The organism is Pseudomonas sp. CHM02 (genome assembly GCF_000612585.1).
Taxonomy (GTDB): domain Bacteria; phylum Pseudomonadota; class Gammaproteobacteria; order Pseudomonadales; family Pseudomonadaceae; genus Aquipseudomonas.
The window spans coordinates 57,672-113,736 of sequence record NZ_JFCA01000017.1 but is presented as its reverse complement, the minus strand read 5'-3'; the positions used below and the strand labels follow the sequence as shown (position 1 = coordinate 113,736).

The 56,065-nt window shown below is 62.1% G+C and carries 53 protein-coding genes (1 of these 53 running past the window's edge); 32 read left to right on the top strand and 21 right to left on the bottom strand.

What is annotated here, in order from left to right; genetic code table 11:
- The first annotated feature begins 135 nt into the window (after nucleotides 1-135).
- From BM70_RS0111910 to BM70_RS0111900, 3 genes are read left to right on the top strand one after another with little or no spacing between them, the layout of a single operon-like run.
- Nucleotides 136-1,194: an ABC transporter substrate-binding protein gene (locus BM70_RS0111910; protein ID WP_025856237.1), complete on the top strand. Its 1,059-nt coding sequence runs from the start codon at nucleotides 136-138 to the stop codon at nucleotides 1,192-1,194.
- Complete coding sequence (locus BM70_RS0111905) at nucleotides 1,181-2,170, top strand: ABC transporter permease (RefSeq protein WP_025856236.1); 990 nt, start codon at nucleotides 1,181-1,183, stop codon at nucleotides 2,168-2,170. Before BM70_RS0111910 ends, BM70_RS0111905 begins: the two co-directional genes overlap by 14 nt.
- On the top strand, nucleotides 2,164-2,952 hold the full coding sequence (locus tag BM70_RS0111900; protein ID WP_025856235.1) for an ABC transporter ATP-binding protein: 789 nt from the start codon (nucleotides 2,164-2,166) through the stop codon (nucleotides 2,950-2,952). Before BM70_RS0111905 ends, BM70_RS0111900 begins: the two co-directional genes overlap by 7 nt.
- A gap of 40 nt (nucleotides 2,953-2,992) precedes the next feature.
- Here the strand turns inward: BM70_RS0111900 and BM70_RS0111895 are convergent, their stop codons facing one another.
- Entirely contained in the window at nucleotides 2,993-3,535 is a 543-nt protein-coding gene (locus tag BM70_RS0111895; RefSeq protein ID WP_025856234.1) for an acyl-CoA thioesterase, read from the bottom strand.
- Between the two features lie 108 nt (nucleotides 3,536-3,643).
- Between BM70_RS0111895 and BM70_RS0111890 the strand changes: the two genes are divergently transcribed.
- Complete coding sequence (locus BM70_RS0111890; protein WP_025856233.1) at nucleotides 3,644-4,603, top strand: GlxA family transcriptional regulator; 960 nt, start codon at nucleotides 3,644-3,646, stop codon at nucleotides 4,601-4,603.
- Nucleotides 4,604-4,771: 168 nt separating this feature from the next.
- Here the strand turns inward: BM70_RS0111890 and BM70_RS0111885 are convergent, their stop codons facing one another.
- The 3 genes from BM70_RS0111885 to BM70_RS0111875 all read right to left on the bottom strand — a co-directional run bounded on the left by BM70_RS0111885 (nucleotide 4,772) and on the right by BM70_RS0111875 (nucleotide 7,378).
- Complete coding sequence (locus BM70_RS0111885; protein ID WP_025856232.1) at nucleotides 4,772-5,158, bottom strand: hypothetical protein; 387 nt, start codon at nucleotides 5,156-5,158, stop codon at nucleotides 4,772-4,774.
- A gap of 266 nt (nucleotides 5,159-5,424) precedes the next feature.
- Nucleotides 5,425-6,462, bottom strand: a complete 1,038-nt coding sequence (locus tag BM70_RS0111880; RefSeq protein ID WP_025856231.1) for an AraC family transcriptional regulator — start codon at nucleotides 6,460-6,462, stop codon at nucleotides 5,425-5,427.
- A 1-nt stretch (nucleotide 6,463) separates the two neighbouring features.
- Nucleotides 6,464-7,378 carry a GGDEF domain-containing protein gene (locus tag BM70_RS0111875; RefSeq protein WP_025856230.1) on the bottom strand — a complete coding sequence of 305 codons (915 nt, stop codon included), beginning with the start codon at nucleotides 7,376-7,378 and terminating at the stop codon, nucleotides 6,464-6,466.
- Between the two features lie 390 nt (nucleotides 7,379-7,768).
- Between BM70_RS0111875 and BM70_RS0111870 the strand changes: the two genes are divergently transcribed.
- The 5 genes from BM70_RS0111870 (at nucleotide 7,769) to BM70_RS0111850 (ending at nucleotide 14,256) form a co-directional block, all read left to right on the top strand.
- Complete coding sequence (locus tag BM70_RS0111870; RefSeq protein ID WP_025856229.1) at nucleotides 7,769-10,282, top strand: TonB-dependent receptor; 2,514 nt, start codon at nucleotides 7,769-7,771, stop codon at nucleotides 10,280-10,282.
- A gap of 142 nt (nucleotides 10,283-10,424) precedes the next feature.
- Nucleotides 10,425-12,290, top strand: a complete 1,866-nt coding sequence (locus tag BM70_RS0111865) for a phytase (RefSeq protein ID WP_025856228.1) — start codon at nucleotides 10,425-10,427, stop codon at nucleotides 12,288-12,290.
- 47 nt (nucleotides 12,291-12,337) lie between these two features.
- Nucleotides 12,338-13,030 carry a protein TolQ gene (gene tolQ / locus BM70_RS0111860; RefSeq protein WP_025856227.1) on the top strand — a complete coding sequence of 231 codons (693 nt, stop codon included), beginning with the start codon at nucleotides 12,338-12,340 and terminating at the stop codon, nucleotides 13,028-13,030.
- A 15-nt stretch (nucleotides 13,031-13,045) separates the two neighbouring features.
- The gene (gene tolR / locus BM70_RS0111855) at nucleotides 13,046-13,492 is read left to right on the top strand and encodes a protein TolR (protein WP_025856226.1); all 447 of its coding nucleotides are present in this window, start codon (nucleotides 13,046-13,048) and stop codon (nucleotides 13,490-13,492) included.
- Nucleotides 13,489-14,256, top strand: coding sequence for a TonB family protein (locus tag BM70_RS0111850; protein ID WP_025856225.1), 768 nt, complete (start codon nucleotides 13,489-13,491; stop codon nucleotides 14,254-14,256). The genes tolR and BM70_RS0111850 overlap by 4 nt, the downstream gene beginning before the upstream one ends.
- Before the next feature lie 82 nt (nucleotides 14,257-14,338).
- Here BM70_RS0111850 and BM70_RS0111845 read toward each other — a convergent pair whose 3' ends face one another.
- The 11 genes from BM70_RS0111845 to BM70_RS0111795 all read right to left on the bottom strand — a co-directional run bounded on the left by BM70_RS0111845 (nucleotide 14,339) and on the right by BM70_RS0111795 (nucleotide 27,386).
- The gene (locus BM70_RS0111845) at nucleotides 14,339-15,289 is read right to left on the bottom strand and encodes a D-isomer specific 2-hydroxyacid dehydrogenase family protein (protein WP_025856224.1); all 951 of its coding nucleotides are present in this window, start codon (nucleotides 15,287-15,289) and stop codon (nucleotides 14,339-14,341) included.
- The gene (locus BM70_RS0111840; protein ID WP_025856223.1) at nucleotides 15,286-16,464 is read right to left on the bottom strand and encodes an acyl-CoA dehydrogenase family protein; all 1,179 of its coding nucleotides are present in this window, start codon (nucleotides 16,462-16,464) and stop codon (nucleotides 15,286-15,288) included. The genes BM70_RS0111845 and BM70_RS0111840 overlap by 4 nt, the downstream gene beginning before the upstream one ends.
- 116 nt (nucleotides 16,465-16,580) lie before the next feature.
- On the bottom strand, nucleotides 16,581-17,264 hold the full coding sequence (locus BM70_RS0111835; protein ID WP_025856222.1) for a peroxiredoxin-like family protein: 684 nt from the start codon (nucleotides 17,262-17,264) through the stop codon (nucleotides 16,581-16,583).
- Nucleotides 17,261-18,625, bottom strand: coding sequence for an LLM class flavin-dependent oxidoreductase (locus BM70_RS0111830; protein ID WP_025856221.1), 1,365 nt, complete (start codon nucleotides 18,623-18,625; stop codon nucleotides 17,261-17,263). The genes BM70_RS0111835 and BM70_RS0111830 overlap by 4 nt, the downstream gene beginning before the upstream one ends.
- Before the next feature lie 12 nt (nucleotides 18,626-18,637).
- Nucleotides 18,638-19,615 carry an ABC transporter substrate-binding protein gene (locus tag BM70_RS0111825; protein ID WP_025856220.1) on the bottom strand — a complete coding sequence of 326 codons (978 nt, stop codon included), beginning with the start codon at nucleotides 19,613-19,615 and terminating at the stop codon, nucleotides 18,638-18,640.
- Between the two features lie 155 nt (nucleotides 19,616-19,770).
- Entirely contained in the window at nucleotides 19,771-20,136 is a 366-nt protein-coding gene (locus BM70_RS0111820) for a ferredoxin family protein (protein WP_025856219.1), read from the bottom strand.
- A gap of 65 nt (nucleotides 20,137-20,201) precedes the next feature.
- Nucleotides 20,202-21,725, bottom strand: a complete 1,524-nt coding sequence (locus tag BM70_RS0111815) for an FAD-dependent oxidoreductase (protein ID WP_025856218.1) — start codon at nucleotides 21,723-21,725, stop codon at nucleotides 20,202-20,204.
- Nucleotides 21,726-21,734: 9 nt separating this feature from the next.
- A complete protein-coding gene (locus BM70_RS0111810; protein WP_025856217.1) occupies nucleotides 21,735-24,188 on the bottom strand; it encodes a TonB-dependent siderophore receptor in 2,454 nt (817 codons plus the stop codon).
- An 80-nt stretch (nucleotides 24,189-24,268) separates the two neighbouring features.
- Nucleotides 24,269-25,099, bottom strand: coding sequence for a TauD/TfdA family dioxygenase (locus BM70_RS0111805; protein WP_025856216.1), 831 nt, complete (start codon nucleotides 25,097-25,099; stop codon nucleotides 24,269-24,271).
- Between the two features lie 95 nt (nucleotides 25,100-25,194).
- Entirely contained in the window at nucleotides 25,195-26,778 is a 1,584-nt protein-coding gene (locus BM70_RS0111800; RefSeq protein WP_025856215.1) for a rhodanese-related sulfurtransferase, read from the bottom strand.
- A complete protein-coding gene (locus BM70_RS0111795) occupies nucleotides 26,775-27,386 on the bottom strand; it encodes a cysteine dioxygenase (RefSeq protein ID WP_025856214.1) in 612 nt (203 codons plus the stop codon). Before BM70_RS0111795 ends, BM70_RS0111800 begins: the two co-directional genes overlap by 4 nt.
- Nucleotides 27,387-27,603: 217 nt before the next feature.
- Between BM70_RS0111795 and BM70_RS0111790 the strand changes: the two genes are divergently transcribed.
- Both BM70_RS0111790 and BM70_RS0111785 read left to right on the top strand, forming a co-directional pair.
- Entirely contained in the window at nucleotides 27,604-28,509 is a 906-nt protein-coding gene (locus tag BM70_RS0111790; RefSeq protein ID WP_025856213.1) for a LysR family transcriptional regulator, read from the top strand.
- 234 nt (nucleotides 28,510-28,743) lie between these two features.
- On the top strand, nucleotides 28,744-29,538 hold the full coding sequence (locus BM70_RS0111785; RefSeq protein ID WP_025856212.1) for a class II aldolase/adducin family protein: 795 nt from the start codon (nucleotides 28,744-28,746) through the stop codon (nucleotides 29,536-29,538).
- 114 nt (nucleotides 29,539-29,652) lie between these two features.
- Here BM70_RS0111785 and BM70_RS0111780 read toward each other — a convergent pair whose 3' ends face one another.
- Nucleotides 29,653-30,735, bottom strand: coding sequence for an LLM class flavin-dependent oxidoreductase (locus BM70_RS0111780; protein ID WP_025856211.1), 1,083 nt, complete (start codon nucleotides 30,733-30,735; stop codon nucleotides 29,653-29,655).
- A gap of 286 nt (nucleotides 30,736-31,021) precedes the next feature.
- Between BM70_RS0111780 and BM70_RS0111775 the strand changes: the two genes are divergently transcribed.
- The 3 genes from BM70_RS0111775 (at nucleotide 31,022) to BM70_RS0111765 (ending at nucleotide 33,299) form a co-directional block, all read left to right on the top strand.
- Complete coding sequence (locus tag BM70_RS0111775) at nucleotides 31,022-31,843, top strand: ABC transporter permease subunit (RefSeq protein WP_025856210.1); 822 nt, start codon at nucleotides 31,022-31,024, stop codon at nucleotides 31,841-31,843.
- A 1-nt stretch (nucleotide 31,844) separates the two neighbouring features.
- A complete protein-coding gene (locus BM70_RS0111770; protein WP_025856209.1) occupies nucleotides 31,845-32,603 on the top strand; it encodes an ABC transporter ATP-binding protein in 759 nt (252 codons plus the stop codon).
- 75 nt (nucleotides 32,604-32,678) lie between these two features.
- Complete coding sequence (locus tag BM70_RS0111765; protein WP_025856208.1) at nucleotides 32,679-33,299, top strand: hypothetical protein; 621 nt, start codon at nucleotides 32,679-32,681, stop codon at nucleotides 33,297-33,299.
- Here the strand turns inward: BM70_RS0111765 and BM70_RS0111760 are convergent.
- Nucleotides 33,251-33,583, bottom strand: a complete 333-nt coding sequence (locus tag BM70_RS0111760; protein WP_025856207.1) for a hypothetical protein — start codon at nucleotides 33,581-33,583, stop codon at nucleotides 33,251-33,253. The two genes, BM70_RS0111765 and BM70_RS0111760, sit on opposite strands and share 49 nt — an antisense overlap.
- Nucleotides 33,580-33,888: a phosphomannomutase gene (locus BM70_RS0111755; protein ID WP_256220892.1), complete on the bottom strand. Its 309-nt coding sequence runs from the start codon at nucleotides 33,886-33,888 to the stop codon at nucleotides 33,580-33,582. Before BM70_RS0111755 ends, BM70_RS0111760 begins: the two co-directional genes overlap by 4 nt.
- A 230-nt stretch (nucleotides 33,889-34,118) precedes the next feature.
- On the opposite strand from BM70_RS0111755, the gene BM70_RS0111750 reads away from it, so the two are divergent.
- From BM70_RS0111750 to BM70_RS0111665, 18 genes are all read left to right on the top strand, one after another.
- Nucleotides 34,119-34,559: a low molecular weight protein-tyrosine-phosphatase gene (locus BM70_RS0111750; protein ID WP_025856205.1), complete on the top strand. Its 441-nt coding sequence runs from the start codon at nucleotides 34,119-34,121 to the stop codon at nucleotides 34,557-34,559.
- Between the two features lie 40 nt (nucleotides 34,560-34,599).
- Entirely contained in the window at nucleotides 34,600-36,819 is a 2,220-nt protein-coding gene (locus BM70_RS0111745) for a polysaccharide biosynthesis tyrosine autokinase (protein WP_025856204.1), read from the top strand.
- Between the two features lie 24 nt (nucleotides 36,820-36,843).
- On the top strand, nucleotides 36,844-38,139 hold the full coding sequence (locus BM70_RS0111740) for a lipopolysaccharide biosynthesis protein (RefSeq protein WP_155952152.1): 1,296 nt from the start codon (nucleotides 36,844-36,846) through the stop codon (nucleotides 38,137-38,139).
- Nucleotides 38,136-39,311, top strand: a complete 1,176-nt coding sequence (locus BM70_RS0111735; protein ID WP_025856202.1) for an O-antigen ligase family protein — start codon at nucleotides 38,136-38,138, stop codon at nucleotides 39,309-39,311. The genes BM70_RS0111740 and BM70_RS0111735 overlap by 4 nt, the downstream gene beginning before the upstream one ends.
- Nucleotides 39,308-40,471: a polysaccharide pyruvyl transferase family protein gene (locus BM70_RS0111730; RefSeq protein ID WP_025856201.1), complete on the top strand. Its 1,164-nt coding sequence runs from the start codon at nucleotides 39,308-39,310 to the stop codon at nucleotides 40,469-40,471. The genes BM70_RS0111735 and BM70_RS0111730 overlap by 4 nt, the downstream gene beginning before the upstream one ends.
- On the top strand, nucleotides 40,468-41,019 hold the full coding sequence (locus BM70_RS0111725; protein ID WP_025856200.1) for an acetyltransferase: 552 nt from the start codon (nucleotides 40,468-40,470) through the stop codon (nucleotides 41,017-41,019). The genes BM70_RS0111730 and BM70_RS0111725 overlap by 4 nt, the downstream gene beginning before the upstream one ends.
- 14 nt (nucleotides 41,020-41,033) lie before the next feature.
- On the top strand, nucleotides 41,034-41,993 hold the full coding sequence (locus BM70_RS31860) for a nitroreductase family protein (RefSeq protein ID WP_177326551.1): 960 nt from the start codon (nucleotides 41,034-41,036) through the stop codon (nucleotides 41,991-41,993).
- Between the two features lies 1 nt (nucleotide 41,994).
- A complete protein-coding gene (locus tag BM70_RS0111715; RefSeq protein WP_025856198.1) occupies nucleotides 41,995-42,930 on the top strand; it encodes a glycosyltransferase family 2 protein in 936 nt (311 codons plus the stop codon).
- 69 nt (nucleotides 42,931-42,999) lie between these two features.
- Entirely contained in the window at nucleotides 43,000-44,121 is a 1,122-nt protein-coding gene (gene gmd / locus BM70_RS0111710) for a GDP-mannose 4,6-dehydratase (protein ID WP_025856197.1), read from the top strand.
- A gap of 2 nt (nucleotides 44,122-44,123) precedes the next feature.
- Entirely contained in the window at nucleotides 44,124-45,101 is a 978-nt protein-coding gene (locus BM70_RS0111705; protein ID WP_025856196.1) for a GDP-L-fucose synthase, read from the top strand.
- Nucleotides 45,101-46,309 carry a glycosyltransferase WbuB gene (locus BM70_RS0111700; protein ID WP_025856195.1) on the top strand — a complete coding sequence of 403 codons (1,209 nt, stop codon included), beginning with the start codon at nucleotides 45,101-45,103 and terminating at the stop codon, nucleotides 46,307-46,309. Before BM70_RS0111705 ends, BM70_RS0111700 begins: the two co-directional genes overlap by 1 nt.
- A gap of 5 nt (nucleotides 46,310-46,314) precedes the next feature.
- Nucleotides 46,315-46,773, top strand: a complete 459-nt coding sequence (locus tag BM70_RS0111695) for a GDP-mannose mannosyl hydrolase (RefSeq protein ID WP_025856194.1) — start codon at nucleotides 46,315-46,317, stop codon at nucleotides 46,771-46,773.
- A 21-nt stretch (nucleotides 46,774-46,794) separates the two neighbouring features.
- The gene (locus BM70_RS0111690) at nucleotides 46,795-48,204 is read left to right on the top strand and encodes a mannose-1-phosphate guanylyltransferase/mannose-6-phosphate isomerase (RefSeq protein WP_025856193.1); all 1,410 of its coding nucleotides are present in this window, start codon (nucleotides 46,795-46,797) and stop codon (nucleotides 48,202-48,204) included.
- A gap of 180 nt (nucleotides 48,205-48,384) precedes the next feature.
- Nucleotides 48,385-48,624, top strand: coding sequence for a hypothetical protein (locus BM70_RS0111685; protein ID WP_025856192.1), 240 nt, complete (start codon nucleotides 48,385-48,387; stop codon nucleotides 48,622-48,624).
- 88 nt (nucleotides 48,625-48,712) lie between these two features.
- A complete protein-coding gene (locus BM70_RS0111680) occupies nucleotides 48,713-49,825 on the top strand; it encodes a polysaccharide biosynthesis/export family protein (protein WP_081782057.1) in 1,113 nt (370 codons plus the stop codon).
- 12 nt (nucleotides 49,826-49,837) lie between these two features.
- On the top strand, nucleotides 49,838-50,491 hold the full coding sequence (locus tag BM70_RS0111675) for a YjbF family lipoprotein (RefSeq protein WP_025856190.1): 654 nt from the start codon (nucleotides 49,838-49,840) through the stop codon (nucleotides 50,489-50,491).
- The gene (locus tag BM70_RS0111670) at nucleotides 50,488-51,258 is read left to right on the top strand and encodes a capsule biosynthesis GfcC family protein (protein WP_025856189.1); all 771 of its coding nucleotides are present in this window, start codon (nucleotides 50,488-50,490) and stop codon (nucleotides 51,256-51,258) included. The genes BM70_RS0111675 and BM70_RS0111670 overlap by 4 nt, the downstream gene beginning before the upstream one ends.
- Nucleotides 51,255-53,330, top strand: a complete 2,076-nt coding sequence (locus tag BM70_RS0111665; RefSeq protein ID WP_025856188.1) for a YjbH domain-containing protein — start codon at nucleotides 51,255-51,257, stop codon at nucleotides 53,328-53,330. The genes BM70_RS0111670 and BM70_RS0111665 overlap by 4 nt, the downstream gene beginning before the upstream one ends.
- 95 nt (nucleotides 53,331-53,425) lie before the next feature.
- On the opposite strand, the gene BM70_RS0111660 is transcribed toward BM70_RS0111665, so the two are convergent.
- The 3 genes from BM70_RS0111660 to BM70_RS0111650 form a co-directional block, all read right to left on the bottom strand.
- Entirely contained in the window at nucleotides 53,426-54,817 is a 1,392-nt protein-coding gene (locus BM70_RS0111660) for an undecaprenyl-phosphate glucose phosphotransferase (protein WP_025856187.1), read from the bottom strand.
- A 244-nt stretch (nucleotides 54,818-55,061) separates the two neighbouring features.
- Nucleotides 55,062-55,721 (bottom strand): helix-turn-helix domain-containing protein, encoded by a 660-nt coding sequence (locus tag BM70_RS0111655; protein ID WP_025856186.1) that lies wholly within the window; start codon nucleotides 55,719-55,721, stop codon nucleotides 55,062-55,064.
- A 31-nt stretch (nucleotides 55,722-55,752) separates the two neighbouring features.
- A protein-coding gene (locus BM70_RS0111650) for a hypothetical protein (RefSeq protein WP_025856185.1) crosses the window boundary here: on the bottom strand, nucleotides 55,753-56,065 show its end. 383 nt of this gene lie beyond the right edge of the window; the window shows 313 of its 696 coding nt (coding positions 384-696); its start codon lies beyond the right edge, outside the window — the gene reads right to left on this strand; it ends in the stop codon at nucleotides 55,753-55,755.

The following is a 56,065-nucleotide window of genomic DNA, read 5'->3' as shown; positions in this document are numbered from 1 at the left end:
GGCCGCTGTGTTCTCGCAGGTAAAACGAGGTGGCCGGATTAGGGCTGCTTCGCAGCCCAGCGCGGGGCAAGCCCGCTCACCACAGAAGGGCTGCTCACCGGCTTTATTACTGAGTTGATAAAAGGGATATTTTGCATGGCTGACTTCGATCATTTGACCCGCCGCCGCCTGCTCGGCCTGGCCGGCATCACCCTGGCGAGCCTGTCGCTGCCACGCCTGGGCTTCGCCGCCGACGAACACGCCGGCCACAACACCTCACAGGAACCCGCCGGCACCGGTGAGTTCATCCGCCTCGACGCGCCACGCAAGCTGAAACTGGCGGTCAACCTCAACGCGGTGTGCCTGGCTCCGGTGGTGATCGCCCATGGCCAAGGCTTCTTCACCAGGCACAACCTGGACGTGGAACTGGTCAACTTCGGCAACTCCACCGAAGTGCTGCTCGAAGCCATTGCCACCGGCAAGGCCGATGCGGGCGTGGGCATGGCGCTGCGTTGGCTCAAGGCCCTGGAACAGGGCTTTGATGTGAAGCTCACCGCCGGCACCCACGGCGGCTGCCTGCGCTTGCTCAGTGCCGCGAACGGCGGCGTGACCAGGCTCGAAGACCTCAAGGGCAAGGCCGTCGGCGTAACCGACATGGCCAGCCCGGACCGCAATTTCTTCTCGATCCTGCTGAAAAAACACGGTGTGGACCCCGTGCGCGATGTGGAGTGGCGCCTGTATCCCGCCGACTTGCTGGGCACTGCGCTGGAGCGCGGCGAAGTGCAGGCAGTGAGCGGCAGTGACCCGTTCATGTACCGCCTGATCAAGTCCGGAGTGGCGCGTGAGCTGTCCACCAACCTGGTGGAGGAATACGCCAACCTCAGTTGCTGCGTGGTGGGGGTCACCGGCAAATTGGTGCGCGAAGACAAACGCGTGGTCGCGGCACTGACCCAGGCGATCCTGGAAGCCCACGATTATTCCGTGCAGCACCCGGAGGAAGTCGCCAAGGGCTTCCAGGCCCATGCGCTGAACACGTCGGTGGAAGAAGTGCAGGCCATCCTCCACGATCACACCCACGGGCATCACGCAGTAGGCGCGGCGTTGACCCAGGAAATCCTCACCTACGTGACCGACTTGAAAACCGTCGAAGTGATCAGCAAGAGCACCGATCCGCTGGAGTTTGCCAAGGAGATCACCGCCGATGTCTTCAGTTGACGCAACCACCCTCAACCCGCCGCTGACCTTGAGGGTCGGTTGGCAGGGCGCAGCCGTGGTGGCAGCCTGGCTGGCTGTCGCGCTGTTGATCAGCTACTGGCCCAACGCAACGCGCAACTGGCCCATGACCCAAGGCCTGGCCAATCTGTGCGTGGGTGTCGCAGCGCTGTTCATCGTGCTGAGCCTGCTGGGGCGCAAGGTGCCGAAGCTGGGCCAGCGCCTGCGCAATGCCGGTCCCTGGCTGATCGCCTTGCCGCTGCTGCTGGGCCTCTGGGAATTGCTCACCGCCAAGCTGGCGCTGTTGCCGGTGCCGTTTTTCGCGCCGCCCCAGGCGTTGCTGGCGGTGTACATCGAAGACTACTCTCGGCTGGCCGACAGCCTGCTGCATTCGGCATTGCTGCTGGGCTCGGGCGTGGCCCTGGGTGCGATTACCGGGTTTATTGCCGGTGTGGCTATCGGATGGTCCACGCGCATCGGCTATTGGCTGCACCCGGTGCTGCGCATCCTCGGTCCGGTGCCATCGACGGCATTGTTGCCGCTGTGCTTTTTCCTGTTTCCCAGCAGTTGGAGCGCCAGCGTCTTTCTGATTGCCCTGGCCACCTGGTTCCCGGTCACGGTGCTGACCTGGTCGGGCGTGGCCAGCGTCGACAAAGCCTATTACGACGTGGCCCGTACCCTCGGCGCCAAGCAATGCTTCCTGATTTTCAAGGTGGCGATTCCAGCTGCATTGCCCCACGTGTTCGTCGGTCTGTTCATGGGCCTGGGCGCATCGTTTTCGACCCTGGTGGTAGCGGAAATGATGGGAGTCAAATCCGGCATCGGCTGGTACCTGCAATGGGCCCAGGGTTGGGCCGCCTACGCCAATATGTACGCCGCCTTGCTGATCATGGCACTCGCCTGTTCGGGGTTGATCACCGGGTTGTTCCTGGTGCGTGACCGCCTGCTGGCCTGGCAGAAAGGAACGATGAAATGGTAGCCCTGGCACACGCGGTATCGGCGCCCGAAGGTTTGGCGCTGCGCATCGAACACCTCAGCCATGGCTTTGCCCTGGACGGCCAGCATCTGCCGGTGCTGGAGCGGGTGTCCCTGGACGTGGCGCCGGGCGAGTTTGTGGCCTTGCTCGGGCCGTCGGGCTGCGGCAAGTCCACTTTGCTGCGCCTGGTGGCCGGCCTGGAACCTGCGGATTCCGGCCGAGTGCTGGCCGACGGTGAAGCCATCACCGGCCCGGACCCGAGCCGCGTGGTGGTGTTCCAGGACCCGACCCTGTACCCGTGGCGACGTGTCTGGGACAACGTCGCCGTCGGCCTGGAAGCTCAGGGCTTGCTCAAGACCCATTCGGCCAAGGTCGACGAAGCCCTGGAAAAAGTCGGCCTCAGCCAGTTCGCGCGTGCGTATCCCCGGCAGTTGTCCGGCGGCATGGCCCAACGGGTGGCACTGGCGCGCGCGCTGGTCAACCAACCGCGCCTGCTGATCCTCGACGAACCTCTGGGCAAGCTCGACTCCCTGACCCGCATCACCATGCAAAAAGAGTTGATCGACTTGTGGCAACGCCAGGGCTATACGGCCCTGCTGGTCACCCACGATGTGGAAGAAGCCTTGCTGTTGGCCAACCGCGTGATTGTATTCAGCGACCGGCCAGCCAGGATCCAGGCACAACTGAAGATCGACCGGCCGTACCCCCGGCATCGCGACGATCCTTATCTGGTGGACCTGCGGCGGCAGATACTGGGTCTGCTGGGGTTGGGGGAGAGTTGGTGAAAGGGGCCAAGGCTTGACACGCTGAGCGAGCGGGCTGCATTCAAGCCTGCTCCTCCCCGCGCAACTGCACACTCATATCATCACAGCTACGCGCCCAGTCGCTGAGCCATTGCGGCATCGGCGGCGAGGTTTCATCCAGGCCCAGCTCGCGCACAAAGTCACTCGGGGGCAGGGTGCCTTTGGCCGAGCGGAACAGCCCGCGCATCACCACCACGCCGACCACTCGGCCGCTGCTGACAAAGCGGTGCTCCATCAGGCTCCACTTGTGGTCCCAGCCGAGCATGCGGGTGTGCACTTCGAACACTTCAAACAGCTTCAGCTCCCGGCGGAACTTGCCCCAGGTGTCACCCACGATCGGCAGCGCCTTGTTGCGCAGCGCCACGCGAAAGGCGCCGGTGCGCAACACGAAATCCATGCGTGCAACGTCCGCCAGGGAAAAGTAGCGGCCATTGGTGACATGCCGGTTGATATCCAGGTCCAGCGGCCAGACACGCATGCGCACCACGGTGGTGGCGAGGCCGTGGACGGGTTTGCGCCAGGGGCGCCGGGACAACATGAAGAGCAAGCGAAACCACAGGTTCATAAGGACGCCACACAGTTGATCGATAGCGACACTGTAAAGGCGCCGAATCGGCTAAGGTAGGTGCACAAATGACTTATTGCATGCGAAAAGCGCAAATGGATACCTTTCATGCACATCACCTTGCTCTTGGCTGATCGTTGCTCGGCTGCCAGTGCCACCACGGCCCTGGAGATGCTCAGTGCCGCCAACCTGTTTGCCGACAGCCCGCCCTTCGACGTGATGGTCGCCTCCCTGGACGGCCAGGCCGTGAATGCCTGGGGCGGCCAGCGTCTGCAGGTGGACGGCTCGGTGGCGCAGATCGCACAGACCGACCTGGTGCTGATCCCGGGGTTTCTGTTCACCTTGAAGGAGGCGCTGCCGACGTTTCCGGCCTACGCCCCCTGGTTGCGCGAACAGCATGCCCGCGGCGCGGTATTGGCGTCGATGTGCACTGCGGCCTTCATGTTGGCTGAATCCGGTGTGCTGCAGGGCCTGCGCGCCACGACCCACTGGGCGTTGGCCGAGCTGTTTCGCCGCCGCTATGCGGACGTAAGCCTGGACGATGCGCAAATCCTCTGCGAAGAAAACCGGGTGATCACCAGTGGCGGTGCAAGTGCGGCGATGGACTTGATGCTGCACCTGATCCGCCGTTTCGGTTCGCCGGAACTGGCCCATACCTGTGGCAAATACCTGCTGATCGACAATGTGCGCAGCGAGCAATCGGTGTATGCCATGTGGTCGCTGCCCAAAAGCCATGGCGACAGCGAGATCCTGCGCGTGCAGCACTGGCTGGAGCAGCACTTTGCCGAGCCGTTGGTCATCGACGACGTGGCCCGACGCTTCGGGTTCGGCGTGCGCAATTTCAAGCGGCGCTTCAAGGAAGCCACCGCTTACACGCCCATTGCCTACCTGCAGACCCTGCGCCTGGAGCGGGCCAAGCAAATGCTCGAGTCGACCCGCATGACCCTGGAAAGCATCACCTACGCTGTGGGCTACGAAGACAGCAACTCGTTCCGCCGACTGTTCCAGCAACGGGTGGGCCTGTTGCCAGCGGCGTACCGCAAGAAATTCCTCGTGCACCCGGCGTGATTCAGCGACGTAAGCGGGTGTCGCCCTCGAGGCATGCCACCAGAAACGCCATCACTCCTTTCACCAGCGTGATCGTGACTGGCCAACCATATGGCGGATGGCGCCAATCACAGGCGAAAAAAAACCGGCTGATCAGGCCGGTTTGGGGTTCCCGCCAGCAGCGCGGGGTTATGCGTTGTTGCCTTGCAGGCGATCGGCGCCACCTTCGGCGAGGCCACGTTCTTGCAGGCGATCAGCACCACCTTCGGCGAGGCCACGTTCTTGCAGGCGATCAGCACCGCCTTCGGCGAGGCCACGTTCTTGCAGACGATCAGCACCGCCTTCAGCCAGGCCGCGTTCCTGCAGACGATCAGCGCCACCTTCGGCGACACGACGTTCCAGCAGGCGGTCCGAGCCATTTTCGGCAACACGGTTACCTTGCAGGCGGTCGGAACCACCCTCGGCAACACGGCTTTCGATCAGGCGATCCGAGCCGCCTTCAGCGACCACAGGATGAGCAAATGCGTTTGCAGCGAGTACCGAGAAAGCAAGGCTAAGGAAGATTTGGCGTTTCATGAGAGTGTGCTCCGAATGTCTGGTTTGGGTTTGGATCTGGGTGCTGCCTGGTATGGGTCTAATGTTACGCGTTGCATTTTTTAAGAGAACTTCATTGGGCTGATGGTGACTATCGACGCCAACGATGGCTCGCACCGGCGAGCCATTGCGGGGCCGGTCATGGCATCTGCGGCAGTTCCTGCGGGCGCAGGTCAGCCACGCCACGGGTCTGGCTATGGTTGAACTCGCTGTGGGCCACGCCGCTGCCGCCGAACAGTTGGGCCTGGCTAGCGGCTGTTGAAGAGCTGGCGGATCAGGTTCGGCGTGCTGCCGGTCCAGCGCTTGAACGAGCGCCGGAAGTTTGCCGCATCGTTGAAGTTCAGGTATGCCGCCACTTCATCATTGCTGTAGCCCTTGACCTGATACAGGTGCAATGCCACTTGCTTGCGCACACGGTCGACCTGCTGCTGAAAGCCGGTGTCGTGCTTGTGCAGCTTGCGCTTGAGGGTGGCCGGGCTCATGACGAAGGCGTGCGCGGCCTGTTCCAGGCTCGGCGGTTGGCGTACCTGCTCGTGCAGGTAGTCGTAGAGGCAGTCGAGAAAGCTGCCGGCGAAGCCCAGCTGTTCGATCTGCTCGCGGGCCTGTTGGCGCGCCACCTGGCCGGCGGTGGCCGAGGCGCCCGGCCAGGTGCGTATCAGGTATTCACGCGGGAGGCTCATCATGTCCAGCGGCCGCTCGAAACGTGTGCCTTCGCCCAGGTGCACCCAGTACTGCTCGACATAACGCGGTTCGGCATGACTGAAACTGCACACCCACGGCAAGCGTTCGCCGCCGAGCCATTGGCTCATGGCGACCAGTGAGGTCATGCTGGCTTCGAGCAAAAAGCGCCAGTGTTCGCCTGCACCGCAACTGTCCAGCCAGTACAGGTAGGCGTGGTGCTCATCCAGCTCCAGTTGCAGCGTAACCAACGGGCTGAGCAGCACCTGTTGCTGGATCAGGATCTCCAGGGCCTGGTGCAGGTTCTGCGCATGGCCCAGGGCGTGGCTGGCCGCGCCGTAATAGCCCGGCAACAGTCGCTGGCCAAACAGGAAGCTGCTGTCATCGGCGTCGAGCAATTTGCGGCTGTTGCCGATCAACCCGAGAAATTGCTGCGGGCTCAGTCGCGCAGTGCCGGCGAGGATATCCTCGTGGAACAGCCCGGTGCCGCGCAGCAGGCGATGACTGTCGATGTCCCGGGACAAGGCCAGGTCGATCAGCGTGGCCGGTTGGTAGTGCCCGGGGATGAAGCGGCTGTCGGCTTCATACCAGTTGGTCTTGACGGCCATCTCAGGCACTTTTCGCCAGGGGTTGCTTGGCCCTGGCCAGGGCCAGGTTGAGGCGCTTGAGCAAGTCGTGGGGCGGCTCGTCCAGGGCCATGACCACGGCGGTGGTCGCTGCCAGTTGCAGGCGTTCGCCGTGCAGCCGGGTCTTGTGCGCGAGGCCGCGTACCGCTTGTTGCAGCTCCAGGGCGAGCTCCTTGGCCTGGCGCTCGCCGGTGTTGGGCAACAGCACCACAAAGCGATCACCGGCCAGGCGGCACAGCAGGTCCTGGCGGCGCAGGTTGAGCAGCAACAAATGGCTGAGGGCCTGCAGTACCGCATCGCCCTCGGCATGCCCGTAGGCCTGGTTGATGGCCGCGAAGTTATCCAGGTCCAGCGCCAGCAGCGACAGCGGTTGCTGCTGGTCGTGGCTGTCTTGCAGGCTGGCGGCCAACTGGCGCTTGAGGTAGTCGGCACCGGCCAGGGGCGTGAGTTTGTCGAACAGCCGATGTTCGCGGAACAACCGCTCGCGTTTTTCCATCTGTGCGCTGATCGCCAATTGTTCGCGGTGCCAGTGGTAGATGCCGATGGTCAGCAGGATCATGCCTACCGGCATCGGCCCTGACTCCAGCCAGTGGTCCCAGGTGATGCTGTCGGGCAGGCGGATGAACTCGTCGAGGCTGTCGATCCACCAGGAAAAGAAAATGCACGACAGGCCCAGCGCCAGGTAGTTGGTGACGCGCCCGGCCGGGCGGCTTTTCAGCACCAGGCCCAGCCAGACCAGGGCGAGCAGGGCGGAACCGCCTTCGCCGAAGATATCCAGCCACACCCATTCGCTGACGCTTTTCAAGTCGCCGCAGGCCAGGTGCAGGATCAGCCCGAGGTTGGCGGCGATCAGCAACAGGGAGAGTTTCCAGCGGTGAGGCTTGAGCACGGAAAACATGGCCGCGAGTCCTTGGGCAAATAAGCGATGGGCGCCAGCACAGCAGATGGATGTGACGGTTGCGTGACGATGGAGGAGGGTCGAATCAGCTCATGCCATACACCCGATCCCCGGCCAAACACAGAACAAATGTGGGAGCTGGCTTGCCTGCGATAGCGGTGGGTCAGGCAATCGAGCTTTAACAGACAGACCGCTATCGCAGGCAAGCCAGCTCCCACACTTTAAGCCGAGGTCAATTCAGCTCATTTGTTCGCTTAAAACCGCTCTGAACCCCGGTTTACGGGCCTTTGCGCCGATTCCTGTCACAGAACCGTCATCCCTCACCCCTAGCGTGCCCTTCCAGTTGCCGGGCCTCTTGCCTGGCGCCAACGGATTCTTGGGGAGGATTGCATGTACAAGCGCACCGGGCTCGTCAGCTTCACGCTTACTGCCTTGGCCCTGGCGATTGCCAGCGAGCGGCTCAATGCGGCCGAAGTGGCCAACACCGAGCACGTCGAAGTGGTCGGCCAGGCCGCCGCCATTGACCAGGCGCTCAAGGAGCAGCGCAGCTCTGACACCATCAAAAGTGTGGTGCATGCCGACGGCGTGGCCCAGTTGCCGGATGAAAACGTCGCCGAAGCAGCGCAGCGCCTGCCGGGCATCAGTGTGGAGCGTGACCAGGGCGAAGGGCGTTTCGTCAGCGTGCGTGGCCTGGGCCCGGACCTCAACAGCGTGACCATCAACGGCACCCTGGTGCCGGCCCCGGAGAGTGCGCGACGTGCCGTGGCCCTGGATGTGCTGCCGTCGGAGCTGGTGCAGTCGCTGTCGGTGATCAAGACCCTCACCCCGGACATGGACGCCAACTCCCTGGGCGGTACGGTCGATGTGCAAAGCCTCTCGGCCTTCGACCACAAGGGCCTGTTCTACACCGGCAGCACCGAAGCCAGCTACGACAAGAACTCCAGCCAGACCAGCCCGAAATTCTCCGGCGCGGCCAGTAACCGTTTCAGCCTCGGCGATGGCATCGACAACTTCGGCGTGGCCGCGGCGCTGAGCTGGCAGAAGCGTGACTTCGGCTCGGACAACGTCGAGACCGGTGGCGCCTGGGACTTCACCGACGGCGCCAAGCTCAACGAATTCGAACAGCGCGACTACGACATCAGCCGCGAACGTGCCGGGGGCGGCCTGAACTTCGACTACAAGCCGGATGACCTCGGCAGCTACTACCTGCGCACCCTGTACAGCCGCTACAAAGACACCGAAACTCGCAACGCCGCCAGCATCGAATTTGCCGACCCACAGGCCGCCGGCGAGCTGGGCGATGCCGAAGCCAAGCGCAAGCTGAAAAACCGCGAAGAAACCCAGGAGATCCAATCCTACGTGTTCGGCGGTGAACGCATGTTCGGGCTGTGGACCTTGAGCGGCCAGGCCGGCTACAGCCAATCCAGCGAAGACAGCCCGGCGCACATCGCCGGCGCCACCTTCGATGGCGGCGACTTTGCCAACAGCGGCTTCTATGACAAGGACAAGCCACGCCCGATCATCGGCAGTGGCTTATACGACGCGCGCAATTTCACCCTCGACAAAGTCGATTGGGAAAAACAGAACACCAAGGACACCGAGAAAAACCTGCGCCTGGACCTGGCCCGCGACTACGACCTGAGCGGCTATGCCTCCCAAGTGAAGTTCGGCGGCAAGGTCAGCCGCCGCAACAAGGACAACGACCTGGAAGCCTGGGTCTACGAAGACTTCGACACCCTTGGCTTTACCGACGAACAGCTCAACCTCACGCAATTCCAGAAGGGCAGCGTCGACTATCGCCTCGGCCACTACGGCCCGGGCATCAGCCCCAGTGCGATCAAGCAGCTGATCGGCAGCCTCAACCCGGCAGACTTCTATGACGAGACCGAATCCCGGGTCAACGATTTCACCATTCGTGAAGACATCAACGCCGGCTACCTGATGAACACCGTCGATATCGACGACTGGCGCTTCATCGCCGGCCTGCGTTACGAAGGCACCGAGTTCGAAGCCAAGGGCACCGGTGCCACCGATGGCGTGTTCACGCCCACCGAGACCAAGCGCCGCTATCACCACTGGCTGCCGGGCCTGCATGCGCGCTATCAGATCGACAAGAACACCCAGGTGCGTGCGGCGTGGACCAAATCCGTGGTGCGCCCGACCTTCGGTCAATTGGCGCCGGGTTTTGTCATCGACGATGACGAGGCCACCTTCGGCAATCCGGACCTCAAGCCGCTGGAATCGAGCAACCTCGACCTCGGCATCGAACACTTCATGGGCCGCGCCGGCACCGTCTCGGCGTTCGTGTTCTACAAGGACATCAAGAACTTCGTCTACAACACCGACCTGGCCGGCACCGGCGCCTGGACCAACTTCGCCGAGGCGCATACCTATGCGAATGGCGACAGCGCCAAGCTCTATGGCCTGGAACTGGCCTACTCACAGAAGTTCGACTGGCTGCCCGCGCCGTGGAACGGCCTGCTGATCGGTGCCAACACCACGTTCAGCCGTTCCAGCGCCGACATCGAAGGCTTCGACAGCGCCAGCGGGACGAACCGCAAACGCAATATCAGCCTGCCCAACCAGTCCGACACCGTCGGCAACCTGATGCTCGGTTGGGAAGATGACACGCTCAGCCTGCGCTTGTCGGCCAACTACAAATCGGCCTACCTCTACGAACTGGCCTCGATCAACGACAAGGCCCATGACCTGCACGTCGACGCGCAGACCTTCGTCGACTTCAGCGCGCGTTACTCGCTGACCAAGAACCTGCAAGTCAGCTTCGAGGCCCAGAACCTCACCGATGAGTCGTACTTCGTCTACACCGGCCACCGCAGCTACAACGGCCAGTACGAAGAGTACGGCCCCACCTACAAGCTGGGCCTGACCTTCACTCATTTCTAAGCACCAACCCCGATTTGAATGTGGGAGCTGGTTTGCCTGCGATGCAGACACCTCGCTGTTTCAGGCAGACCCCGTCGATGCCGTCGCAGGCAAGCCAGCTCCCACAGTAGATCTCCAGTGTTTTCAAAGGATTTGCTTGTTCATGAGAATTTCCAAGTTGTATTTGCTGATTGCTTTAGCTACCTGTGGTCAAGCCATGGCCGCCGACCTGGCGCTGGTCCCTTGGGCGCCAAACCTGAATGCCGAAGCGGTGGCCTTCCTACCTGGCGGCACCCAACGCCTGGTCGCCAGCACCCGCGACGGCCTGCAATTGCTCGACAGCAAAGGCGCGGAACTGGCCCGCTTCAAAGGCAGCTTCAGCAGCCTCGACACCCGTACTGCAGGCGCCAAGATGCTCGTTGCCAGCCTCGATAACGACCGCCAGCAAGCCTTGCTGATCAGCCTGGATGCGTCCACCAAGACCTTTGGCCAGCCGCTGTACCTGCCCACCCGCGACTACCCGGTGAACGGCCTGTGCCTGTACCGCGACGGGACGGCCAATCTGTTTGTGTTCCTGGTGGGTGAAGAGGGCAAGGGCGAGCAGTGGCTGGTGGGTAACGGCTCGACCTTGCTCCGCGAACCGCAGCGCGTACGCGGCCTGCCGTTGCCGCCGTCGGCGCAGTTCTGCCAGGTGGACGACGCCACCCAACAGTTGGTGGTGAATGAAGAAAACGTCGGCTGGTGGGCCTACCCGGCGCACCCGGAGGCTGAGGTAAAACGCACGCCCGTGGCGCTGTTTGACAATCCCAAGCGTGAAGCCGGGGCCATGGCACTGGTGCCGGGCGGCATGGTGGCGCTCGATCCCAAGACCGCCCAGTTGCACCTGTTCCAGCACACCGGCAAGCGTTGGGCAGAACAACCGAGCCTGACGCTGCCAGGTCTCAAGGAGCCGGAACAACTCTCGGTCAATGGCCAGCAACTGCTGGTGCGTGACGACGACAGCGGCAAGCTCTATCAAGGCACATTCGAGTGGAAGGCCAAGCCTGTGCCGGTCGAGCCCGTGCTGGCTGAAGTCGCTGCGCTGCGCCAGACCGACCCGGTCGGCCGCCAGGGCGATGCGGCGGATGACCCGGCGATCTGGATTCATCCCGCGCAGCCGGAAAAAAGCCGCGTGCTCGGCACCAACAAGAAACAAGGCCTGCTGGCCTACGACCTCGACGGCAAGCTGCTGCAGGAACTGGCGGTCGGCCGCCTCAACAACGTTGACGTACGCCCCAACTTCAAGCTCGGCGCAACCACCGTCGACCTGGCCGTGGCGAGCAACCGCGATCACAACAGCCTGAGCCTGTTCAGCATCGACCGCCAGAGCGGCGAACTGCGTGAAGCCGGTGAAGTGCCCACGCCGCTCAAGGACATCTATGGTATCTGCCTGTTCCAACCCGCCAGCGGCGAGATCTACGCGATTGCCAATGGCAAGGACGGCACCTTCCTGCAATACCGCCTGAGCGCACCGGACGGCCGTGTGCAGGGCGAGTTGGTGCGCCGGTTCAACGTCGACAGTCAACCCGAAGGCTGCGTGGCCGACGACCAGCGCCAGCGCCTGTTCATTGGCGAGGAAGACGTCGGCGTCTGGGCAGTGGATGCACGTGCCGACCAACCGGCCACGCTCACCAGCGTGATCAAGGTCGGCCCGCAACTGCATGCGGATGTCGAGGGCCTGGCGTTGTATCAGAGCGAAAACCGCGACTACCTGGTGATCTCCAGCCAGGGCAACGACAGCTACCTGGTAGTGGATGCCGAACCGCCGTTTGCCACCCACGGTGCCTTCCGCGTCGGCCTGAATGCCGCTGCCGGTATCGACGGCGCTTCGGAAACCGATGGCCTGGAAGTCACCGCCATCAACCTCGGCGGCCCGTGGAGCCAAGGCATGCTGGTGGTGCAGGACGGGCGCAAGCGCATGCCCGAGCAGACCCAGAACTTCAAGTTCGTGCCGTGGGCGGATGTCACCCGCGCGCTGAAGTTGCCGTGAACCGTCATCACCCGGTCATCACTTTTTAATCGAATAGGAGATCAATCATGCACGCGACGATGGAACATATGACGATCTGGGGACTGATCAGCGATGCCAGCTTGTTGGTCAAGGCCGTGATGGTCACTTTGCTGCTGGCGTCCTTGCTCAGCTGGTACCTGATCATCCAGCGCGGCAGTGTGCTGCGGCGTCTGGAACGCCAATTGAACGGCTTTGTGCAGCGCTTTCGTGCCGCTGCCGACTTGCAGCCGCTGTACCGCGACACCGTGCAGGCAGGCGAGGGCGGCATTGCGCCGATCTTTATCGCCGGCGTGCAGGAATACCAGCACCTGCACAGCCATGATCCGGCCGTGCTGGAAGGTGTCGAGCGTGCCTTGCAGGTGGCGATCACCGAACAGGAAATCGAGCTGGAAAAGGGCCTGCAGTTCCTCGCGACCGTAGGGTCGGTGAGCCCTTACATCGGCCTGTTCGGCACCGTGTGGGGGATCATGAACTCCTTTATCGGCTTGTCCCAGGTACAGCAGGCCACGCTGTCCACCGTGGCGCCGGGCATCGCCGAAGCATTGATCGCCACGGCCATCGGCCTGTTTGCCGCCATCCCGGCAGTGATCGCCTACAACCGCTTCGCGGCACGCGGCCAGACCTTGCTCATCCGCTACTACGCCTTTGGCAATGAATTGCAAGTGCGCCTGCACCGCACCTTGCGCGGCACACCGCTCAACCTGGCCGTGGCCGCCTGAACAAGGAGCAGACCGATGTTGACCAGGCCGCAACGCAAGCACGGGCCCAAGGCCGAGATGAACGTGGTGCCCTACATCGACGTGATGCTGGTGCTGCTGGTGATCTTCATGGTCACCGCGCCGATGCTGACCCAGGGCGTGAAGATCGAACTGCCCAAGGTCGCCGCCGAGGCGCTGACCACCGACACCCGCCAGCAGATCCTCACGCTGTCGGTGAAGGCCGACGGTGGTTACTACTGGAACCTGGGCGGCGAACTCGACACCCGGCACCAGACCGACAGCGCCGTGAGCCTGGATGAAATGGGTGCCAAGGTCATGCAAGTGGTGGCGGCGCACAGTGATACCCAGGTGTACATCCGCGCCGACGACAACGCCGGATACGGCAAGGTGGTAGCGGCCATGGCGGTGTTGCAGAAGGGTGGTGTGAGCAACCTGGGGCTGGTGACCGAGGCCCCGCAATGACGGCGATGATCATGCACAGTCCAACGTTGACGATGACGCCACGGGGGCCGTCCGGGTTCTGGAGAAACAGCTTTGCGGCGAGCCTGGCGGTGGCACTGCACGTCGGTGTGCTGGCAGCGTTGATGCTGGGGTGGTCGACGGCACAAACGCCGGTGGAAGCGCCCAGGGTGATGCACACCCAGTTGGTGATGATGCCGGCTGCGCCAGCTCCCGCACCCGCACCTGAGCCGGTGGCTGTCACACCCCCGGAGCCCGTCGTGGTTCCTGCACAGGTACCGGTGAAGCCCACTGTTGATCCACAGATCCAGGCGCAGAAGCTCGAGAAGGCCGCCTTGGCACGCAAGCGCGTCGAGGAAAAGAAGCTCGAGCAGCAACAGGAACGACTGGCCACTGAACAGCGCAACCGTGAGCTGGAACAACAGCGTGTTGAGCAGCAGCGCTTGGCCGCTGAAAAAGCGCGAGCCGCGACATCCGCTCCGGTACCGGCGTTTGACAGCCGCCAATACCAGCCCTTGAGCAAGGAAGCGCCCGACTACCCCGAGCGCGCCCTGGACAAGAACATCGAAGGCGATTGTTCGGTGGAGTACACCGTGAACATCCAGGGGCGCGTGGAAAACCCCCGGGTGCTGGAGGGCTGTCACCCGTTGTTCATGCGGCCTTCACTGGCGGCGGCGAACACCTTTCGCTACCAGCCGAGGGTGGTGGATGGCAAGGCTGTCCCCGTACCGGCGGTGCGCAACACCTTCCACTACCGCATCAAATAACCCCCGTAGGAGCCGGCTTGCCGGCGATTGGCCTTTGAGCCTGGTGGTGATCATGAGGACGCCATCGCCGGCAAGCCCGCTCCTACACGGGGGTACTCGCCAGGTTATGGAGTTCAAGTCCGGCCACATACCGCTCCAGATTCGCCAGAAACGTATCGGCAATCTCATTGCGGCTATTGGTGGAAATCGCTGACGTATGCGGCGACAACCTCACCCTCGGGTGGGTATACAACGGATGCCCATCCGGCAACGGCTCCGGCTCGGTCACGTCCAGCGATGCCAGCCCGATCTGCCCGTTATCCAGCGCTTCCAACAGCGCCTCCTGATCCAGCAACCCGCCCCGCGCGATGTTGATCAGGTGCAGCCCAGGCTTGGCGCTGCCCAGCACATCGCGGTTGATGATGTGCCGCGTGGACGCGGTCAGCGGTGCGGCCACCACCAGGTGGTCGGCGCGGGCGAACAGGTCGTGGATGTCCTTGGCGGCTTCCACCCCCGTGCTGAACGGCGCCGGGCTTTGGCGCAGCGCCACCACGTTGATCCCCAGGGCCAGGGCCTTTTGCGCCAGGCTTTCGCCAATCGCACCAAACCCGAGGATGCCCAGCGTGGTGCCCTTGAGCGGGCGCAACGGGGTGAAATGCCATTGGGCGTCCTTCACCCAGATATCCGGCAAATGTTTGGAGGCGGCAAAGATCGCCGCCAAGGCAAACTCGGCGAGGTTGTCGGCCGCGCTGCCGCGTGAGGTGGTCACCGGTGGGCCGTTGAACAGCCACTGCGGGTAAAAGTCGATGCCCGACGACACCAGGTGCACCCACTGCGCGCCGTAAGGCCAGCCCGGTGGCGGCGTGTCCGGGGCGGTGTAGCCACGTACGTTGATCGGGCGCAGCAACAGGATATTCGCCTGGGGCGGCAGGTCGCTGGGCACGCCTGCGGGTACGCCGATCACTTGGGCGGCGGGGTGGATCGAGGCGAGGCGCTGGCGGATCACGTCGTTGTAATCTTCGTCCAGCTGGCTGGCAATAATCACCTGACTCATGTGCGTTCCTTCTGGCGTTGGGCGAAGACCGTCTTGCCGACGCCTTGCAGCACCGCATCGTTCTGTGGGGTATGCACGCGACTGCACAGCACGTCGCGGTAATGCCGTTGCAATGGGTTGTGGCGTGACAGGCCAGGGTTACCCGAGGCCTCGATGGCCAGCTCCACGGCACGGATGGCGTTGTTGGTCACCAGGTACTTGAGTTGCGCGGCATTGGCCGCCGGGGTGTGGCCTTCGGCGGCGGCGTCGAGCAGGCTGCGGTTGGCAAACAGCAGGGTGTCGATATGGCCGACGGTTTCCTGGAAGCGCGGCAGCGTCGACAGCGCTGCGCCGAGGTTGGACGGTTTGCGCTCTTCCAGCCAGTTCACCAGCCAGTCCCGCGCAGCCTGGGCCACGGCGTCATACACCGAGGACAGCAACACCGACATCCACAGGAAACCCTCGCCATCCAGCTCCGGCGACGGCGCGCTCCACGGGCTGACGCTGACGGCGTGGTCGAGCGGCACGAGCACGTTGTCGAGCACCACTTCGTGGCTGCAGGTGGCGCGCATGCCCAGGTGGTCCCAGGTGTCGATGATGGTCACGCCGGGGCTGTCTTTCGGCACCAGCCAGGCACCCACCAGCGGGTCGGTGTCATCACTGCGGCCCCACACACTGAACCAGCTCAGGCCGTGGCTGCCGGTGGAGTAGATCTTGCGCCCGCTGATGCGCCAGCCTTCGGCGGTGCGCACGGCAATGGTCGCCGGCAGCCCGCCACGGGCCGGTGTGCCGAGGTCGGGCTCGACGCGCAGGGCGTTGATCAACGCGCCGTTGCGCACCGCGTCTTCGGCCACTTGCGTGCGCAGGTGCGCCGGCCAGGTCTTGCTGTCTTGCAGGCGCGTGTGTTGCAAGTACTGCATCACCAGGATCAGCGCGGTGGAAGGCTCGCCCTTGGCTATCGCGCTGATCGCCTTGCGCGCCTGGGGCAGGCTGGCACCGCCGCCGCCCAGGGCCTTGGGCACGGTGAGGGCGACCAGGCCGTGTTCGTGCAGCCGTTTGAAGTTGGCATGGGGAAAGGCGCCGCTCTCGTCATAGACGTGCGCGGTGCTGGCCAGCTCCGCGCTGAGGCGTTCGAGCAGGGCTTCGAAGTTGGCGACTTCCACGGAGCGCAAGGAAGGTTGCGAGGATTGGCTCATGGTTGTTTCACTCGGTCGATAGGTAGACACCCGCCCCCTGTAGGAGCCGGCTTGCCGGCGATAGCGATCTTGAAGACGCCATCGCCGGCAAGCCGGCTCCTACAGGGGATCGGGGCTTAGATGGCCAGTCTTACGGGCTGTTGGCCCAGCAGTTGCTCCACTCTTTGCAACACCGGCTCAGCTTCGGTGCGCACCAACCAATCCGGGCTGACGTCCACGAACGCCACCGTGCCGTCCCTGGCAATCACCACCACTGTCGGTTGCGGCAGTTCCCAGGTACCGGTGCCGGTGGTTTCACCGATAGGGTTGCCCTTGGCCAACGCGGCATTGCGTGACGCCTCGTCGAAACTGTAGAGAATGCCCAGGCGGCGTCCGAGGTTGTTGTCGGGGTCACTGGCCACCAGCAGTTGCAGGTTGTGGCGGGTCTTGATCTCCACCAGGCGCTCGGGCACTTGCGGGCTCACCGCCACCAGCGGCACCCCCAGTTCGCGCAGGCGTGGGTAGAGTCGGCGCTCGTAATAGGGCAGGGCGATGTTGCACGCCGGGCAGCCGGCAAAGCGGAAGAACACCAGCACCGCCGGGCCGTCGGCCAGCAGCAGCTCGCGGTTCAGTTCGCGGCCTTCCACCGTGAGCAGGGTGAACGGGTCGAGTTCGTCGCCGACCTGTACGTAGTCGTCGGGCCGTGCTTCAGCCACCAGGCGCTGGCGCTGGTCGATATTGACCTGCAACGCCGCAGGCGCCCAGGTGGCCACACGCTCGGCGTGCAGATCGGCCAACTGCCGGTTGAGGGATTCACTCATGCCAGTGCCTCCTGTTTTTCTTCAACCTCGGCGTCGACGCTGTAGCGGTTCGCAGGTACGTCCAGGCTCAGGTTGTCGCGCAGGGTATGGCCGCTGTATTCAGTGCGGAACAGGCCACGCTGTTGCAGCACCGGTACGACCAGTTCGGTGAAGTACTGCAGGCCATCCGGCAGTACCGAGTTGATGATGAAACCGTCGCTGGCACCGGTCTCGAACCAGGTCTGGATCGCGTCCGCGACTTGCTCCGGGGTGCCGACGAAATCACGTTTTGGCCGGGAGAAACGCAGGGCCACTTCACGCAGTGTCAGGCCTTCGTCCCTGGCCAGTTGCTTGATGCGGTCGGAGCCGCCTTTCTGACTGTTGGAGCCTAGGTCGCCGAGTTCCGGGAAGGGCGCGTCCAACGGGTATTTGCTGAAGTCGTGATCGTTGAACGGGCGGCCAAGGGCGACGATGGCATCTTCCACGGTGACCAGCTCCACGGCCTGCTGATAGCGGCTTTCCACTTCGGCCTGGTCGCGGCCGACGATCGGGCGAATGCCCGGCAGGATCGACAGGCTGTCCGCGTCGCGACCAAAGCCTTTGGCGCGGCGTTTCAGGTCCTGGGAATACGCCAGGCCTTCCTCGATGCTGTCCACATGCACAAAGATCGCATCGGCGTTTTCCGCTGCAAAGTTGCGGCCGTCTTCCGATGTGCCGGCCTGGAAAATCACCGGTTGGCCCTGACGCGATCGCGCGATGTTCAGCGGGCCCTTCACGGAGAAGAACTCGCCCTTGTGGTTCAGCGCATGCAGTTTGCTCGGGGTGAAGAACTCGCCGGTTTGCTTGTTGTAGGCAAAGGCGTCGTCTTCCCAGGAATCCCACAGGCCCTTGACTGCGTTCACGTGTTCCTTGGCGATGCGGTAACGCACGGCATGCGGTGGGTGTTCGGCCTTGCCAAAGTTGTCGGCGGTGCCGCTCAGCCACGAAGTGACCACGTTCCAACCGGCGCGGCCGCCGCTGATATGGTCCAGGGACGAGAACTGGCGCGCCACCTGGTAGGGCTCGGTGTAGCTGACAGTTACGGTCGCCACCAGGCCGATGTGGGAGGTGACCGCAGCGAGCGCCGAGAGGATAGTCAGCGGCTCGAAACGGTTGAGGTAATGCGGGCTGGATTTGGCGTGGATATGCAGGCTGTCGGCGATGAACACGAAGTCGAACTTGGCGGCTTCGGCCAGTTCAGTCTGTTGCTTGTAGAAACCGAAACTGGTGCTGGCATTCGGTTGGGCATTCGGGTGGCGCCATTCGCCCCAACCGTGGCCGACGCCGTGAACCATGGCGCCCAATTTCAAGTGGCGTGGCTTGGATTGTTGTGACTTGCTCATGTTCTGCTCCTGTTAGCGCGAGGCTTGCTGGGAAAGTTGGACACGCTTGGCGTTGAAGCTCTTGTCGAAGCCCTGTGACACGTCGATGTGCTTGGTCAGCAGGCCTTCTTTTTGATAGGTGTCGGCGGTCGCTTGCAGGCCGCTGATCACCGAGTCGTCGATGGCGACCGGAGTCAGGTGGGTGTCCTTGGCCACTTCCACGTGCACTTCCAGTGGCAGGCCGGTGATCCTGGCCTGGGCGGCGGCGTATTCATTGGGGTGGGTGTTGGCCCACGCATAAGCGCGGTCGAGGCGGGCGACAAAGTCGTCCAGTTGCGGACGCTTGTCGGCGATGGCCTGGCTGGTGGCCGCGAGGTACAGGTGGTTACTCAGCAGCTTGTTGCCGCTGATCAGCACGCGGGCCTGGCTTTGCGAGGTGACCACGGTGGTGTACGGGTCCCAGGTGGCCCAGGCGTCGGCGGTGCCGTTATCCAGCACCAGGCGCGACTCGCTCGGCAGCAGGAAAATGAACTGCACATCCTGGGTGGTCAGGCCGGCAGTGGCCAGGGCCTTGATTGCCAGGTAATGACCGATGGAGCCGCGCCCGGTGACGATCTTCTTGCCCTTGAGGTCGGCGACGGTCTTGATCGGCGAATCCTTGGGCACCAGCAGTGCGGTGGTGTTGCGCCCTTCGGCGTGGATGATGCTGACCACCTTGAGCGCCGCACCGGCACCGAGGGCGAACACGTACGGCGCATCCCCGAGGGCACCGATGTCCACGGCGCCGGCATTCAGTGCTTCACCCAGGGGCGAGGCGGAGGGGAACTCCGACCACTGGATGTCGTAAGGCACGTTTTTGGTTTCGCCGGAGACTTCCAGCAGCGCCTTGATCGTGGATTTCTGGTTGGCCACTCGCAGCGGTTGCAGGTCGGCGGCGTGGGCACCACCGGTCAGGCCGAGTGCGAGGGCGGTGCCCAGGAGCAGGCGTTTGAAAGGGGTGGTAAAGACCATGGGATGCAGGCTCCAGGCAGATCGAAAGAAAGTTCGGCTACCTCCGCCTGGAGAAGGGGTCGGTGAGGGGTTAACGTTATGCCCATAAAAACTCGCTGTGAAGTTCTTTTTGGTTATATGTTAATTATTAAAATATTTGATTATGTGTGATTTGATTATTCACTAATTGCATTTGGTGGGGTGCTGCGGGCGAGCGCAAAGATGCCACCCATGCGCCAGTGCTCGTTGCGGTGGGCGGGGTCATCGGCCCATTCGTCCCAGCCGGAGTCGCGGCGGTATTGGCCGAGCAGCCCGGCTTCGCGCACCGCCACCGGGTCGGGATGACGCAGCTGGTCGACGTCCGGGTCGACATACAGCGCGTCGCTGCTGCAATACAGCTCGCACATGAAGCAGGTCTGGCAGGCCTGCTGTTCGGTGATCACGGGTTTGCCCAAGGCGTCGGTGACCAGCACATTGGTGGGGCAGACGGCGACGCATTGGCCACAGCCGTTGCACAGGTCGGAGTAGATCAGTTCGAGCATGGTTGAATCTCCCGTCAGGGGTGTTTTTTGTGGTGAGCAGGGCAGCGTGCTCACCACAGAGGTCCTCAGGTCATGGCGGCAACAGGGTCGAAACGCGCTTGCACCTGGCCCACGCCAGACAGGCGCAAATGCGCGTCAAACTGCGGGTGCTGCCCCGGCGTATCGCTGCGCTGATGCATGCCGCGACTTTCCTTGCGCAGCGCGGCGGCGGTGTAGCACCAGCGGGCGGTGGCGGCCATGGCGGCGGTTTCGCGGGCGCGCAGTGGGGTGTCGGCGCAGGGCGGGCCGGCGCTGATCCGGTCCCAGACGTTATCCAGCTCCCGCAATGAGCGTTGCAGTTGATCGCCGCTGCGAAACAGGTTCTTGTCCAGCGGATGGACCTCGGCCTGGATACGTTGAATCAGCTCGGCGCTACCTCCAGCCGCGCCGTCAAAGCCGCGCAGTGCGCCGTGATACGCCGCCTTCTGGCGTGCCAGTCGCGCCGCGCCACGCCCGGCCCACTGCCCGGTGGACAAGGCCCACGCCGAGTTCTGCGCGCCGCCCCCCGATGTCGCCCCCGCAATCGGCTCACGGCTGGCGGCATCGCCGGCCGCGAATACGCCGGGCACACTGGTCTGGCAATCGTCATCCATCACCCGTAGCCCGCCGACGCCCCGGATGGTGCCCTCGGGATGCAGGGTCACGGCGAACCGCTGCCGATAGGGATCGACCCCACGGCGGTCAAACGGCAGCATCAGGTTGGGCTGGATACTGGGCAGTTGCGCGCGGATGTCGGCCGGCACGCGATTCAGGCGGCAATACACCGGGCCATTGAGCAGCGCCCTGGCCAGGTCGTCGGTAAAGCGTGGGCCGGTGGCAATGTTCAGCGGCCGATCCGCCGCATCGAAGTACTCGCCGAAGCTGTACACCATCGAGCGGGTCATGCTGCTGTCCGCCGCTGCGATGCAGTAGTAGTTGGAAAACTCCATGCCCGACAGTTCGGCGCCGGCTTCAGCCGCCATCAGGTAACCGTCGCCGGTGTTGGTATGGCTGCCCAGCAGGCGTGACAGGAACGCACAGCCGCCGGTGGCGAGCACCACCGCGCCGGCGCGGATCGACCAGTCGCCCCCTGCCTGGCGTCGCCAACCGCGTGCGCCGACCACTGTACCGTGGTCGTCGCGCAGCAGCTCCAGCGCCGGGTGGTGATCCAGAATCGTCACGCCACTGTCCAGCACCCGACGGCGCAGGCCGCGCAGGTACTCGGGGCCGCGCAGGCCACGGTATTGGGTTTCGCCGCGTTCGTTCTGCGGGAACGCGTAGTAGTCGCTCAAGCCGGGCAGGCTGGTCCAGGTGGTGTCGATGGCGCGCGCCATCCAGCGCGCATCGGCCAGGCCGTAGGCGCTGGCCAGGCGTTTGTCGATCGCGGCTTCGCGGGCGCCGGGCGCCACCCACCAGTGTCCGGGCCCGGCAGTGGCGGTGACGCCGCTGGTGCCGCAGTAACCTTTGTCCACCAGGATCACCTTGACCCCTTCACGGGCCGCGGCGACAGCGGCCCAGGTGCCTGCCAGGCCGCCGCCGACGATCAATACATCACAACTCAAGTCAGTCATCGCAACGCCTCAGAAGTTGTACGCCAGGCGCGTGTAGTAATACGCGCCGCCAAAGCCGAACGGCGAGAACTGCCCGTATTCATACCCGCCGGCCCAGTCCTTGATGCCTTTTTTGTCGGGGTAGACGTTGAACAGGTTGTTGGCGCCCAGGGCCACGGTGAAGTGCTTGGTGATGTCGTAGGCGGCGTCGACGTCGCTGATCCATTTGGCGCTGAACGTGCGATCGTTGATCGGGTTGTTGTCGCCTTCGGTGTAACTGCCGAAGCGGGTCAGCGCCAGGTTGAGGGTGTAGGCGGTGACCTTCCAGTTGGCCGCCAGGATCAGTTTCGATTGCGGCGTGGCGACGGTCAGGTCCTTTTGCAGGCGGCGGTCGAAGATCTGGTAGCCGGAACCCAGGCTGGCCAATTTGGCCGGGGTGTCCTGGAGCTTTTCGATCTTGGTCTGGTTCCAGTTGTAGGCCAGGCTCCAGCGCACTTGCCCGTACTGGTCCAATTGCTGGCGGTATTCGTTGATGATGTCGATGCCACGGGTGCGGGTGTCCACCGCGTTGGTGTAGTACTGCGCATACAGGCCAGGGGACAAGCCGTTGGCGACCAGGATCTGCGACACCGCCGGCCCGCCGAGCAGGCTGGTGGAGACGATGCGATCACGAATGCCGATCTGGTACAGGTCGGTGGTCAGGCGGTAGTTCTGTGTGGGTTCATAGGTGAAGCCGAAGCTGTAGTTGAGCGACTTCTCGGGCTTGAGTTTTTCCGCCCCCAGCGCTTGCGCTTCGGCGGTGTCCACCGGTAGCACCTTGACCGGCACCGAGACCTGCTGGCCGTTGACCACACCACCGGAGGTGAAGGTGGACGATGCGTAAATCGTCTGGGCCAGCGACGGTGCTCGGAAGCCATTGTTGATCGTGCCGCGCAGGGCAAATTCAGGCGTGAGCTTGAAGCGCGTCGACAGCTTGCCGCTCCACGTGCTGCCAATGTCCTGGGTGTAGCGTTCGTAGCGCGCGGCGGCGCCAATGTACCAGCGGTCGGTCACGTCCAGGCCCAGGTCGACATAGCTGGCGACGTTGCTGCGGCTGATCTCGCCGGCATCCGCCGTGCTGGTGCCGTTGTACGAAGCCAGACCCGGCAGTGGCGTTTGCCCGGCGAACGGGCCGCTGGGCAGCACGTAATTGCCTGGCGTGTAGGAGGCGTAGTCGCCAGCCTCGATCTGGTATTTCTCCCAGCGGTACTCAAAGCCGAATGCGGTTTGAAGTGGGTGGGCGAGGCCGATATCAAAGCTGCGGCTGAGGTCGAGGTTGTTGGTCCACTGGTCGAAGATCTGCGAGGCCAGGTTGAACGACGTCGGGCTGGTGGGCCCCAGTGACGGGTTCAGCGTGTTGTTGGCATTGAGGGTGGAATCGTCTTCGCCCCAGGTGGAACTGATGTCGTAATCCCAGCCGCCGACCAGGCCCTTGAAGCCCCCGGCGACCTGGAAGTCCTGGGTGCGGTTGCGCCGTTGTGCGTGGATGCCATCGGGGTAGGGCGTGTTCGGGTCGCCGGCCAGGGAGGTGATTTCGTTGGGGCGATAGTTGCCGGTGACCTTGGTGGTTTCCATGTAGCTGGCGGTGGAGAACGAGTAGAACTTGAGGGCGTCCTGCAGCGGCAGTTCGAGGTTGTAGCTGGCGTTGGTGACCTTTTCGCGGCCCAGGCCGTAGCTGGGGTTCCAGCCGTGGCGGTTGACTGTCTGGTCGCGGCTGTCGGGTGCGGCGGCGGTGCCGTACAGGCGGCCGGTGGCGCTGCCGGTGCGGTCGAAGGGCTCCTGCTCCTTGCTGTCCAGCGCCAGGTTGGCGAAGCCGTCGTTGGGCAGGGACAGCCCGTAGTTGACGGTCTGGTGCACGGTGTCGCCGTCGCCCGCGCCATAGCGGCCGAACGAGGTTTCGGCGCTGCCGCCGCTGTCGTTTTCCTTGAGGATGATATTGATCACCCCGGCAATCGCATCCGAGCCGTACTGGGCGGACGCGCCGTCGCGCAGCACTTCGATATGGTCGATGGCCGACACCGGGATCAGGTCCAGGTTGACCGGCACGGCTGCCGTGCCGATGCGCGCCAGGTTGTTGATCAGCGCGGTGTTGTGGCGGCGCTTGCCGTTGACCAGCACCAGCACCTGGTCGCCCGACAAGCCGCGCATGGTCACGCCGCGCACCGACCATGACGTGCCGCCGCCGTTGATGGCTGGCAGGTTGAAGGAGGGCAGCAGGCGCGCGAGCAATTCCTTGAGGCCGACCTTGCCGCTGGCTTGCAGCTGTTCGGCGCTGATCACGTCGATGGGCGAGGGGCTGTCGGCAATGGTTCGGGCCTGGTTGCCACGGTTGCCGGTGACCACCACGGTGCCGAGGGTTTTGTCCGGGTCTTCGGCTTGGGCCGGAAGGCTCACCGCGAGCAGGCTGAGGGCGGCTGCGCAGTAATGGAAACGCGTTGACGTCATGACGAATTCCTGAAAAAAGACAGGCACACGAATTCCTGTAGGCGCGAGCCAGCTCGCGCCTACAGGGAGAACGAAGGGGATCAGGCCGCGTTGGCCGCTCTTACCCGGTGCGGAATATCGTCATAGGCAATCAGCACCCGTTCCATGCGACGTGGGTAGTCGCCGTAGTTGTAGACCGGGTAGTGCAGGGTGGAGCGGTTGTCCCAGAACGCCACCGAACCGGGGCGCCATTTGAAGCGCACCTGGTGTTCCGGCTTGTTGAATTCCAGCAAGAGACGGTCGATCAACTGCTTGCTTTGCTGGGGCGTCCAGCCGATCACCGACGGGTTCTGCGAGAAGTTGATGAACAGGCCGTCTTCGCCGGTTTCCGGGTGGGTACGCACCAGCGGGTGGGCGAGGATCGGGTAGTCGTAGCCGACCTTGTCCAGCGCCTTCTTGAAGTCGTGCACCACGTGCAGGTTGTCGATCTCGGCGCGCAGTTCATCCGGCAAGGCGCGGTACACGGCACCGGCGTCGGCCCACAATGTATCGCCGCCGACCTCCGGCAAATCCACTGCACGCAGCACCGCGCCAAGGGTGGGTTGCAGCAGCCAGCTGGTGTCGGTGTGCCAGCGGCCGCTGATGCGCGGGCCGTAGAGCTTGCGTTCGTCCTGGGCTTCGATCAGGTGCGCGTGCGGCAGGGTCGGGTCGTTCTGCTGGGTGGTGGGGTGCACGTACAGCTCGCCGAATTCCTTGGCGAAGGCGATCTGTTGTTCGGTGTTGATCGCCTGGTCGCGAAAGAACAGCACCTTGTGCTTGAGCAGCAGTTGGCGCAGTTCATCGCGCAAGGCGACGGTGAGTGGCTGGCGCAGGTCGATGCCGGCGATTTCGGCGCCGATGGTGGGTTCCAGGCGGGTGATATGCAGGGTCATGCGGGTGTCCTCTCGTGTGTGGGTTCAGCCTCCGCCTGGAGAGGGGTCGGATGTAAAGCCTGCACCGGGTGTGGGTACAGGCAGGTTGGGGGATTTCAGATCACGTAGAAACCGTGGGTGCCGTCGCGGGCCAGTTGGTCGACCAGGCCGAATTCCCAATCCAGATAGGCCTGCATGGCTTCCTTGGGATTGTCGGTGCCCTCGTACGGGCGGCGGTAGCGGTCGATGCGCGGCGAGGCCAGGTGGGTTTCACCTTCTTCCAGCGGCAACTGCGCGTTGATCCAGCCAGCGGTGCCGTCCTGCAGCAGGAACACTTGCTTGCCGGTGATGGCTTCGACTTCGGCCACCGCCAGGCGCGCCAGTTGGCTGCTGCCGCAGGTCAGCACGTAGCGTTGGGCGGCGGGTGCCTTGGCCAGGGCCTCGGGCAGTTGCGCACGCAGTACCCACCAGGCGCCGGGGATATGGCGCTTCACGTAGTTGGCGCTGGCAGTGAAGTCCAGTACTACGGTGTCGCCGTGGGCCTGCCATTCGGCGAGGGTATGGGGGCTGATCAGTTCGGCCTGGAGCGGTGCCGGCACCGGCGCGACCCAGGCACCTTGCTCGCTGAAGTGCGCCGGTTGCAGGTCATCCAGTACATGCACTTCCCAGCCCAACTGGGCCAGCCAGGATGCAGACATGTTCGCGCGCACGCCATCATCGTCCGCCAGCACCAGGCGTGCACCGCGCACGCTGGCGACATGGTCGGTTTCCTGCACCAGTTGCCCGCCCGGAGTGGAGCGCGCGCCCGGCAGGTGACCGGCTTCGAATTCTTCCGGGGTGCGTACATCGAACAGGTAGGTGGTACGGGTTTTTTCCTGCTGCCAGGCGTGCAGGTCGGCCAGGGTGGCACGGCCCACGCGCGCCTTGTCGGCGACGCGGCGCGCCTCCACGGCGGCGACCTGGCGGTGTTCTTCGGCGGTCGGTGCAAAGCGCCGTGCTTGGCCATGGGCAAGCGTTTGCCCGGCCAGGGTCCAGCCGATGGTGCCGTTACGCAGGGCCGAAACCGGGTTGGCCACACCGGCATTGATCAGCGACTGGGTACCGATAATGCTGCGGGTACGCCCGGCGCAGTTGACGATGATACGGGTAGCCGGGTCCGGCGCCAGTTCGCGGGCGCGCAACACCAGTTCGGCGCCCGGCACACTGATGCTGGTGGGAATGCTCATGGTCTGGTATTCGTCGAAACGCCGCGCGTCGAGCACCACCACATCGGCCTGGCTGTCGAGCAGGGCCTGCACCTCTTCGGCGGCCAGGGACGGCGTGTGCCGCTCGCTCTCGACCAATTCGCCAAACGCCTTGCTCGGTACGTTGACGTCGATGAACAGCTCGCCACCGGCCTTGCGCCAACCGTCCAACCCACCTTCGAGCAAGCTGACGCGGGTGTAGCCCAACTCGGCCAGGCGCTCGGCGGCGCGGGCGGCCAGGCCTTCGCCGTTGTCGTAGACGGTGACCTCGGTATCGCGCCGTGGAATGCGCGAATACACCTCCAGTTCCAGTTTGGACAACGGAATGTTCGCGGCAAACAGTGGGTGGGATTCGGCGAACGGCGCTTCTTCGCGCACGTCGACCAGGGCGACTTCTTCATGGTCCAACAGGGCCTGGCGAATCTGGGCGAAGCTGCGGGTGGATACGGTGGTCATAGGGCAGGGCTCTTTTCTTTGGACAAATCCCAGATATTCGGGAGGAAGGCGTTGGAATAACCGGAGATAAACAGTTTCTCGCTGCCGTCGGGCTGGTACACCGCGCGGCGCACCGCACCAATATTGGCGCCGTACACATGGATGCTGATGGACACCTGGTCGCTGTGGGCATTGCTCACCTGGTGGATGTCACCGACCTTGGGCGACACGGCCTCCACCTGGCCCGGCACCAACTGGATCGGCTTGCCTTCGGCAATCAGGCTGCCATCGGGAGCGCGTTCAAAACCTTGGGAGAACTCCGAGCCACGTAACATCCCGATCAATCCCCATACGCGATGGTCGTGGATCGGCGTGCTTTGCCCCGGCCCCCACACAAAACTGACGATGCTGAAACGCTGGCGCGAATCGGCATGCAGCAAGAACTGCTGGTAGCGCTCGGGGTCAGGTTGGGCGTATTCATCGGGGAGCCAGTCATCATGGCTGACCAGTTGCGCCAGTAGCTTGCCGCCACGGTGCAGCAGGTCGCCTTCGCGTGGATTGCCGTCGATCAATTCCGCCAGGGCGCCTATGAAGGCTCTGAGTCTCTCGGGGTGTCGGGCCTGGGTCATGACAATTCCATCGTGTGGTCGGTGGTGAAGGGTTTATCTAAGCATAATGTTTATAGTTAATATGCTATTTTTTAATGATTAGCTTATAGCTGAAGGTAATTTAGAACCGGTCTGAATAGCGTTAGACGTTATCGATCACAGGGTGGGCTATCCAGACCGCTTTCCTGCAACTATGCTTCGCACACATCTTAATGACTGTTCTCTATGTGCGGCCCAAATGAAAATTGACGATATCGATGCCTTTGTCGAAGTGATTCGTTGCCAGTCCATCAGCCATGCCGCCGAGTCGTTGCAACTGACCCAGCCGGCCATCACCCGCCGCGTGCAGAACTTCGAGCAGGCGCTGGGCGTGGAGCTGTTCGACCGCAATACCAAGCCCCTCAAGCCTACGCTGATCGGCACCCGTGTCTACGAACAGTGCCGGCTGATCCTGCGCGAGATGGACGCCCTGCGCGAGCTGGTGGCCACCGACGCACCGCCCACCGGCCTATTGCGCCTGGGCGTGCCGCAGACCATCGGCGACGTGGTGCTGCTGGATGCGCTCAAGCACCTGCGCAGCGAATACCCCGAGCTGCGGGCCCAGGTCGCCACGGGCTGGGGCAGCCAGTTGGTGGGCAAGATCGAGCGCGGCGAGCTGGATGCAGCTGCAGCGTTGTTCCCGGCGGGCAAGATCTTCCCGGACAACATCATCGGCGAGTCCATCGGCAAGATGGAGCTGGTGGTGGTGTGCGCCAAGGCGCAGTTGCCGAAGAAGCCCTGCAAGCTGGCGGATGTGTACCAGAACGGCTGGATTCTCAACCCGGATGGTTGCGGCTTCCGTGCGGGCCTGCAGCGGACCTTGTCCGATCAGGGCCTGGCGTTGCGGGTCAACCTGGAAACCTTCGGCACCGAGCTGCAATTGGGCCTGGTGGCCGACGGCCTGGGCCTGGGGCTGGTGCCACGGCCGTTGCTGGAGCGCAGCGCCCACCGCGAGCAACTGGCGGTGATGCCCCTCAAGGACTTCAAGCCGGTGATGGATTTGTGGCTGATCTACCCCCACTTCCTGGGCAACCTGCAAGGGCCGGTGGATGCATTCGGCAAGCTGGTGGCCGCGTCCCTGCACAAAATCCGCAACGCCGCCTGACCCCAGAACACCCTCTCCCTGTAGGCGCCGGCTTGCCGGCGATGAGGCCCCCGAGATACGTGCATGGCTCAAGGGCGCCATCGCCGGCAAGCCGGGCTCTTGCAGGCGAATGCGGTGCTGTGATTGTTATGAAAAAAAATAATAATTAGCTTAGATTAAAATGTGCTTTTTATTATCTTTTTGCATCCCATAGGCTTGCCTGGAAGTCCTTAAGGCCATCCAGGAAGTTTTGCCATGAGCAGCGTCACCTCGATTTCCAGCGTTTCCAACACCGTTCGCCAACGCGTCACTCCGGAAGAATGGGAAGTGCGTGTCAAATTGGCCGCCGCCTATCGCCTGGCGGCCTTGTACAAGTGGACTGACCACATCTACACCCACTTCTCCGCCCGCGTGCCAGGCCCGGATGAGCACTTCCTGATCAACGCCTTTGGGCTGCTGTTCGATGAAATCAGCGCGTCTAACCTAGTCAAGGTCGACCTCGACGGCACCATCGTCGACGATCCCACCGGCCTTGGCATCAACTACGCCGGTTACGTGATCCACAGTGCCATCCACGGCGCACGCCACGACCTGCAAGCGGTGTTGCACACCCACACCCGCGACGGCATTGCGGTGTCGGCGCAAAAAGACGGTTTGCTGCCGATCTCCCAACATTCCATTGGCTTCTCCGGGCGCGTGGCGTACCACGGTTATGAAGGCGTTGCCCTGGACCTGGACGAGCGTGAGCGCCTAGTGGCGGACCTGGGCGACAAGAGCGTGATGATCCTGCGTAACCATGGCTTGCTGACGGCGGGTGTGAGTGTTGAGCATGCGTTTCAGCAACTGCAGCAGTTGGAGCGCGCGTGCAATATCCAGGTCGCGGCGCAGGCGGCGGGGAATGCGGAGTTGATCTTCCCGCCAGCGGAAGTGGTGGAGAAGGTCGAGCAACAGGCCAAGGTGTTTGCCAGCGGCGAAGGACCCGGCGTGGCCCGGCATTGGAATGCGTTGATTCGGCAGTTGGAGCGCAGTGATACCGACTACAAAAACTGAGCTTAATGTGGGAGGGGGCTTGCCCCCGATAGCGGTGGATCAGTCATACATGTGGTGACTGACACCCTGCTATCGGGGGCAAGCCCCCTTCCCACATTGGGTTTTGCGTTGTACTCAGGCTACTTGTTGTGCCTGTTTGCGTTCTGCGACCAGTTGGCGGGTGAGAGGGATCAGGCGCTTGCCGTAGTCAATCGCGTCACTCAGCGGATCAAACCCACGAATCAGGAACGTGGTGATCCCCAGGTCGTAGTAATCCACCAAGGCCTCCGCGACCTGCTCAGCGGTGCCGACCAGTGAGGTGGAGTTGCCCTGCGCGCCGAGCAACCCTGCAATCCCTGTCCACAAACGCTTGTCCAGCCGTGACCCTTGCGCCGCCGCTGCCAACAACCGGCGTGAGCCTTCATTCGGCGGTTCACGCCGAACAAAACCATTCTTCTCGGCCAGCTCGGTAGCCTGCTGCAGGATCCTGTCGGCCCTTGCCCACGCCAGCTCTTCGGTCTCGGCAAGGATCGGCCGCAACGACAAACTGAAGCGAATCGTGCGCCCATGCTTGGCCGCTTCGGCGCGTACCTGGGTCACGATCTCGCGCACTTGCTCGTAGGTTTCGCCCCACAGCGCATACACGTCAGCGTGTTTGCCCGCCACTTCGATCGCCGCTTTGGAGGAGCCGCCGAAATACAGTGGGATGTGTGGCTGCTGCGGTGATTTCACCGTGGAGTGCGCGCCTTCGACCTGATAGTAAGCGCCCTTGAAGTCGAAGGGCTGTTCGCTGGTCCATTCCTGGCGCACCACGCTCAGGTATTCGTCGGTGCGCGCGTAGCGCTCGTCCTTGCCGATGTGGCTGCCATCGGCACGCAGTTCACGGTCGTCGCCGCCGGTGATGATGTGCACCGCCGTGCGCCCGCCGTTGAACACGTCCAGGGTGGTGAACTGGCGCGCGGCCAAAGTGGGCTGGGTGAAACCGGGGCGGTGGGCGATGAGGAATTGCAGCTTTTTGGTCACGCTGGCGGCGTGTGAGGCGATCAATGTGCTGTCCGGGCTGTTGGAGTGGAAGGCCACCAGCGCACGGTCGAAGCCGGCTTCTTCGTGGGCGCGGGCCACGGTCTCGACGTAGTCGGGTTGCAGGGTAGGGCCGCTGCGTGGATGGATTTCGGAAGCGTGGTGGCCGCCAATGTAGCCGATGAATTCGATGCTCATGGTCTGTCCTTATCTTGGGCGTGGTCTTGTGCGGGATGGACACCTCCACCGGGCAGGGGTCGGTTATTCGCGTCCAAAGTAGGGGCAGGGGCCAGGGCTGTAAAATGCCGATTGGTTCTAACCTAATTATTAAAATGTTGAATCATGATTTGATTGATGTATCAGTAATTTGCATTTTGAGCGTATTAGGTTATTCCTAGAAAGACTTTCACGGCGGTTTTTTATGCGCTTAGCATGAACCCCATGGCGGCGCGCCCGGCCGTGACTTTCAAGGAAAAAAAGCCCGATGACCGAGACGCTCTCCATCAACAAGGTCGATGCTCAACCCAAGGTGGCGCGCAATTGGCGCACCCCGGATGCGGTGTTGCGGCTGGTCAGTCCCCTGGTGATAGTGCTGCTGTGGGAACTGGCCGCGCAATTGGGCTGGATTCCTTCACGGATCATCGCGGCACCCTCGCAGATCGGCGGCACGCTGTGGGCGATGATCGTTTCCGGGGAACTCGGCAAGCACTTGCTGGTATCCCTGCAACGCGCGCTGTTCGGCCTGAGTATCGGTGTGAGCATCGGCGTGGTGGCGGCGCTGATCAGCGGCCTGTCCCGGCGCGGCGAGGTGATCCTCGATTCGCCGATGCAGATGCTGCGCACCATTCCGTCCCTGGCGCTGGTGCCGCTGTTTATCCTGTGGTTCGGCATTGGCGAATTCACCAAGATCGCGCTGATCGTCACCGGCACCACGTTTCCGGTGTACCTCAACCTGTTCGCCGGCATCCGCAATATCGACCCCAAACTGATCGAGGCGGCCAACACCCTGGGCCTCAACCGGCGCGAGCTGATCTGGCATGTGATCCTGCCGGGCTCGTTGCCTTCGTTCTTCGTCGGCCTGCGCTACGCCCTGGGCATTTCATGGCTGGCCCTGGTGTTTGTCGAACAGATCAACACCACCGCCGGCATCGGCTTCCTGGCCAGTGACGCCCGCGACTTCATGCGCACCGACGTGATCGTGATCTGCCTGCTGATCTACAGCGTGCTCGGCTTGTTGATCGATGGCCTGATTCGCACCCTCGAACGCTTTGCCCTGGCCTGGCGCCCATCTTTTGTGAGGAACTGACATGTCGACGTTAGAAGCGCCCGTGCAACTGCGCAATGTGGTCCGCCAGTTCGGTCAGCAACGGGTCATCGATGGCCTGGACCTGGACATCGCCCCCGGTGAATTCGTGGCCCTGCTCGGGGCCAGCGGTTCCGGCAAGACCACCTTGCTGCGCAGTCTGGCGGGCCTGGACAGCATCGACAGCGGACAACTGCGCGTGCCCAGGGCGAGGGCGGCGGTGTTCCAGGAGCCGCGCCTGATGCCGTGGAAGCGCGCCTGGAAAAACGTGATCCTGGGCCTGCGCATTCCCGACGCCAAGGCACGCGCCGTGCAAGCGCTGACCGAGGTCGGCCTGGCCCATCGCCTGGAAGCCTACCCGGCGACCTTGTCCGGTGGCGAAGCCCAACGTGTTGCGCTGGCCCGTGGGCTGGTGCGCGAGCCCAAGTTGCTGCTGCTCGACGAGCCCTTCGCGGCGCTGGATGCCTTGACCCGCATCAAGATGCACCGGCTGATCATCGAACTGTGGCGCAAGCACACACCCGCGGTGCTGCTGGTGACCCACGATGTGGACGAAGCGATCCTGCTGGCCGACCGTGTGATCGTGCTGGCGGACGGCAGGATTGCCGAACAGCTGACGATTGATCTACCCCGCGCCCGTGACACCGGCCAGGACGGTTTCCAGGCGATTCGCGCACGGCTGCTGGGCCTGCTTGGCGTGGAAGTGGATACACCGGCAGCACGGCCGGCGGCGGTCAGCTTGCGTCGGGTCGCCCAAGGCTGACCATCGATAACGTTGTGTTTTCCCCTGCGCTGAGGTCTGATGGGCGCCGAAACGGGCACGTCAGGTTGAGGATATATGCGGGCAGAGCTTGCGCACTATGGCGGCATTACCGTCATGATTCCGGCCGCCATTATCATTGCGGTGTGGCTGAGGTATTCCAACCCTTGGGCACTTCGCGCCTGGGTAATAACCGTCGGCGTGACGTATTCGATTGTGGCGCTCAGCAAGTTGCTGTTCAAAGGTTGGGGCTTATCGTTTGAGCCGTTGGATATTGCCGTATTAAGTGGCCATGCCATGAATACATGCCTGATGCTGACCGTGGGACTCAGTCTTTTGGCGCGTCAGTTCAACCCGGCATTACGCTGGCCGGCAGCGGGGGCGGGGTTACTCGCCAGTGCCTGGTTCAGTGCTTATTGCGTGGCGCCTTACATCCATCCGCTGAATGAAGCGTTGGCCGGCGCAATACTGGGTGCTATCGCGGCGATTGCCTTCCTGTGGCGCATTGAACGCGCCGACATCAAGGTTGCCCCCTCGTTTATCGGCGTTGGCCTGGTGGTCTTGCTGGCCTGCGCACTGGTGCCCAAGTACAGCGCCGAGTTGCTGCTCAACCGCGTCGCCACCACCCTGTCAGGTGCCGATCAAGCCCATCAAGAGCCTTCCTGGCGGCTGGATGCGGCGCATGGAAAGGCCGAGTAAGTCACCAGGTCCAGCGCCCGGTTGCTGTCCACCATCAGTTCCAGCAACACCGTCTGCGCGTTGAGCCGCCGTATATCACCACGACGCCGCGCCTCCTTCATCTGCTTGAACAGCGTATGGGTGATCTGCAGCGGCGAACTGCCCTGCAACTGTTCCAGCCACCGGCTGATCGCCTGGGTATTGCGCCGATACTGCGCGCCCACCGCTGGCTCGGCGAAGCTTTCGAACATCCCCGTAAGCTTCCTCAGCGCATAACTGCGTATCAAATCATCCAACACGCTCATGGCCGCTCCTCGGTGCCGGAGATATTCGCCAGCAATTCAGCGGTCTTGACCTGCATGAACTGACTGTCCCCGCGACTTTCCACGCACAGGCACACCGACAGCGCATCACTGACCTGCAACTTGAAGCGCCAATCGGCAAACACCATCGACAACCCGGAGCAGGACTCGTCGATGTCCAGGGAGTTATCGCCATACAACACCTGCATGCGCTCGACGACACGGGTCGAGTTATTCACTTCGACATGAATATTTCCCGAAGAAGGAAATAGGCCAATACGCTCTACCAATAACTTTGAAGTGTTCATGGCCGTCCCTTGTTGTTGCTGTCAGGCGGCACTTTATTATGGGAAATAGGAAAAGTACTGGAATGTTATTTTTAGTCGGTTAATGCCACGATTGTTATTTTTTGTCTTGCGCGATAGATGGTCGATGTTTATCGGCTGTGGTCATAATTGCTCGGTCGTTAGTTACTCGTTATTTAAATAAGGTCATCCCTTTTGCCGAAGAATAAGTGTGCGGTGCGTGGGAGGTTGCCTTGTTCAAAAACATACTGATTGTGTGCATTGGCAATATCTGCCGCAGCCCCACGGCGGAACAGTTGCTGGGCGCCGCGCTGGCACCCTGTGGGATCACGGTGAGTTCGGCCGGCCTGGCGGCGTTGCGTGACCACCCACTTGAACCGCTGGCGGGGCAAGTGTTGCAGGAGCACGGGCATGCGCCCCTGGCGCACAAAGCGCGGCAACTCAGCGCGCAAGCGGTGAGCGAGGCCGACCTGGTCCTGGTGATGGAGCAACGGCACATCGACGGCGTGCTCAGCCTGGCACCCGAGGCGCGGGGCAAGGTGTTCCTGCTCGGCAAGTGGCAGCACGACCGCGAGATCTCCGACCCCTATCGCCAGGGCAAGCCTGCCTTTTTGCAGGCCTATGCATTGATTGAACAAGCCGCCCAGGCCTGGGCCCAGCGCCTGGCGCGCTGATGCTCCTCTTTAAATGATTGCAAGGACGAAGACACGATTTATGTATTCACCCCAGAACGCTTCCCCGGATAGCCCCCACCGCGACGAGATCGATGTGCTCGGCATGCTCGGCACCCTGATCGATCACAAATGGCTGATTGCCGGTATCACTGGCACCTGCATGCTGATCGGTGCGGCCTACGCCGTTCTGGCGGCGCCGGTGTACCAGGCAAATGCGTTGATCCAGGTGGAACCGAAGAAGAACGACATGCTTGGTTTCTCCGATGTCAGCAGCTTGCTGGGCAAGGAGTCGCCGGCGGTGACCGAGATCGAACTGATCAAGTCGCGCACCATCATCGGCAAGACTGTCGACACCCTGGCGCTGGATATCACCATCACCCCGCAGCATTTTCCGTTGATCGGAGGCTTTCTGGCGCGGCGTTATGCCCCAGAGCACGAGGGCGATATCGCGCCGCCGCTGTTTGGGTTCAGTCGCTACTCGGCGGGTGGCGAGCAACTGGTGCTGGACACGTTGACGCTGCCCACCGCGTTGCTCGGCACCCCCCTGGTGTTGGTGGCCGGCGAGGCCCAGACCTACAGCCTGTTTGATGAAGATGACCGGCAGATTGCCGCAGGCCGCGTCGGCGAGGCGTTTGCCGGCGGCGGTGTCGAGGTGTTGGTCAAGGCGTTGCGCGCCAACCCAGGTGCGCATTTCAAGATCGTGCGCAAGCCACGCCTGGACGCGGTGGCCGACTATCAGGACCTGCTGACGGTCATTGAGCGCGGCAAGGAGTCGGGCATCATCAGCCTGTCCCTGGAAAGCACGCGTCCGGCCCTGGCGGTGCGTACGCTGAATGAAATCTCCAACCTCTATGTGAAGCAGAACGTCGACCGTACCTCGGCCGAAGCGGCGCAAAGCCTGTCGTTCCTCAATGACCAGTTGCCCCAGGTGCGTCGTGACCTGGAGAAGGCCGAGAACGCCTTGAACCGTTTCCAGACGCGCAGCAAATCCATCGACATCAGCCTCGAAGCCAAGGCGGTGCTCGACCAGGTAGTGGCCCTGGACACCGGCATCTCCGAACTCAAACTGCAACAGGCCGAGATGGACCGCAAGTTCACCCCCCAGCACCCGGCTTACCGTGCATTGATCGCCAAACTGGCTGAACTCAACGCCAAGCAGGCGCAGATGACCAAGCGCGTCGAAGGCTTGCCCAGCACCCAGCAGGAATTGCTCAGCCTGACCCGCGACGTGCAGGTGGGCACTGAGATCTACACCCAATTGCTCAACCGCTCTCAGGAGTTGGACGTGATGCGGGCCGGCACCGTAGGCAACGTGCGCCTGATCGACAGCGCCGACGCCAACCTGGCCAAACCGGTGGAACCGCGCAAAGTCATCGTGGTGCTGCTGGCGATGCTGCTCGGCGGCATGCTGTCGGTGGGGCTGGTGCTGGTGCGCAGCTTGCTCAACCGTGGCCTGGAAAGCCCGGATGGCATCGAGAAGCTTGGCTTGCCGGTGTATGCGTCGATTCCTTTCAGCCTGTTGCAGAAGGCCGAAGAAACCAATGCCGGCAAGGGCCGCTCGGCCGCACCGTCGTTACTGGCCGTGAACCACCCACACGATCTGGTGATGGAGGCCATGCGCAGCCTGCGCACCAGCCTGCATTTCGCCATGCTCGAGGCGAAGAACAACCGGTTGATGATCACCGGCCCCAGCCCCGAGGTGGGCAAGACGTTTGTCTCGGCCAATCTGGCAGCCATCGTCGCGCAGTCGGGCCAGCGCGTACTGCTGATCGATGCCGACATGCGCAAAGGCTACCTGCACAAAATGTTGGGCAAGGCGGTGGAAGCGGGACTGTCCGACCTGCTGGTCAAGCGCTGCGATCTGCAGGAGGCCATTCACCCGACGGCGGTGGAGCGCTTCGATTTCATTGGTCGCGGGCAGATTCCGCCCAACCCGTCGGAACTGTTGATGCACCCCAACTTTGCTGCGTTGCTGGCCGAGGTCAGCGAGCGCTATGACTTGGTGATCATCGATACACCGCCACTGCTGGCCGTCACCGACGCTGCGATTGTCGGGCGTCAGGCGGGTACCAGCCTGTTGGTGACGCGATTCGGGGTGAACTCGGCGAAGGAAATCGAGCTGACCCTGCGACGCTTCCATCAGAACGGCATCGAGCTTAAGGGCGCGATCTTCAATGGCGTGGAAAAACGCCGTTCTGCCAGTCATGGCTATGGCGACTACGGTTACTACAGCTACGCCTATCAGTCCGACAAGGCCTGATGAACGATGAACAAGGTGCTTGAAATGCCTCGTTCGTTGTCGCGTCGTTTTCGCCTCAATGTGCTGAGCTACGGTTACACCCAACTGGTGACGCTGGCGGCGCAATTGGTGCTGGTGCCGTTCTTTCTGTATGCCTGGGGCACCGGTCGCTATGCTGATTGGCTGGTGCTCACGGGTATCCCGTCGATGCTCAGCCTGCTCGACCTGGGCGTGGCCCAGGCGTCGGCCACCAGTGCTACCTTGCGCGCCAGCCAAGGCGATGTGCCGGGGGCGCGGCGCAGTGTGCAGACAGCGTTGGCGTTTACCCTGGCGGTGGTCGCGTTAGTGCTGCTGTTTGCCTTGACCCTCGGCCAGTGGCTCGACTGGGTAGCGCTGCTCAAGCTTAAGACCCTGGCGTCCGAGCAGGCCAGCCTGGTGGTGCTGTTCATGTCCGGCTACCTGTGCACACGATTGCTGGGTGGGCCGATCGATGCATGGTTTCGCACCATCGACAGGACTGTCGGCGGGGTCTTCATCATGGCCAACCGCCGGACTGTGGATATCGGGCTGTCCATCGTTGTGTTGCTGCTCGGTGGCTCGGAGCTGCAACTGGCCCAAGGCATGTTCTTCAGCCAGGTGCTGTTCCTGCTGCTGGTGACCCTGTTTGTGCGGCGCATTTCGCCCTGGCCGCTGTTGGGCCTGGCATCGGCCTCTTGGGCCGAATTCCGCGGCATCTGGAAGCCGGCGGTGGGCAGTGCGGCAATCCCGCTGGCCCAGGCCATTACCCTGCAGGGCGGGCTGCAGGTGCTCAACCAGATCGCCGGCCCGGCGGTGGTGGTGGGTTACACCATGGCGCGTACCCTGATGCGGCTGATCATCCAGTTGGGCATCACCTGCAGCAATGCACTCACACCGGAAATTTCGCGCTTGGCCGGGCGTGGACAGATCGAGGAGGCGCGTCGTTTTACCCGGCGCACCAGTTCACGGGTATTGGGCCTGTGCGTGCTGGTGTACGCGGCCGGGATCTGGGCCGGGCCGCAGATCATCCTGTTGTGGAGCCATGGGCTGGTGCAGGTTGATCGGTTGTCCCTTGCGCTGATCGGTTCACATACGATCTTGAATGTGGCCTGGTTCATCCTGGCGGCGCTGCTGATTTCCACCAACCGCCACACGCGCACCTCGCTGATCTACGCCTTGAGCAGCGCGGGGGCCTTGTTGTTGTGGCTGGCGTGCAAGGAGCACATTGATCCGCTGTTGGGCGCCTCGCTGTTGCTGTCGCTACCGGAGCTGGTCGTACTGGTGTACCTGCGGGTGATCCGTGTCGGGGAGGTGGGCCCATGATGTTGTCCCAGGCGCGCCTGACCCTCTACTTGCCGCTGACGTTTTTCGCCTTGCCCCTGGCGCTGAGCAACAACTTGTCGCAGCCCTTGGCGCTGCTGTTGTTGCTGCCGTTCGTGGTGTATGCAGCGCGAGGCTTTACGCGGGCGTTACCCTTGCTGGCGCTGGTGGTGGCTTCCAGCGTGTTGCAGGTACTCGTCAGCAGCGGCGCGAAAATTTCCCTGTATCAGTTCCTGCGTTCGGGCATTCCATTTTTCTATTTTGTGCTGCTGTTGGCGGGGTACAGCTATGTGGCGGCCAATGTGGAAAAAATCGCCCGGGCCCATAGCTTCAATTGCCGCCGGATCATTGAACGGGTCATCTACATCTTCGCCCTCGGCCAGTTGCTGCAGGTCAGTCTGTATGGGGTCGGCATCGACCTGACCAACGCCGCCTCCAAGTCCAGCGACGAAGTGGGACGGATCATGCTATTCCCCACCAGTTCGGCGGTGCTGCTGTTTTTCTACGCCTGTTGCCAGCGCAAGGTCGGTTTGATGCTGATCCTGGCCGTCACGCTGTTGGCGGCCGGTTCCAAGACCATCCTGGCGGCAATGGCGGTAATGATCCTGCTGTCGGCGATCACCCAGCGCAAGCTCAAGTCCCTCGCGGTGCTGGTGGTCGCCATTGGCGCCCTCGGCACGTTGACGTTCTACGCCAGCCCACTGGCAGTGTCGCGCTTTGCCACGTACCTGTTCGAAGAGAAGGGGGAGGACGTGACTCGTGCGTTCGAGATCGCCCATGCCAAGGAGTCGTTCCTGGAGAACCCGGCCACGGTGTTCCTCGGCAATGGCCTGGCCAAGCAGTTGACACCTGGCGTGCCCACCAACGACGAGCGCTGGTTCGAGAACTCCAAGTTCGATATCGAGAACGGTTACTGGGGAGTGACTGCCAAGCTGGGTGTGGTCGGCGTGGCGCTGTTCTGCCTGCTGTTCAGTGGCCTGCCGCGTAACCCCGTGTCACTGGCGGTGGTGGCGATCCTGCTGATTTTCTCGTTCAAGACCAGCTACCAATTCTTCACCACCTTTGATGGCAGCTATTTGCTGGTGTGGTCGATGTTCATCGGTTTGCTCAACAAAGCCGCGCCCGCACGCCAGGCCGTTCCTTCACATTACTTATTAAGACAGGCTGGATCATGAGCGCATCTGCACGCCCCGTCAGGGCCGGGATACTGACGTACCATTTCAGCGAGAACTTCGGCGCCGTGCTGCAAGCCTATGCCTTGCAGCGCTGGTTGCAGCAGCAGGGCCTACAGGTGAGCCTGATCAATTACCACCCGGCCTATGTGGAAGATGGCAGCGAGATTCGCCAGTTGTTCAACCCGCGCCAGCTCAAGGCCAATATCAAGGCGCTTTACCTCAAGGCGCTCGCGTTGAAAACCCGGGTGCTGGGGCCGAATGCCCAGTCCCGGCAATTCCAGGCGTTCAAGTCGCGTTTCCTGAATATCCAGGAGCCGCGCTACGCCCATGCCAACCAGCTCAACCAGGCGGTAGCCGGTCAGCAGTTGCTGGTGGCAGGCAGTGACCAGATCTGGAACCCCTCGGGCCAGACAGGCCTGGACCCGGCGTACTTCCTGGCATTCGATTGCGACCAGACCACCCGGCGTATTTCCTATGCCGCCAGTTTCGGCAAGGAGTACCTGGAGCCCGAGTACCACGCCGAGGCTGAAGGCCTGCTCAAGCAACTGTCGGCCATCAGCGTACGCGAAGAGAGCGGGGTGGGCATTGTGCAACAGGTCGCGGGCCTGACGGCCCAATGCGTGCCCGACCCGACGCTGTTGCATCGCGATTATTCGGCATTGCTCGCCACGGCCACTCAGACCCGCACCGGTCATGTGTTCTGCTACGCGCTGCGCACTGGCGTGGGCGTGCGCGAGGTAGCGCAAGCGCTGTCGCAGCATGTGGCCGGGCCGATTATCTCGCCGTACAACGCGCACCGGCGTTGGCGGCAGATTGGCGAGACCGTGCAGGTCGGCCCCCAGGACTGGCTCAAGCTGCTCAAGGAGTCGGCCTATGTGGTGACCAACTCGTTCCATGCCACGGTGTTCGCGATCATTTTCGAGAAGCCTTTTATTGCGGTGGGCTTGCCGGGCAACAAGGCCTCGCTGAATGCACGGGTGCGTAACCTCTTGCAGAAGCTGGAGCTGTCCCAGCGTTTCCTGCCGGCGGACGATGCCGACCAGGTGCACGCATTGATCGCGGCGCCCATCGACTGGGTGGCGGTGCGGGCCCGCCGCCAGGCCTTGCAGCAGGTGGGCGAACGCTACCTGCTGGAGCAACTGGCGGCGCTCAAGCCATGAGCGACTTCGCCCAACTCAAGTACGTCGACACCTTGCCTCGCAGTGACAAGGCTCGTCGCCTGTGGTGGAGCATCGTCTACCAATTGCTGTTTCGTCCCACGCCACGCTGGATGCTGCACGGCTGGCGCAGTTGGTTGCTGCGCCGTTTTGGCGCCAAGGTCGGCGTGGGGTGTCGGATCGCGCCCACGTGCAGCATCTGGGCACCGTGGAACCTCGAGATCGGTGACTACACCGCCATCGCCGACGGCGTGGATGTGTACGCCATGGCGAGGATCACCCTGGGCTCCAAGGTCGCCATCAGCCAGCGCAGCTTTTTGTGCACCGGCACCCATGACACCCGCAGCCTGCTGCGCCCGCTGGTGACTCGCGACATCGTGATCAAGGATCACGTGTGGGTTGCCGCCGAGTCCTTCATTCACCCCGGTTGTGTGCTGGAAGAGGGCTGTGTGGTCGGCGCGAGGTCGGTGGTCATCACCAGCCTGCCGGCCTGGATGATTTGCGTCGGTGCGCCGTGCCGCCCCCTCAAACCGAGAGACATCGCACTATGAAGCAGGTGAAACGCATGATGGATAAGGCATGGAAGTTGATGTTGTTCGTCAGCGAGTTCTTTCGCGACATGCTCACGTTTATTCGCCACAACGGTTACTCGCCGCTGGAAAGCCGCAACAAGAAGCTGTTCTACAAGATCCTCATCGAAACCCACACGGTCGAAAAGGGCCTGTCCCTCAAGGAGCCCAAGCCGCTGTTCGGCAAGGACAAGATCAACGGCATCATCCGGATGCTCAACGACTATGACCGTACCTACTCGGCGCTGCCGCTGGAGATGGCCCTCGGCGCGTTCCAGGGTTACCTCGACCTGCACCGTACCCTGGGTATCAGCGACGAGTTCGTGTTCTATCTGGAAGCCTATGTGGAGCACCTCAAGCGCGACGGTACTCCCGGCACGGGCGGGATCAAGCGCGCCGCGACCTGGCCCGGCAGTGGAGAGTTGGACGCCAAGGCATTCCTGCAATCGCGCTCCAGCTGCCGCATGTTCCAGCCCGGCAAGATCGACAGTGGCTTGCTGACGTCGTTGGTGGAACTGGCGCAGTCGTCACCCTCGCAGTGCAACCGTCAATCGTCGCGCGTGCATGTGTACCAGGACCGCGCAGTGATCGCGCAGTTGCTCGAGTTGCAAGGTGGCTCGCGCGGCTTTGCGCAATCGGTGGACAACCTGTTCGTGGTCACTTCGGAAGTCACCGCGTGGGGCGGCGCTGGCCAACGCAACCAGCTCTATGTGGACGGTGCACTGTTTTCCATGGGCCTGTTGTTGGCTTGCCACGCCAATGGTTTGGGCGCCTGCCCGCTGAATCTGGCGATCCTCAATTCGGTGGAAAAGAAGATCCGTAGCATCGGCGCCATCCCGGCCAGCGAACGGTTGATCATGATGATCGCCGTGGGCCTGCCCCTGGAAAGCCACTTCCGCGCCGCGCGCTCACCGCGCCGGTTGTGCAGTGAAGTTTTGCAACTGCATGGGGCCTGAGATGAAGCGCGAAACCATCAGCGTCATCATCCTCACCTACAACGAAAGCCTGCACATCGCCCGGGCCATCGACTCGGTGCGTGCCTTCAGCGACGAAGTGCTGGTGGTGGATTCATTCTCCAGCGACGACACCTGCGAGATCGCCCGTCAACACGGCGCGCTGGTGGTGCAGAACCCGTTCATCAACCAGGCCAAGCAGTTCCAGTGGGCGCTGGATAACTTGCCGATCACTGGCAATTGGACGATGCGCCTGGACGCCGACGAAATCATCGAGGCCGATCTCGCTGCCGCGATCAATAACCGCCTGCCGACGTTGGCTCGCGACATCACGGGCATCAACTTCAAGCGCAAGCATATTTTCATGGGCCGCTGGGTGCGCCATGGCGGGCGTTACCCGTTGAAGATGCTGCGGTTGTGGCGCACGGGCCTGGGGCGCATGGAAGACCGTTGGATGGACGAGCACATCTCGGTGGCCGAGGGCCGCACCATCACACTGGAAGGCGGGTTTGCCGACCATAACCTGCATGACCTGACCTTCTTCACTCACAAGCACAACCAGTACGCCACCCGTGAAGCAATTGAAGTGCTCAACGCGCGCCTTGGGTTGTTTGCGATCCGCGATGACGTGCAGGTGGGGCAGAGTTCGTTCCAGGCCAAGGCCAAGCGCCTGGTCAAGAACCGCATATATAACCGTGTGCCGTTCACCCTGAGTTCGACCGCCTATTTCTTGTGGCGCTACATCATCCAGCTGGGTTTTCTCGATGGCCGCAGCGGTCTGGTCTATCACCTGCTGCAGGGCTATTGGTACCGCTTCCTGGTGGGCGCCAAGGTGCTCGAACTGGAAACCGCGATTGCTCATTTAAACGATAAGGAAGCCATTGTCCGGGAACTATCAAAGTTGACCGGACATAACTTGAACCTGCCCACACCGAAGTAACTGACTGTTTTTAACAAACACCCAAGTTTGGGTGAAGGCCTTCGCTCGCCTATCAATCGGGAGACAGACATGAACAAAGTCGCGCTTATTACCGGGATTACCGGTCAGGATGGCTCGTACCTGGCGGAACTGCTGCTGGAAAAAGGCTATACCGTGCACGGCCTCAAGCGACGTTCATCGTCGTTCAATACCCAACGCATCGATCACATTTACCAGGACCCGCAGGCCCTGCATAAAAACCTGATCCTGCACTATGGCGACCTGGCGGATTCGTCCAACCTGACGCGAATCATCCAGCAGATTCAGCCTGACGAAATCTACAACCTCGGTGCCCAATCCCACGTGGCGGTGAGCTTCGATTCGCCGGAATACACCGCGGATGTGGACGCCTTGGGCACTTTGCGCATTCTTGAGGCAATCCGCCTGCTGGGCCTGGAAAAGAAGACCCGTTTCTACCAGGCCTCCACCTCCGAGTTGTATGGCCTGGTGCAGGAAACCCCGCAGAAGGAAACCACGCCGTTCTACCCGCGCTCGCCGTATGCGGTGGCCAAGCTGTACGCCTACTGGATCACCGTGAACTTCCGCGAGGCCTACGGGCTGTATGCGTGCAATGGCATCCTGTTCAACCACGAGTCGCCGCGTCGCGGTGAAACCTTCGTGACGCGCAAGATCACCCGTGCGCTGACCAATATCGCGCTGGGCCTGGAGCAGTGCCTGTACATGGGCAACATGGACGCCTTGCGCGACTGGGGGCATGCCAAGGACTACGTGCGCATGCAGTGGATGATGCTGCAGCAGGACAGCCCCGAGGACTTTGTGATCGCCACCGGCGTGCAGTATTCGGTGCGCGACTTTATTCGCTGGTCAGCAGCTGAGCTGGGGGTGCGCCTGGGCTTTGTCGGCGAGGGCGTGGATGAGGTCGCGGTGGTCGAGCACATCGATGGCGACCTGGCACCCGGCATCCTGGTGGGGGATGTGATTGTGCGCGTCGACCCGCGTTATTTCCGTCCGGCAGAGGTGGAGACGCTGCTGGGTGACCCGTCCAAGGCCAAGCGCGCTCTAGGTTGGGTGCCTGAGATCAGTGTGCAGGAAATGTGCGCCGAGATGGTCCGCGAAGACCTGAAGATCGCCCAGCGCCATGCCTTGCTGCGCCTGCACGGGCATGACGCACCGATCGCCGTGGAGAACTGAACATGGCACGTGATCTTGATGCGCGGATTTTTGTCGCCGGCCATCGCGGTATGGTCGGTTCGGCCATTGTGCGCAGATTGTGGGCACTGGGGTATACGCAGATCCTCACCGCCGGCCGCGATGAGCTGGACCTGCTCGACCCGGCAGCGGTGCAGGCGTATTTCGCCCGGCAGCGTGTGGACCAGGTGTATCTGGCGGCCGCCAAGGTCGGCGGGATTCACGCCAACGCTACGTACCCGGCGGATTTCATCTACCAGAACCTGATGATCCAGGCCAATGTGATCCACGCCGCCCACAGCCATGGCGTGCAGCAACTGTTGTTCCTTGGCTCGTCGTGCATCTACCCGGTGCATGCGCCGCAACCGATGATCGAAGCGGTGTTGCTGGACGGTGCGCTGGAGCCCACCAACGAGCCCTACGCCGTGGCCAAGATCGCCGGAATCAAGCTGTGCGAGAGCTACAACCGCCAGCACGGCCGCGACTACCGCAGCGTGATGCCGACCAATCTGTACGGGCCGGGCGATAACTATCACCCGGAAAACAGCCATGTGATTGCGGCGCTGTTGCGGCGCTTCCATGAGGCGACCCAGCGCGGCGATGACGAAGTGGTGATCTGGGGCAGTGGTCGGCCGCGGCGTGAGTTTTTGCATGTGGATGACATGGCGGCGGCCAGCGTGCACGTGATGGAACTCGACGCCGCACGCTACCGCGAGCAGACCCAGCCGATGCGCTCGCACCTGAACGTCGGCACCGGGGTGGATTGCACCATCGCCGAGCTTGCGCAGGCTCTGGTGCGGGTCACCGGCTTCCAGGGCCGTTTGCGTTTCGATGCCAGCAAGCCCGATGGCGCGCCACGCAAGTTGCTGGATGTGAGCCGTATCAACGCTCTCGGCTGGGAAGCCTACGTGCCGCTGGAGGAGGGCTTGCGTGACGCCTACAACGCTTATCTTGCCGCCCTCGAACAGCCTCGAGGCCAGTGATGAAGATCCTTCTGTACGGTATCAATTACAGCCCGGAGCTGACCGGTATCGGCAAGTACAGCGGTGAACAGGCGCGCTGGCTGGCAGCGCAAGGGCACGAGGTGCGCGTGGTGACGGCACCGCCGTATTACCCGCAGTGGCAGGTCGGCGAGGGCTATTCGCCGTGGCGTTATCGCACCGAGCTGGACGCCGGCGTCACGGTGATTCGCTGCCCGCTGTACGTGCCGCGCCAGCCCACGGCGTTGACGCGCCTGCTGCACCTGGTGAGCTTTTCCGCCAGCTCGTTTCTGGCCGTGCTGGGGCAACTGCGCTGGAAACCCGACCTGGTGATCCTGGTGGTGCCCACGCTGTTCTGCGCGCCCCAGGCGTTGCTGCTGGCCAGGCTGAGTGGCGCGCGTTCGGTGCTGCATATCCAGGATTATGAAGTGGATGCGATGTTCGGCCTGGGCATCGGAGGCGGTTCGCTGCTGCGACGCCTGGCGTTTGGCACCGAGCGCTGGCTGTTGCGGCGTTTTGATCGGGTCTCGACGATTTCCAGCGGCATGCTCGACAAGGCCCGTAGCAAGGGCGTGCAGAGCAAGCGCCTGCTGTTCTTTCCCAACTGGTCGGAAACCGCACGTTTTCGCCAAGTGCGGCACAACCACGCGTTGCTTGAGCGCCTGGGTGTCCCGAGTGGGGCAAGGGTGTTGTTGTACTCCGGCAATATCGGCGAGAAGCAGGGCCTGGAACTGATTCTCGATGCCGCCCAGGCCCATGCGCATCGTGAAGAGCTGGTCTTCCTGATTGTCGGCCAGGGCACCGGCAAGGCGCGACTGGTCGAGCGGGTACAGCGCGACGGCCTGCGCAACGTGCTGTTCGCGCCTTTGCAGGCCTACGAGGATCTGCCGGCGCTGCTGGCCTCGGCCGATGCGCACCTGGTGATCCAGAAGCGCGGCGTGGCGGATGCGGTGTTGCCATCCAAGCTCACCAACATTCTGGCGGTGGGCGGCAATGCAATTATCACCGCCGACCCCGAGACCACCCTCGGCCGCCTGTGCGCGGAACACCAGGGCATTGCGGTGTTGATCGAACCGGAATCGGTCGCAGCGCTGAACGCCGGGATCGAGCAGGTTCTGGCATTGCCGGTATGCAATGAGGTGGCGTTGAACTACGCCAAGGAGTTCCTCGACAAGGAACGCATTCTGCAACGCTTTCTGGCACAGGTTTGACGCGTATGTGGCTTGATTTACCGACCTTCAAGACGGTCGTGGCGTCGACGCCCCTGGTGGCGATCGATCTGGTGGTACGCAACAGCCGTGGCGATGTGTTTCTCGGCCTGCGCGTGAATCGGCCGGCCTATGGCTTCTGGTTCGTGCCCGGCGGGCGTATCCACAAAAACGAAAGCCTGGACAGCGCCTTTCGGCGCATCACCCACGACGAACTGGGGCACACGTTCGAGCGCACCAGCGCGCGGCTGCTGGGGGTATTCGAACATTTTTACGATGACAGCGTGTTTGCCAATGCCGGCGCCGGGCCGGACACCCACTATGTGGTGCTCAGCTATTGCCTTGAGCTGGACACCGAAGCAACCCTGCAGCCGCCCACCGAGCAACACCAGCAGTACCGTTGGTGGCCACAGGATGAACTGCGTTTCAGCCAGCGGGTGCATGCCAACACCCGTGCCTATTTCTGACTCTTGCCCAAGGATGCCCTCATGTTAATACCCGTGATCATGGCTGGCGGTTCGGGGTCGCGCCTGTGGCCGCTTTCGCGGCAACTGAACCCCAAGCAGTTTCTGCGCCTGACCGATGCGCAGCTGTCGATGCTGCAGCAAACCATCACCCGGCTTACGGGCGCCAACGTGGCCGTGCCGCAGTTGATCTGCAACGAACAGCACCGCTTCCTGGTGGCTGAGCAATTGCGCCAGCTGGGCATGGAACACGCGAGCATCCTGCTGGAGCCGGTGGGGCGCAACACAGCACCAGCCATCGCGCTGGCGGCGTGCAAGGCGGTTGCCGAGTCCGAGGACCCGATCCTGCTGGTGCTGGCGGCGGACCACTTGATCGAAGACATCCCGGCGTTTCATGCCTGCCTGGAAGTGGCGTTGCCCCAGGCCAGGGCCGGCAAGCTGGTAACGTTCGGCATTACCCCCACCAGTGCGCACACCGGCTATGGCTACATCGAACAAGGCGCGGCCGTGGGCGAGGGTGGTTACCGGGTCAAGCGCTTTGTCGAGAAGCCGGACGCCGCCACGGCGGCGCAATACGTGGCCAGCGGTGACTACTATTGGAACAGTGGCATGTTCATGTTCCGTGCCAGTCGCTACCTGGAAGAACTGGAGCGCTTTCAACCGGCCATTCTCGAAGCCTGCCGCGTGGCGCTTGAAGGTGGCAGCCAGGATCTGCCGTTCACCCGTGTGCACGTGGCGACCTTTGCCGCGTGCCCGGACGACTCCATCGACTACGCCGTGATGGAAAAAACCGACGATGCGGTGATGGTGCCGCTGCAGGCGGGCTGGAGCGATATCGGCTCGTGGTCGGCGCTGTGGGAGGCCAGTGCAAAAGACGCCAGCGGCAACGTGGTGCGTGGCGATGGGTTGTTACTGGATACCCGCGACAGCTATGTGCACGCCGATAGCCGATTGGTCGCCGCCGTCGGGGTCCAGGACCTGATCATCGTCGAGACCAAGGACGCGGTGCTGGTGGCCCACAAGGACCAGGTGCAGCAGGTCAAGGGCATCGTCGACCAGCTCAAGCAGGCTGGGCGGCATGAGCATCTCAACCATCGTGAGGTGTATCGACCCTGGGGCATGTACGACTCGGTGGATAACGGCCAGCGTTACCAGGTCAAGCGCATCACCGTGAAGCCGGGGGCCAAGCTGTCGGTACAGATGCATCACCATCGCGCCGAGCACTGGATCGTGGTCAGCGGCACGGCCCGGGTCACCAATGGCGAGCAGACTTACCTGGTCTCGGAAAACCAGTCGACCTATATCCCTATCGGCCAGGTGCACGCGCTGGAGAACCCTGGGGTGATTCCGTTGGAGTTGATTGAAGTGCAGTCCGGCTCTTATCTGGGTGAAGACGACATTGTGCGCTTTGAAGACAAGTACGGCCGGGCCTGACGTTTCCGACAATTAATAACGTTTTATATAACTTCGATAGCGAGCAATGCATTGAGGGCCGGGCGCTTCGCTGGGAAAACGTTATTTTCAACTAATTAGCGTGGAAGTTATCTGTCTGGTGTGCAGTTTAGTTGGGTGGCACTATCGGCCTGACTACTCACTGACGATAAGGAGTCTGTTATGAGGAAACCACTGGCTATTATTGTGCTCAGTGTCTTGAGTACGTCCGCGTTGGCTGCCGAGTTGCCGTTGGGGCTCGACACCGCCGTGGTGGGGTCTGTGACGGTAGGGGAAACCCTGCTGGTCGGTAGCGCCATTGTTGCCGGCGTTGCTGCTGCATCCAACAGCGGCGGCAGTTCCAATGGCGGCACCACCACGGGTACCACCGGCACGACCGGCACTACAGGTACCGGCAACTAAGTTGTAAACCTTCCGCTTTTCAGACCGCTTGGAATCCCCGCCCAAGTGGTCTTTTTTTCTTGTCGATTATCGCGAGTGTCCTAGCACTATGATGCGTATTTTTTCTGTTGCGGCCGTGGCCGCTGCATTGTTGCAAGGCTGCATGTTTGCCCCCGGCCAATATATGGACACGGCGGCGATGACCAAAGAAGGTGGCGCTGAAAGTAGCCGGGTGGATTTAATTCCAATAACGCCAAAGTTACTCGCCATGGCGGCGGCAACCCAAGTGCCATATTCCATTCCGGCAGAACTGTTGAGTTATAAACCGGGCCCTTATCTGATCGGCGCGAATGACGTGCTGTATATCACGGTGTGGGACCACCCGGAATTGACGGCCCCCTCCGGTCCGCAACAACAGATCGATGCCAACGGTCGGCTGGTCAGCCCTGAGGGCAAGCTGTTCTACCCCTATGTGGGCGAGGTGGATGCCAAGGGGCGCACCCTTGAAGCGCTGCGCAGTGAAATCACTGACAAGCTGCGCCAGTACATCGACAGCCCCCAAGTGGATGTGAGTGTGCTGCGCTTTGCCAGCCAGAAAGTGGTGATCACGGGTGCGGTGCTCAAGGCCGGGCCGGTGCCGATCAGCACCGTTGCGATGAACGTGACGGAGGCCCTTGGTGCTGCCGGCATCGATCCAATCAATGCCGACCTGTCGAACCTGACCCTCAGCCGTGGTGGCAAGCGTTACAGCCTGGACCTCGACACGCTCACCCTTGAACCGTCGCGCTTGAACGATATCTACCTCAAGGACGGCGACCAGCTGTATCTCGCCTACAACGACCGCAAGCGCATCTATGTGATGGGCGAGGTCATGCAGCCCCGTGCGCTGAGCTTCAAGACCCGCAGCATGAACCTCTCCGACGTGCTTGGCTCGGTAGGCGGGGTCAACCAGAACACCTCCAATGCCGACGCCATCTACGTGATCCGCGGCGCGCAGAACATCAATGTGGAACCGGCCAAGGTGTTCCAGTTGGAAGCTGCTTCGCCTTCGGCCATGGCCCTGGCCACGCGTTTCGATGTGCAGCCACAGGATGTGGTGTTTGTCGGCCCGGCCAATATCACCCGGTGGAACCGCTTTATCAGCCAACTGATCCCTTCCGCCACGATCGTCGGTATCGGCGCATCGACCCAGAACAACCTGAGCGAAGCCAGCAGCCGATAAGGTGGTACCTGCGTGAACAGTCTGAAATTCGCGACTTACACGGGGTTGGCGTGGCTGTTGTGTGGCTGCAACCCGCTGATGACGGCTTCCGTGGACACCTTCAAGGCCGCCGTGGCCGGGCCTTCGCCGCTGGTGCTGACCCAGGCTCAGGTGGATGCCGTGCCATTTCCTCAGGTCAAGGTCACCACGGTGTCCAGCGAAGGGGTAATGGCGCTGATTCGCCAGCGCGGCGACCTGCAATTCTGGGTTGCGTCCGGCAAGCAGGTGCTGCTGGTGCGCGATGGCCTGGTGGTGCGCACGGTGGGCCTCGGCACCGACCTGGATGGTACGCGCTGGCAGGGCCAATCACCCTTCCAGCAGGGGTTGCACCGTGTGCCGGACGGTTACCGCAGTACACGGCAGATCGACCTGGTGGGTGGTTATCGCGTGGGCCTCACGGTCACCAGCCGCATGACTCGCAAGGGTATCGAAACCGTCGAGATCCTCGATAAGCCCTACGCCTTGCTGCGCGTGGACGAAGACATAGAGGTCGCCGGCTTTCATGCACGCAACCGTTACTGGGTCGACCCCGACGACGGTTTTATCGTGCAGAGCGAACAGCACCTCACGCCCAACCTGAGCCTGACCATCACCCAGCTGCAACCGACCCGCAAGGACGCCCGATGACTGTTCGACGACTCGGGGCGTTGCTCCTGTTATGCAGCTGTGCCCCTGTGTGCCTGGCCGCGACCATCACGGTCAGTGGCCAGGTGCGCAATCCGGGAGCGATCCAAGTACAACCGGACGCGCGCTTGCTGGACGTGATCACGGCGGCTCAACCGGATGCCCAAGGCTATTGGCTGGGGGCGGCCTGGCTGCACCAGCCGCTGCTCGAACGCCAGGCGCGGCTCAAGGCCGGCGTGCTGTTTGACCTGAACACCCTGCGCCAGGCGGCTTTGGCGGCCGGGCGTGAGAACCGCGCTGATGTTGCGGCGCGACTCTACCAACAGGTGTTGTCATTACCGATTACCGGCCGCCAGGTGGCCATGCTCGACCCGGTGGCAGTGGAGGTCGGCTTTGCGGCCAATCTGCCGGTCAGCGATGGCGATCGCCTGGTTTACCCACCGCGACCCGACAGTGTCCGCGTGCTGGGCGCTGTCCCCACTGCCTGCACCTTGGCGTTCAAGTCGCTGCAACTGGCCCGCGACTACCTCCGCGCCTGCCCCTCATTGACCGAGTCGGACACCGATTACCTGTGGCTGATCCAGCCCGACGGCCGCGTCACGCGCCTGGGCATTGCCCCATGGAATCGCGAAGACGGCCTGCCGCCGGCGCCCGGCAGCACGCTGCTGGTGCCGATCCGTAGCGACGATCTGGACCCACCCACGCCTGAACTGAATCAGCAATTGGCCGAGTTTCTCGCCACCCAACCCCTGGCCGAGGTCACGCCTTGAAATTATGTATTGCAGCCGTGCTGCTGGTGCCTTGTGGCGTCGTGCACGGCGATCCCCGTTACACCCAAAGCGATTTCGGCGGCGTGGGTTTGCTGCAAACCCCCACCGCCCGCATGGCGCCCGCCGGCGAACTCAGCGTGAACGCCAACCGTACCGAACCGTACAGCCGCTACAGTTTCTCGGCGCAGCCGCTGGACTGGCTGGAAGGCACCTTCCGCTACACCGCGATCACCAACCGCCCCTATGGGCCCGAGTCGTTCAGCGGCGGCCAGAGTTACAAGGACAAGGCCGTCGATGCCAAAGTGCGCCTTTATCAGGAGAGCCACTGGCTACCGGAAGTGGCACTGGGGCTCATGGACCTGGGTGGCACCGGGCTGTTTTCCAGCGAGTACCTGGTGGCCAGCAAACGTTACGGTGATCTGGATTTCAGTGCCGGCATTGCCTGGGGTTACCTGGGCAGTCGCGGCGATTTCGGCAACCCGATCGGCGCGCTGGATGACCGCTTCAATGAACGGCCCACCGCCGAAGGCTCCGGCAGTTTCTCCAACGGCTACTTTCGCGGGCGGCCCGCGCTGTTTGGCGGTGTTGCCTACCAGACACCCTGGGCGCCGCTGAGCCTCAAGCTCGAAGTGGAGGGCAACGACTACAAGAACGAGCCACGGGACAACAGTTTTCGTCAGGATTCGCCGGTCAACCTCGGCTTGGTCTACAAGGTCGCCGACTCCATCGACGTGAGTGCTGCCTGGGAGCGTGGCAACACCGCGATGTTCGGCATCACCCTGCACACCAACTTCGTCAGCCGCAAGGCGCCTGCGAAAACCTACGATCCGCCGGCGCCCAAGCTGCCGTCGCAGGCGCCCGCTACGTCGATGGACCAAGTGGACTGGGCCGCCGTGTCCCAGCGTCTGCATGACAATGCGGGCTACAACGTGCAACGCATTACCCAGCGAGGGCCGGAGCTGTTGGTGTATGGCGAACAGCAGCGCTATTTCTACAGCGCCAAGGCCGTGGGGCGCGCGAGTCGCATCCTGGATAACAGCGTGAATGACCAGATCGACTGGTTCACCCTGGTCAGCGAGCGCTATGCCATGCCGATCGAGGAAACCAGCGTGCCCCGAGCGACCTTTCGCGAGGTGGTCAACAACCGCCAGGACCTGCAGACCCTGCACCGCCAAGTCGAGGTCAATCGCGCCAGCGAGCGCACACAGACAGTGCTCTACACCCAGCCTCCCAAAGCCTTCAGCTATGGCGCAGGCCTTGGCTACAAGCAGAACGTCGGTGGGCCGGATGGCTTGCTCTACCAGATATCCGCCGACCTCGACGCTGAATACCGCTTCACCCGCAACACCTGGTGGAGTGGCTTGCTGAGCGTCAACCTGTTGAACAATTACGACGGTTTCACCTACGACGCGCCCAGCGGCTTGCCGCGGGTACGCACCGACCTGCGCCAATACATGACCAGCGCCGATGTGACCCTGCCGACCTTCCAGCTCAACCATGCTCAGCGCCTGGACCAGGACCTGTACGGCATGGTCTATGGCGGTTTGCTGGAATCGATGTATGCCGGTGTCGGCAGTGAAGTGCTGTACCGGCCAATGGGCAAGGGGTGGGCGGTGGGTGCGGATCTCAACTACGTGCGCCAACGCGGTTTCGAGCAGGATTTCAGCCTGCGTGATTACCGTACCGTGACCGGGCATATCACCGGCTATACCGATCTGCCGTTCAACCTGCAGGGCGCCTTGAGTGTCGGCCGCTACCTGGCCAGGGACTGGGGCGCGACGCTGGACCTGTCGCGGGAATTCAACAACGGCGTGCGTATCGGGGCATGGGTTACGCGTACCAACGTCTCCAAGGAGGAGTTTGGTGAAGGCAGTTTCGACAAGGGGCTCTACCTGTCCATTCCCTTCGATGAGCTGATGAGCCTGTCGACCATGCGCCGCGCCAATCTGGTGTGGGCACCTTTGACCCGCGACGGCGGGGCACGCTTGAACCGTGCTTATTCACTGCATTCGATGACGGATGGGCGCGACAGTGAGCTGTTCTACAAGAATATCGACAAGATCACCGAGTAGGGGTGGCCCGCTCGCGAAGAACTGAGGACGAAGGGGCATCCAGGCAACCCGCGTCATCGTTAACGTTCTTCGCGAGCGAACGCGTTTCCAGAGGGTCAGTAAATGTCCTTCGAGAGCAGCGTAAACGGTGTCTTGATCAGGATCTTGATATCCAGCCACAGCGACCAGGTGTTGATGTAACGCAGGTCGATATCCACGCGTTTCTGCATCTTCTCCAGGGTCTCGGTCTCGCCCCTGCAGCCACTGACTTGCGCCAGGCCGGTGATACCCGGCTTGATGCGATGGCGCGCCATGTAGGCGTGAATCTTCCCTGAGTAGTAGTCGTTGTGCGCAATCGCATGGGGGCGGGGGCCGACCAGTGCCATATCGCCCTGCAGCACGTTGAACAGCTGCGGCAACTCATCGATGGAGGTACGGCGGATAAACCGGCCCACGGGGGTGATGCGCGAATCGTTACGGCTGGCCTGGCGTACCTCGTGGTCGTCATGCACACGCATCGAGCGGAATTTCCACACCTTGATCACCTGGCCATTCCAGCCATGCCGGTCCTGCTTGAAAATCACCGGGCCGGGTGAGGTGAGCTTGATGAGCAAGGCGAACAGCAACAACAACGGGCTCAGAGCGATGATGGCCAGCAAGGCCAGGCTCTTGTCCAGCAATGACTTGCTCAAGGCGGCGGTGGGGCGACTGGTGAGTGGGCTTTCATTGAGGAAAATCGCCGGCAGCCCATCCACTTCGGCCACGCAATGATTGAGCAGCAGCATGTTGTTGAGGTCGGGTACCCAGATCACATCCACGCTGATCTCCAGCAGGTTGAGGTACAACGCCTCGATGTGGGTGGCGTCCTGCAGTGAGTGGGTGATGTAGAGCCGGCGAATGCCATGCTGGCGGATCAATTGCGGCAACTGTGGCAACTCACCGAGTATCTGCGGTTGCGCATCGTGGACAGCATCGGCGTAGCTGCCAACCAGCCCGACCAAGGGTGAACGCTTCTGGCGGGAGAGGGTTTTGGCCAGGTCGACGGCGAGTTTGCCGGTGCCCACAATCAATGACTTGTGCCGTTGATGAAGTTGTCGATGGTAATACCGGGACAGGCTGTGCAAAGGGATATAACACAGTGCCAACAGTGGGTAACTGACCGCGGCCCATAACAGTAAGATTTCCAAGGGAAACAATGAACTGGCATTGCAGGCGACACCCACTGCAAACAATATGCCCACGGTAAGTAGCCAGCCCATGAACAATCGCCCGAGTCCTACGCCATAGTCATCTTTCTTGCTGTAAACATCGCACAGGCTATAAGCCGGTAGCGAGGCCAGTATGGTAAAGGCTGCTAGGATTCGATAGTTGTACTCAAGTTGGCCGGTCTTCAAAAAGACCAACATAAACAATAATGTTACAACCAAACCCGATGCAAGCGTCCACTGGCCCCAGAACGTCAAACCCTTGGGGGTCAGGTTGCGATGCATTCTAGTATTATTCAGCATAGTTCTGCTCCCGGTGGTAACCACGCACGTGGTGGCTGGGTTTAAACACGCGGCGCAATACCGCACAAAAACGACAGGCACGCGCAGTCGCGTACCCACGGATAGTAATGAACGGCAGGGGGCATTGGCTGACGACTTATAACAAGGTCGGCGTACTATTATTAGAAGAGGGCGTTAAAAAAAGGCAGGTATAAGAGTGTGTCAGTAGGCAGGGTGAATGGTAAATTATGTGGTGTTTTTTATGTTAACGGCGCGATTGAGTCAGCTCGAGTGGCTTCTTGATTTTCTGCGTGAGGCAATAACCCCGATTCCTTACCGCACGAAACAGACGTTCCCCGTCGTTGGCCCGCTTGAACTTTTCCTGCAGGCGGCTCAGGCACATTTCCAGGCCGCGATATAACTCGGGTTCGCGCCCGATATTACGGATCAACTCCTCTTTACTGACCACGCGTTCTTCATGGTGCAGCATCTTTTTTATCAGTGCGGATTCAATGGCGGTCAATGAAATACGCAGGCCACCCTTCGCCAGGATTCGGTCATGCTGGGTCAGCAGCCAGAAATCCTGTGGGTAAAGTTGACTTCGGTCGGCGTTTATTTCCGGAGGATGAACATGGTTATTCGGCGCGCTGTCATGATCCTTTGGCATTGGCGTCCTGGATTCTTGTCGCACAGCGTTAAAAGGGTAAGAGGGTAAGTTGATGGTATGAGTAATGACATAAGTATTCAGTCGCGGGTGATCGCTGTGCCTGGCTTGGCGCGAATTGAATTCGCGTTTTTTATCGCCTGTTTCTGTCATGGTTGGTGCGTTTACATCGTAATGAAATAACTCTGCATTGGGCGAAAAATCCTGCAATGCAATAGCGGGAAGTGTGGGCGTGAAGGCGTATTTCTTGAGGGAGCTCATAGTGTCCACCGAGAGTAGGAAGGTACAGGTGTTATAGGTAATCAGCAGGCGAGTAATAACCGCCCTGAAAGTATTCGAACGGCAGGTTTTTAGCCAATAGTGCACTGTCGGCGAACTCGACAGTGTCGGCAATGAAGCACACCCGCGTCGCGCTGATCAGCTCTAGCATGCGGTCGTAGAGACGGTCGAACAGATCGGAGCGGGTATTCAGACTCAGCCGAAGGGCGGAGTCCGGAAAAGGCATTTTTATATAGTCGTAGAGCTCGAGGTCAATCAGCAGGTCGGTCTGTTTTGTATCAAGCCTGTAATTATTGTAAGCCAGCGATAGGCCGCATTGGTCTTTC

Excerpts from the sequence above, each read along its gene's own strand:
- BM70_RS0111655 (WP_025856186.1), bottom strand. The coding sequence starts at position 55,721 with ATGAGCTCCCTCAAGAAATACGCCTTCACGCCCACACTTCCCGCTATT.
- BM70_RS0111785 (WP_025856212.1), top strand. The coding sequence starts at position 28,744 with ATGAGCAGCGTCACCTCGATTTCCAGCGTTTCCAACACCGTTCGCCAA.
- BM70_RS31860 (WP_177326551.1), top strand. The coding sequence starts at position 41,034 with ATGATGGATAAGGCATGGAAGTTGATGTTGTTCGTCAGCGAGTTCTTT.
- BM70_RS0111790 (WP_025856213.1), top strand. The coding sequence starts at position 27,604 with ATGAAAATTGACGATATCGATGCCTTTGTCGAAGTGATTCGTTGCCAG.
- BM70_RS0111770 (WP_025856209.1), top strand. The coding sequence starts at position 31,845 with ATGTCGACGTTAGAAGCGCCCGTGCAACTGCGCAATGTGGTCCGCCAG.
- BM70_RS0111910 (WP_025856237.1), top strand. The coding sequence starts at position 136 with ATGGCTGACTTCGATCATTTGACCCGCCGCCGCCTGCTCGGCCTGGCC.
- BM70_RS0111685 (WP_025856192.1), top strand. The coding sequence starts at position 48,385 with ATGAGGAAACCACTGGCTATTATTGTGCTCAGTGTCTTGAGTACGTCC.
- BM70_RS0111840 (WP_025856223.1), bottom strand. The coding sequence starts at position 16,464 with ATGAGCCAATCCTCGCAACCTTCCTTGCGCTCCGTGGAAGTCGCCAAC.
- BM70_RS0111885 (WP_025856232.1), bottom strand. The coding sequence starts at position 5,158 with ATGAAACGCCAAATCTTCCTTAGCCTTGCTTTCTCGGTACTCGCTGCA.
- BM70_RS0111895 (WP_025856234.1), bottom strand. The coding sequence starts at position 3,535 with ATGAACCTGTGGTTTCGCTTGCTCTTCATGTTGTCCCGGCGCCCCTGG.
- BM70_RS0111905 (WP_025856236.1), top strand. The coding sequence starts at position 1,181 with ATGTCTTCAGTTGACGCAACCACCCTCAACCCGCCGCTGACCTTGAGG.
- BM70_RS0111765 (WP_025856208.1), top strand. The coding sequence starts at position 32,679 with ATGCGGGCAGAGCTTGCGCACTATGGCGGCATTACCGTCATGATTCCG.
- BM70_RS0111730 (WP_025856201.1), top strand. The coding sequence starts at position 39,308 with ATGAGCGCATCTGCACGCCCCGTCAGGGCCGGGATACTGACGTACCAT.
- BM70_RS0111745 (WP_025856204.1), top strand. The coding sequence starts at position 34,600 with ATGTATTCACCCCAGAACGCTTCCCCGGATAGCCCCCACCGCGACGAG.
- BM70_RS0111850 (WP_025856225.1), top strand. The coding sequence starts at position 13,489 with ATGACGGCGATGATCATGCACAGTCCAACGTTGACGATGACGCCACGG.
- BM70_RS0111890 (WP_025856233.1), top strand. The coding sequence starts at position 3,644 with ATGCACATCACCTTGCTCTTGGCTGATCGTTGCTCGGCTGCCAGTGCC.
- BM70_RS0111670 (WP_025856189.1), top strand. The coding sequence starts at position 50,488 with ATGACTGTTCGACGACTCGGGGCGTTGCTCCTGTTATGCAGCTGTGCC.
- BM70_RS0111775 (WP_025856210.1), top strand. The coding sequence starts at position 31,022 with ATGACCGAGACGCTCTCCATCAACAAGGTCGATGCTCAACCCAAGGTG.
- BM70_RS0111845 (WP_025856224.1), bottom strand. The coding sequence starts at position 15,289 with ATGAGTCAGGTGATTATTGCCAGCCAGCTGGACGAAGATTACAACGAC.
- BM70_RS0111825 (WP_025856220.1), bottom strand. The coding sequence starts at position 19,615 with ATGGTCTTTACCACCCCTTTCAAACGCCTGCTCCTGGGCACCGCCCTC.
- BM70_RS0111700 (WP_025856195.1), top strand. The coding sequence starts at position 45,101 with ATGAAGATCCTTCTGTACGGTATCAATTACAGCCCGGAGCTGACCGGT.
- tolR (WP_025856226.1), top strand. The coding sequence starts at position 13,046 with ATGTTGACCAGGCCGCAACGCAAGCACGGGCCCAAGGCCGAGATGAAC.
- BM70_RS0111870 (WP_025856229.1), top strand. The coding sequence starts at position 7,769 with ATGTACAAGCGCACCGGGCTCGTCAGCTTCACGCTTACTGCCTTGGCC.
- BM70_RS0111865 (WP_025856228.1), top strand. The coding sequence starts at position 10,425 with ATGAGAATTTCCAAGTTGTATTTGCTGATTGCTTTAGCTACCTGTGGT.
- BM70_RS0111880 (WP_025856231.1), bottom strand. The coding sequence starts at position 6,462 with ATGGCCGTCAAGACCAACTGGTATGAAGCCGACAGCCGCTTCATCCCC.
- BM70_RS0111835 (WP_025856222.1), bottom strand. The coding sequence starts at position 17,264 with ATGAGTGAATCCCTCAACCGGCAGTTGGCCGATCTGCACGCCGAGCGT.
- BM70_RS0111660 (WP_025856187.1), bottom strand. The coding sequence starts at position 54,817 with ATGCTGAATAATACTAGAATGCATCGCAACCTGACCCCCAAGGGTTTG.
- BM70_RS0111740 (WP_155952152.1), top strand. The coding sequence starts at position 36,844 with ATGCCTCGTTCGTTGTCGCGTCGTTTTCGCCTCAATGTGCTGAGCTAC.
- BM70_RS0111795 (WP_025856214.1), bottom strand. The coding sequence starts at position 27,386 with ATGACCCAGGCCCGACACCCCGAGAGACTCAGAGCCTTCATAGGCGCC.
- BM70_RS0111820 (WP_025856219.1), bottom strand. The coding sequence starts at position 20,136 with ATGCTCGAACTGATCTACTCCGACCTGTGCAACGGCTGTGGCCAATGC.
- BM70_RS0111725 (WP_025856200.1), top strand. The coding sequence starts at position 40,468 with ATGAGCGACTTCGCCCAACTCAAGTACGTCGACACCTTGCCTCGCAGT.
- BM70_RS0111810 (WP_025856217.1), bottom strand. The coding sequence starts at position 24,188 with ATGACGTCAACGCGTTTCCATTACTGCGCAGCCGCCCTCAGCCTGCTC.
- BM70_RS0111805 (WP_025856216.1), bottom strand. The coding sequence starts at position 25,099 with ATGACCCTGCATATCACCCGCCTGGAACCCACCATCGGCGCCGAAATC.
- BM70_RS0111705 (WP_025856196.1), top strand. The coding sequence starts at position 44,124 with ATGGCACGTGATCTTGATGCGCGGATTTTTGTCGCCGGCCATCGCGGT.
- BM70_RS0111715 (WP_025856198.1), top strand. The coding sequence starts at position 41,995 with ATGAAGCGCGAAACCATCAGCGTCATCATCCTCACCTACAACGAAAGC.
- BM70_RS0111695 (WP_025856194.1), top strand. The coding sequence starts at position 46,315 with ATGTGGCTTGATTTACCGACCTTCAAGACGGTCGTGGCGTCGACGCCC.
- BM70_RS0111735 (WP_025856202.1), top strand. The coding sequence starts at position 38,136 with ATGATGTTGTCCCAGGCGCGCCTGACCCTCTACTTGCCGCTGACGTTT.
- BM70_RS0111780 (WP_025856211.1), bottom strand. The coding sequence starts at position 30,735 with ATGAGCATCGAATTCATCGGCTACATTGGCGGCCACCACGCTTCCGAA.
- tolQ (WP_025856227.1), top strand. The coding sequence starts at position 12,338 with ATGCACGCGACGATGGAACATATGACGATCTGGGGACTGATCAGCGAT.
- BM70_RS0111760 (WP_025856207.1), bottom strand. The coding sequence starts at position 33,583 with ATGAGCGTGTTGGATGATTTGATACGCAGTTATGCGCTGAGGAAGCTT.
- BM70_RS0111900 (WP_025856235.1), top strand. The coding sequence starts at position 2,164 with ATGGTAGCCCTGGCACACGCGGTATCGGCGCCCGAAGGTTTGGCGCTG.
- BM70_RS0111690 (WP_025856193.1), top strand. The coding sequence starts at position 46,795 with ATGTTAATACCCGTGATCATGGCTGGCGGTTCGGGGTCGCGCCTGTGG.
- BM70_RS0111680 (WP_081782057.1), top strand. The coding sequence starts at position 48,713 with ATGATGCGTATTTTTTCTGTTGCGGCCGTGGCCGCTGCATTGTTGCAA.
- BM70_RS0111830 (WP_025856221.1), bottom strand. The coding sequence starts at position 18,625 with ATGAGCAAGTCACAACAATCCAAGCCACGCCACTTGAAATTGGGCGCC.
- BM70_RS0111800 (WP_025856215.1), bottom strand. The coding sequence starts at position 26,778 with ATGACCACCGTATCCACCCGCAGCTTCGCCCAGATTCGCCAGGCCCTG.
- gmd (WP_025856197.1), top strand. The coding sequence starts at position 43,000 with ATGAACAAAGTCGCGCTTATTACCGGGATTACCGGTCAGGATGGCTCG.
- BM70_RS0111815 (WP_025856218.1), bottom strand. The coding sequence starts at position 21,725 with ATGACTGACTTGAGTTGTGATGTATTGATCGTCGGCGGCGGCCTGGCA.
- BM70_RS0111875 (WP_025856230.1), bottom strand. The coding sequence starts at position 7,378 with ATGTTTTCCGTGCTCAAGCCTCACCGCTGGAAACTCTCCCTGTTGCTG.
- BM70_RS0111755 (WP_256220892.1), bottom strand. The coding sequence starts at position 33,888 with ATGAACACTTCAAAGTTATTGGTAGAGCGTATTGGCCTATTTCCTTCT.